52 protein-coding genes, 2 tRNA genes and 1 rRNA gene (2 of these 55 cut by a window edge) are annotated in these 57,671 nt (G+C 58.2%); 26 read left to right on the top strand and 29 right to left on the bottom strand.

Features of this window, described 5'->3' with window-relative positions; all coding sequences use genetic code 11:
- From WF513_RS10555 to WF513_RS10535, 5 genes are all read left to right on the top strand, one after another.
- A protein-coding gene (locus WF513_RS10555) for a PLP-dependent aminotransferase family protein (protein ID WP_339079330.1) crosses the window boundary here: on the top strand, window positions 1–172 show its end. It extends 995 nt beyond the left edge of the window; 172 of the gene's 1,167 nt are visible here — the last part of the coding sequence; its start codon lies beyond the left edge, outside the window; the stop codon is at window positions 170–172.
- 211 nt (window positions 173–383) lie between these two features.
- Complete coding sequence (locus WF513_RS10550; RefSeq protein ID WP_339079329.1) at window positions 384–2,327, top strand: DEAD/DEAH box helicase; 1,944 nt, start codon at window positions 384–386, stop codon at window positions 2,325–2,327.
- A 412-nt stretch (window positions 2,328–2,739) separates the two neighbouring features.
- Window positions 2,740–2,997, top strand: a complete 258-nt coding sequence (locus WF513_RS10545; RefSeq protein WP_339079328.1) for a heavy-metal-associated domain-containing protein — start codon at window positions 2,740–2,742, stop codon at window positions 2,995–2,997.
- A 69-nt stretch (window positions 2,998–3,066) separates the two neighbouring features.
- A complete protein-coding gene (locus WF513_RS10540; protein ID WP_339079327.1) occupies window positions 3,067–3,519 on the top strand; it encodes a hypothetical protein in 453 nt (150 codons plus the stop codon).
- Between the two features lie 140 nt (window positions 3,520–3,659).
- On the top strand, window positions 3,660–5,939 hold the full coding sequence (locus WF513_RS10535) for a heavy metal translocating P-type ATPase (protein ID WP_339083520.1): 2,280 nt from the start codon (window positions 3,660–3,662) through the stop codon (window positions 5,937–5,939).
- A gap of 266 nt (window positions 5,940–6,205) precedes the next feature.
- Here the strand turns inward: WF513_RS10535 and WF513_RS10530 are convergent, their stop codons facing one another.
- The 4 genes from WF513_RS10530 to WF513_RS10515 all read right to left on the bottom strand — a co-directional run bounded on the left by WF513_RS10530 (window position 6,206) and on the right by WF513_RS10515 (window position 10,904).
- Entirely contained in the window at window positions 6,206–7,642 is a 1,437-nt protein-coding gene (locus tag WF513_RS10530; protein WP_339079326.1) for an IS1182 family transposase, read from the bottom strand.
- A gap of 177 nt (window positions 7,643–7,819) precedes the next feature.
- Entirely contained in the window at window positions 7,820–8,515 is a 696-nt protein-coding gene (locus WF513_RS10525) for a tRNA (adenine(22)-N(1))-methyltransferase TrmK (RefSeq protein ID WP_339079324.1), read from the bottom strand.
- A 326-nt stretch (window positions 8,516–8,841) separates the two neighbouring features.
- Window positions 8,842–10,251: an ATP-binding protein gene (locus WF513_RS10520; RefSeq protein ID WP_339079323.1), complete on the bottom strand. Its 1,410-nt coding sequence runs from the start codon at window positions 10,249–10,251 to the stop codon at window positions 8,842–8,844.
- Window positions 10,248–10,904 (bottom strand): response regulator transcription factor, encoded by a 657-nt coding sequence (locus WF513_RS10515; protein ID WP_339079322.1) that lies wholly within the window; start codon window positions 10,902–10,904, stop codon window positions 10,248–10,250. Before WF513_RS10515 ends, WF513_RS10520 begins: the two co-directional genes overlap by 4 nt.
- A 225-nt stretch (window positions 10,905–11,129) precedes the next feature.
- On the opposite strand from WF513_RS10515, the gene WF513_RS10510 reads away from it, so the two are divergent.
- Genes WF513_RS10510 through WF513_RS10490 form a run of 5 tightly spaced genes read left to right on the top strand, consistent with a single transcriptional unit; the run spans window position 11,130 to window position 16,400 of the window.
- A complete protein-coding gene (locus WF513_RS10510) occupies window positions 11,130–11,921 on the top strand; it encodes a MipA/OmpV family protein (RefSeq protein ID WP_339079321.1) in 792 nt (263 codons plus the stop codon).
- 28 nt (window positions 11,922–11,949) lie between these two features.
- Window positions 11,950–13,107: an ABC transporter permease gene (locus WF513_RS10505; protein WP_339079320.1), complete on the top strand. Its 1,158-nt coding sequence runs from the start codon at window positions 11,950–11,952 to the stop codon at window positions 13,105–13,107.
- Window positions 13,100–13,882, top strand: a complete 783-nt coding sequence (locus WF513_RS10500) for an ABC transporter ATP-binding protein (protein WP_339079319.1) — start codon at window positions 13,100–13,102, stop codon at window positions 13,880–13,882. Before WF513_RS10505 ends, WF513_RS10500 begins: the two co-directional genes overlap by 8 nt.
- A 38-nt stretch (window positions 13,883–13,920) precedes the next feature.
- Complete coding sequence (locus WF513_RS10495; protein WP_339083518.1) at window positions 13,921–14,922, top strand: efflux RND transporter periplasmic adaptor subunit; 1,002 nt, start codon at window positions 13,921–13,923, stop codon at window positions 14,920–14,922.
- Complete coding sequence (locus tag WF513_RS10490; protein WP_339079318.1) at window positions 14,919–16,400, top strand: efflux transporter outer membrane subunit; 1,482 nt, start codon at window positions 14,919–14,921, stop codon at window positions 16,398–16,400. The genes WF513_RS10495 and WF513_RS10490 overlap by 4 nt, the downstream gene beginning before the upstream one ends.
- On the opposite strand, the gene WF513_RS10485 is transcribed toward WF513_RS10490, so the two are convergent.
- The gene (locus WF513_RS10485) at window positions 16,369–17,574 is read right to left on the bottom strand and encodes a PAS domain S-box protein (RefSeq protein WP_339079317.1); all 1,206 of its coding nucleotides are present in this window, start codon (window positions 17,572–17,574) and stop codon (window positions 16,369–16,371) included. The two genes, WF513_RS10490 and WF513_RS10485, sit on opposite strands and share 32 nt — an antisense overlap.
- Before the next feature lie 1,019 nt (window positions 17,575–18,593).
- On the opposite strand from WF513_RS10485, the gene WF513_RS10480 reads away from it, so the two are divergent.
- Together WF513_RS10480 and WF513_RS10475 are read left to right on the top strand one after the other, a co-directional pair.
- Window positions 18,594–19,241, top strand: a complete 648-nt coding sequence (locus WF513_RS10480; RefSeq protein WP_339079316.1) for a c-type cytochrome — start codon at window positions 18,594–18,596, stop codon at window positions 19,239–19,241.
- Entirely contained in the window at window positions 19,238–20,164 is a 927-nt protein-coding gene (locus tag WF513_RS10475) for a c-type cytochrome (protein ID WP_339079315.1), read from the top strand. The genes WF513_RS10480 and WF513_RS10475 overlap by 4 nt, the downstream gene beginning before the upstream one ends.
- A 65-nt stretch (window positions 20,165–20,229) precedes the next feature.
- Here WF513_RS10475 and zwf read toward each other — a convergent pair whose 3' ends face one another.
- The 23 genes from zwf to atpD form a co-directional block, all read right to left on the bottom strand.
- Window positions 20,230–21,633: a glucose-6-phosphate dehydrogenase gene (zwf, locus tag WF513_RS10470; RefSeq protein ID WP_339079314.1), complete on the bottom strand. Its 1,404-nt coding sequence runs from the start codon at window positions 21,631–21,633 to the stop codon at window positions 20,230–20,232.
- Window position 21,634: 1 nt separating this feature from the next.
- The gene (gene gnd / locus WF513_RS10465) at window positions 21,635–22,669 is read right to left on the bottom strand and encodes a phosphogluconate dehydrogenase (NAD(+)-dependent, decarboxylating) (protein WP_339079313.1); all 1,035 of its coding nucleotides are present in this window, start codon (window positions 22,667–22,669) and stop codon (window positions 21,635–21,637) included.
- Between the two features lie 39 nt (window positions 22,670–22,708).
- On the bottom strand, window positions 22,709–24,043 hold the full coding sequence (locus WF513_RS10460; protein WP_339079312.1) for a sorbosone dehydrogenase family protein: 1,335 nt from the start codon (window positions 24,041–24,043) through the stop codon (window positions 22,709–22,711).
- 225 nt (window positions 24,044–24,268) lie between these two features.
- Window positions 24,269–25,195: a carbamate kinase gene (arcC, locus tag WF513_RS10455; RefSeq protein WP_339079310.1), complete on the bottom strand. Its 927-nt coding sequence runs from the start codon at window positions 25,193–25,195 to the stop codon at window positions 24,269–24,271.
- 12 nt (window positions 25,196–25,207) lie between these two features.
- On the bottom strand, window positions 25,208–26,218 hold the full coding sequence (locus WF513_RS10450) for an ornithine carbamoyltransferase (protein ID WP_339079309.1): 1,011 nt from the start codon (window positions 26,216–26,218) through the stop codon (window positions 25,208–25,210).
- Window positions 26,219–26,294: 76 nt separating this feature from the next.
- Complete coding sequence (gene arcA, locus WF513_RS10445) at window positions 26,295–27,551, bottom strand: arginine deiminase (RefSeq protein WP_339079307.1); 1,257 nt, start codon at window positions 27,549–27,551, stop codon at window positions 26,295–26,297.
- Between the two features lie 20 nt (window positions 27,552–27,571).
- Entirely contained in the window at window positions 27,572–28,999 is a 1,428-nt protein-coding gene (gene arcD, locus WF513_RS10440) for an arginine-ornithine antiporter (protein WP_339079306.1), read from the bottom strand.
- A 166-nt stretch (window positions 29,000–29,165) separates the two neighbouring features.
- Window positions 29,166–29,534, bottom strand: coding sequence for a DUF5064 family protein (locus WF513_RS10435; protein WP_339079305.1), 369 nt, complete (start codon window positions 29,532–29,534; stop codon window positions 29,166–29,168).
- Window positions 29,535–29,654: 120 nt separating this feature from the next.
- On the bottom strand, window positions 29,655–29,960 hold the full coding sequence (locus WF513_RS10430; RefSeq protein WP_339079304.1) for a chaperone modulator CbpM: 306 nt from the start codon (window positions 29,958–29,960) through the stop codon (window positions 29,655–29,657).
- Window positions 29,957–30,904, bottom strand: coding sequence for a DnaJ C-terminal domain-containing protein (locus WF513_RS10425; protein ID WP_339079303.1), 948 nt, complete (start codon window positions 30,902–30,904; stop codon window positions 29,957–29,959). Before WF513_RS10425 ends, WF513_RS10430 begins: the two co-directional genes overlap by 4 nt.
- A gap of 308 nt (window positions 30,905–31,212) precedes the next feature.
- Window positions 31,213–32,430: an arginine deiminase gene (gene arcA / locus WF513_RS10420; protein ID WP_339079302.1), complete on the bottom strand. Its 1,218-nt coding sequence runs from the start codon at window positions 32,428–32,430 to the stop codon at window positions 31,213–31,215.
- A gap of 52 nt (window positions 32,431–32,482) precedes the next feature.
- Window positions 32,483–33,877 (bottom strand): arginine-ornithine antiporter, encoded by a 1,395-nt coding sequence (gene arcD / locus WF513_RS10415; protein WP_339083516.1) that lies wholly within the window; start codon window positions 33,875–33,877, stop codon window positions 32,483–32,485.
- Between the two features lie 74 nt (window positions 33,878–33,951).
- On the bottom strand, window positions 33,952–34,200 hold the full coding sequence (locus WF513_RS10410; protein ID WP_339079301.1) for a hypothetical protein: 249 nt from the start codon (window positions 34,198–34,200) through the stop codon (window positions 33,952–33,954).
- Between the two features lie 133 nt (window positions 34,201–34,333).
- Window positions 34,334–35,254 carry a F0F1 ATP synthase subunit gamma gene (locus tag WF513_RS10405; RefSeq protein WP_339079300.1) on the bottom strand — a complete coding sequence of 307 codons (921 nt, stop codon included), beginning with the start codon at window positions 35,252–35,254 and terminating at the stop codon, window positions 34,334–34,336.
- Window positions 35,251–35,619 carry an HPF/RaiA family ribosome-associated protein gene (locus WF513_RS10400; protein WP_339079299.1) on the bottom strand — a complete coding sequence of 123 codons (369 nt, stop codon included), beginning with the start codon at window positions 35,617–35,619 and terminating at the stop codon, window positions 35,251–35,253. The genes WF513_RS10405 and WF513_RS10400 overlap by 4 nt, the downstream gene beginning before the upstream one ends.
- Window positions 35,616–37,199, bottom strand: a complete 1,584-nt coding sequence (locus tag WF513_RS10395; RefSeq protein WP_339079298.1) for an alternate F1F0 ATPase, F1 subunit alpha — start codon at window positions 37,197–37,199, stop codon at window positions 35,616–35,618. Before WF513_RS10395 ends, WF513_RS10400 begins: the two co-directional genes overlap by 4 nt.
- Window positions 37,196–37,969 carry a F0F1 ATP synthase subunit delta gene (locus tag WF513_RS10390; RefSeq protein WP_339079297.1) on the bottom strand — a complete coding sequence of 258 codons (774 nt, stop codon included), beginning with the start codon at window positions 37,967–37,969 and terminating at the stop codon, window positions 37,196–37,198. The genes WF513_RS10395 and WF513_RS10390 overlap by 4 nt, the downstream gene beginning before the upstream one ends.
- Before the next feature lie 3 nt (window positions 37,970–37,972).
- Entirely contained in the window at window positions 37,973–38,263 is a 291-nt protein-coding gene (locus WF513_RS10385) for a F0F1 ATP synthase subunit C (RefSeq protein WP_339079296.1), read from the bottom strand.
- Between the two features lie 41 nt (window positions 38,264–38,304).
- Entirely contained in the window at window positions 38,305–39,006 is a 702-nt protein-coding gene (locus WF513_RS10380) for a F0F1 ATP synthase subunit A (RefSeq protein ID WP_339079295.1), read from the bottom strand.
- Entirely contained in the window at window positions 38,997–39,344 is a 348-nt protein-coding gene (locus WF513_RS10375) for an ATP synthase subunit I (RefSeq protein WP_339079294.1), read from the bottom strand. Before WF513_RS10375 ends, WF513_RS10380 begins: the two co-directional genes overlap by 10 nt.
- Window positions 39,328–39,672: an AtpZ/AtpI family protein gene (locus WF513_RS10370; protein WP_339079293.1), complete on the bottom strand. Its 345-nt coding sequence runs from the start codon at window positions 39,670–39,672 to the stop codon at window positions 39,328–39,330. Before WF513_RS10370 ends, WF513_RS10375 begins: the two co-directional genes overlap by 17 nt.
- Entirely contained in the window at window positions 39,669–40,073 is a 405-nt protein-coding gene (locus WF513_RS10365; RefSeq protein WP_339079292.1) for a F0F1 ATP synthase subunit epsilon, read from the bottom strand. Before WF513_RS10365 ends, WF513_RS10370 begins: the two co-directional genes overlap by 4 nt.
- The gene (atpD, locus tag WF513_RS10360; protein WP_339079291.1) at window positions 40,054–41,553 is read right to left on the bottom strand and encodes a F0F1 ATP synthase subunit beta; all 1,500 of its coding nucleotides are present in this window, start codon (window positions 41,551–41,553) and stop codon (window positions 40,054–40,056) included. The genes WF513_RS10365 and atpD overlap by 20 nt, the downstream gene beginning before the upstream one ends.
- Before the next feature lie 416 nt (window positions 41,554–41,969).
- Between atpD and WF513_RS10355 the strand changes: the two genes are divergently transcribed.
- On the top strand, window positions 41,970–42,578 hold the full coding sequence (locus WF513_RS10355; RefSeq protein WP_339079290.1) for a PA2778 family cysteine peptidase: 609 nt from the start codon (window positions 41,970–41,972) through the stop codon (window positions 42,576–42,578).
- A 64-nt stretch (window positions 42,579–42,642) separates the two neighbouring features.
- On the opposite strand, the gene WF513_RS10350 is transcribed toward WF513_RS10355, so the two are convergent.
- Window positions 42,643–43,926 (bottom strand): FAD-binding oxidoreductase, encoded by a 1,284-nt coding sequence (locus tag WF513_RS10350; RefSeq protein WP_339079289.1) that lies wholly within the window; start codon window positions 43,924–43,926, stop codon window positions 42,643–42,645.
- Window positions 43,927–44,109: 183 nt separating this feature from the next.
- On the opposite strand from WF513_RS10350, the gene WF513_RS10345 reads away from it, so the two are divergent.
- From WF513_RS10345 to WF513_RS10285, 13 genes are all read left to right on the top strand, one after another.
- Window positions 44,110–44,186: transfer RNA gene (locus WF513_RS10345), tRNA-Val, on the top strand.
- Between the two features lie 311 nt (window positions 44,187–44,497).
- Window positions 44,498–46,420 carry a threonine--tRNA ligase gene (gene thrS / locus WF513_RS10340; RefSeq protein ID WP_339079288.1) on the top strand — a complete coding sequence of 641 codons (1,923 nt, stop codon included), beginning with the start codon at window positions 44,498–44,500 and terminating at the stop codon, window positions 46,418–46,420.
- Complete coding sequence (infC, locus tag WF513_RS10335; protein WP_171970586.1) at window positions 46,420–46,971, top strand: translation initiation factor IF-3; 552 nt, start codon at window positions 46,420–46,422, stop codon at window positions 46,969–46,971. The genes thrS and infC overlap by 1 nt, the downstream gene beginning before the upstream one ends.
- A gap of 60 nt (window positions 46,972–47,031) precedes the next feature.
- Window positions 47,032–47,226 (top strand): 50S ribosomal protein L35, encoded by a 195-nt coding sequence (rpmI, locus tag WF513_RS10330; RefSeq protein ID WP_090241698.1) that lies wholly within the window; start codon window positions 47,032–47,034, stop codon window positions 47,224–47,226.
- Between the two features lie 25 nt (window positions 47,227–47,251).
- Window positions 47,252–47,608, top strand: coding sequence for a 50S ribosomal protein L20 (gene rplT, locus WF513_RS10325; protein WP_053121417.1), 357 nt, complete (start codon window positions 47,252–47,254; stop codon window positions 47,606–47,608).
- Window positions 47,609–47,703: 95 nt separating this feature from the next.
- On the top strand, window positions 47,704–48,720 hold the full coding sequence (gene pheS / locus WF513_RS10320; RefSeq protein WP_339079287.1) for a phenylalanine--tRNA ligase subunit alpha: 1,017 nt from the start codon (window positions 47,704–47,706) through the stop codon (window positions 48,718–48,720).
- A gap of 45 nt (window positions 48,721–48,765) precedes the next feature.
- Window positions 48,766–51,144, top strand: coding sequence for a phenylalanine--tRNA ligase subunit beta (gene pheT, locus WF513_RS10315; RefSeq protein WP_339079286.1), 2,379 nt, complete (start codon window positions 48,766–48,768; stop codon window positions 51,142–51,144).
- A 3-nt stretch (window positions 51,145–51,147) separates the two neighbouring features.
- Entirely contained in the window at window positions 51,148–51,450 is a 303-nt protein-coding gene (ihfA, locus tag WF513_RS10310) for an integration host factor subunit alpha (protein WP_003243414.1), read from the top strand.
- Window positions 51,431–51,787 (top strand): MerR family transcriptional regulator, encoded by a 357-nt coding sequence (locus WF513_RS10305; RefSeq protein ID WP_339079284.1) that lies wholly within the window; start codon window positions 51,431–51,433, stop codon window positions 51,785–51,787. The genes ihfA and WF513_RS10305 overlap by 20 nt, the downstream gene beginning before the upstream one ends.
- Before the next feature lie 86 nt (window positions 51,788–51,873).
- Window positions 51,874–51,950: transfer RNA gene (locus tag WF513_RS10300), tRNA-Pro, on the top strand.
- Window positions 51,951–52,627: 677 nt separating this feature from the next.
- On the top strand, window positions 52,628–54,382 hold the full coding sequence (locus WF513_RS10295; RefSeq protein ID WP_339083514.1) for a protein adenylyltransferase SelO family protein: 1,755 nt from the start codon (window positions 52,628–52,630) through the stop codon (window positions 54,380–54,382).
- Between the two features lie 242 nt (window positions 54,383–54,624).
- A complete protein-coding gene (ilvD, locus tag WF513_RS10290) occupies window positions 54,625–56,304 on the top strand; it encodes a dihydroxy-acid dehydratase (protein ID WP_339079283.1) in 1,680 nt (559 codons plus the stop codon).
- 606 nt (window positions 56,305–56,910) lie between these two features.
- A 16S ribosomal RNA gene (locus WF513_RS10285) occupies window positions 56,911–57,671 on the top strand; it runs 776 nt beyond the window's last position.

The following is a 57,671-nucleotide window of genomic DNA, read 5'->3' as shown; positions in this document are numbered from 1 at the left end:
ACTGGCGCAGAACGTGGCATTTATGCCGGGTGAGCCGTTTTTTATCGACCCCGACGCCCATCCGGGCCATCTGCGCCTTAACTTTAGCCACGTGGCACCGGAGCGGCTGAGCGAGGGCCTTAAGCGCCTAGCTGCCGTCATCCGCGAAGCGCAAGCCGGCGCAACGCGTTAAGTGAGGTGCTGCGTGCAGGCTGTGCAGGGCTTCTGAACCCAGCTTCTAAGTCGTTGCCAGCCTGTCATGCGCGCTATATCGGCTTACTTGAGCGATGGGCTGTCGACCCACCCCACGGGGTTGGCAGCCCCCGATGAACCCTCTGCTGATTGCCAGCTCAGACTAAAAAGCACTTATCATCCAACGATCTATCTACATGACTGGGTCGCGAATGCCATCTGCTGTTCAGCGCTATACGCAGCGTATTGCTGCGGCTCTGGCGCGTTATTTCCCCCACACCACCGCGTACCTGCGTGCCGAGCGCGAGGCGGTGGCTGCATTGGAAAAGCCGGCTGCGCGAGGGAAGAAAGCCACGCCCACTCAAGCCAAGTCACGTATTACCAAGCCGCCCAGTACACCCCGTCGCGCTGCCGCTAAAACCAGCACGGTGGGGGCGGGTATTTACGGGCCGGCCATGCTGCCGGTCGATGCCGCGCAGAGCCAGTCGATGCGCGAACAGGTGGCCCGCGCTGTGACGGCCGGTTTGCTCAGTGCGCCCTCGGATGAGCAGTGGGCGATGATCCTCAGCCATCATCCGCTGACCCGTATTTTCGCCGGAGCTGGGTCGGGAAAGTCGACCACGCTGGTGCTGCGGGTGGTGTTTATGCTCTGTCACCTGGGTATCAAACCCGAGCAGTTAACGGTGATTTCCTTCACCAATGCCTCCTGCACGGAGTTGCGTGAACAGCTGCTCAAGGTGCTGGGCTTCTTCAATTACCCTTTCAATGCGGCGCAGGCGCGTCAGTCCGTGCGCACCTTTCACTCGGCCATGGGCGTTATGGCCAAGTGCCTGCTCGACAACCCGCGCTGGTTCGAGCAGTTGGCTGACCCGCAAGCGGTTGGCCGCGAGTTGGATAACCCGTTGATGGCCAGTCGCTTGCGCCCAGCTCAGCAGCGTCTGCTCAAGCAGGCTTATCAGCAGTGCTATGCCGAGCAGCCGATGTTCCGCGAGCAGGTGCACAGCTTGTTGCAGTTACCCATGCCGCCGGCTGAGGCTAAGGGAGAGCCGAAAGCGCCGCTGGATGCCTTTAAATTGCAAGGCGAGTTGAGTGCCGTGCAGTTGTACGAGGCGTTTTACGCTCAGGCTGGCTTTATCGAAAGCATTGGTATTGACCTTGCCACCTTGCAGCCACAGGCGCTGAATGCTCCGGCGCAGGCGCGCAGTTTTAGCCAAGCCTTGCTGCTGTTCTGGCCTTACTTTGAGCGCTGCCTGCAGGCACATGGGTTGCTGACCTTCAATGCGGCGTTTCAACAACTAACGGCGCGGCTGAAAGCGCCCGGGCAGGGCGTCGCTGCGCCGGTGCTGGCGCCCTTTAGTCATTTGTTGATCGACGAGTTTCAAGACATCTCGCCGCAAATCGTCCTGTGGTTGCAGGCCGTACAGCGTGCTCAGGCGCAGCAGGGCAGCACGGTCAGCCTGATGGCGATTGGGGATGATTGGCAGTCGATTTATGGCTGGCGCGGCAGCTCGCCAGAACTGTTTATCGACTTCGACCGGCACTTCCCCGGCAAAGGCCGCGCCAAACGCAGTGCCGTGCTGACCCTGGGCAACAACTACCGCTCGGTTGAGCCGATTATCCGCGATGCTGAGGCGTTGCTAAGCGGCGTGCAGCGTAAACAAGCGAAGGTCAGCCAGGCGATCAAGGCCACCCAAGCGGGCGACCACGGTGTGCAGCTGATCCAGCACTTTGACCTCAAGACGCGCTTGCCGGAGTTGCTCCAGCAAATCCGCGCGCAATGTACGCATGCGGCTGAGCGCACTCGCCGCGAGCGCACGGCGGTGTTGCTGCTCAGCCGGCGCAACGAGCCTTTGCAGGCCGTCACCGCGCAGTTGGATAAAAAATTGCCGGTCAAGGCCTACACCATCCACCGTGCCAAAGGCTTGCAAGCCGAAGTGGCGATCATCCTTGATGACTGCATGCCAGCCGAGCCGCACCCGCTGCGCAATGCGCTGTACAGCTACTCAGGGTTTTTCAACAGCAGCTACGACCACGCCATGCAGGATGAAAGCCTGCGCCTGGCTTATGTCGCGGTGACGCGTGGCGTTAGTCGAGTGTTTTGGTATTGCCAGAAGCCCCGAGGCGCCACGCAGATCCTCGCAGGGCGAGGACGCTGATCGACCGTAACGGCAGCGCCCCCGAAGCTGACTTTCAGCAGCAGTCCTTTGGCCTTTTGCGCATCCTGCGAAACCTCCCATCTTTGATCACAGCAACACGGCACGCTCTCGCCGCAGGCTTTGGCCGTGTGTCGCTGCTGCGCTGTGTTGACCCAAGCGCCGAGGCTGATGCCTGTCTATGTGTCGCAACGAACAGACCAGCAGCCCGCTGCAGCGGAATATCCTTGATCAAACGCTGAGTGTTGCCCGCCTGCAGTGTTGATAAACCCCACCGATACCTTGCCGCCGAGCAAGGCCTACTAGGACGGCTCGGCAGTTACATCATCAGGGCGGAGCAATTTGCAGCTTGACCTTGCCACGATGGTAAGGACGAAAGTTGGTTTATCAACCAATGCTTCTCAAGGAGCGCGTGATGACGACCTTCGACGTAAAAGACATGACCTGTGCACACTGCACAAATGCTATTACCCAGGCGGTGCTGGCCGTGGACCCGGCGGCTAAGGTGCAGATCGACCTGCCGTCGCAGCGGGTACAAATTGACTCAGCAAGCGCCGAAGCTGAGTTCAGTCAGGCCATTGAGCAGGCGGGCTACTCACCCGTCGCGACGGCCAACGACCCACTCTTTAACGCGCCAGCCAACAAGGCTAAACGCGCGTGCTGCTGTCATTGAGCAGCGCCACCACAACGCGCCGCAACTTAACCATGCAGCCAAGCCATCAGCGATGGCACGAAGGGACCTATGAACACTAAACAACTTATCGCCACCTTGGCATTTGCGTTGGTTGCCAGCGCACATGCCGCCACTCCAGCAGCAGATAGCAAGCAGTTGGCCAACCAGCCGGTTGAAGTTAACTCTGCCGCGCAGCCTGATGCCGCCAACATTGAGCAGCAGACCAAGGCCATGCAGGACATGCACGCAAAAATGATGACGGCCAAGACACCCGAAGCACGAGCCGCCTTAATGCAAGAAGGCATGGCAACGATGCACAACGGCATGGCGATGATGGGGCATTTGCGCCAAGGCATGGGTACCGCAATGGGTATGGGCAGCCATATGGGTGGCAATCAAATGGGCGGGCAGGGTAAGTCAAATGGCATGCCGATGGACTGCACCAACCTGAACAGTCATATGCACATGATGGACGCGATGATGCAGCTGATGATGGACCTGCAGCCGCCTACGCAGCAGTAGCCACTTTCATCGCAGCGCATTAGCACACAGGAATGAATCAGCCCATGGACACGAAAGTAAGCACAGACCACGACGCAAACGGCCAGCAGCATCCGCCCACACCAGCGCCGCACGCTGAGCTGAAGGATCCTGTCTGCGGCATGACGGTCACCGCTCAGTCGGCGCACAAAGCCGAGCATGCGGGTAAGCCGTTGTATTTCTGCAGCGCCAAGTGTCTGGCTAAATTCAGCGCTGAACCGGATAAGTACACTCAGTCGGCGCAATCTAAATCAGCGCCAGCTCAGCAACCGCCATCATCGGCAGCAAAAACAGCAGCGGTCTACACCTGCCCGATGCACCCGGAGATCCGCGAGGACCATCCGGGTAACTGCCCTAAGTGTGGCATGGCGCTTGAACCGCTGATCCCTGAGCTCGACGAGGACGACAACCCAGAGCTTGCCTCCTTTAGCCGGCGCTTCTGGTGGACGCTGCCGCTGTCCGTGATCGTCATGACCCTGGCCATGTTCGGCCATCGGTTCGGCTGGTTCGACATGGCCACGCAGAGCTGGGTTGAGCTGGTTCTGTCATTACCGGTGGTGCTGTGGGCTGGTTGGCCGTTCTTTGTGCGCGGCGTGCAATCGGTCATCCAGCGCAGCCCCAACATGTGGACGCTGATCAGCCTAGGCACTGGGGCGGCCTTTAGCTACAGCGTGGTGGCCACCGTGGCGCCCGGTGTATTCCCGGCTTCATTTATTTCGATGGGCCGCGTGGCGGTCTACTTCGAAGCGGCCGTGGTGATTATTTCCTTAACGTTGTTTGGTCAGTTATTGGAGCTCAAAGCACGGTCGAAAACCTCGGCGGCGATCAAATCCTTGCTCGGCCTCGCCCCGAAAACCGCGCGCCGGGTAAACGCCGACGGCAGCGAGGAAGACATCCCGCTGAGCAATGTGCACGAAGGCGACAGCTTGCGCGTGCGGCCAGGCGAGAAGGTGCCGGTGGATGGTGTGGTACTCGAAGGCAGCAGCGCGCTCGACGAGTCGATGCTGACGGGCGAACCCTTACCCGTCAGCAAGCGCGAGGGCGACAAGCTTATCGGCGCCACGCTAAATACCAGTGGTGCCTTGTTGATGCGCTCCGAACACGTCGGCTCGGCCACCGTGCTTGCACAGATCGTGCAGATGGTGGCGCAGGCGCAGCGCTCCAAAGCGCCCATGCAGCGCATGGCTGATACCGTGGCGGCGTACTTTGTGTATGGCGTGGTCGGCGTCGCGTTACTGACCTTCTTCGCCTGGGGCCTGTTTGGACCGCAGCCAAGCTGGGTATATGGGCTGATCACTGCCGTAACAGTATTGATCATCGCCTGTCCGTGCGCTCTAGGGTTGGCCACACCCATGTCGATCATGGTGGCTACGGGCAGGGGCGCCTCTCACGGCGTGTTGTTCCGCGATGCCGCCGCCATCGAGAACCTGTGCAAAGTTGATACGTTAATCGTCGACAAAACCGGCACGCTGACCGAAGGCAAACCGGCGTTTGAGCAGGCGCTGGGCGTCAGTGGTTTTAGCGACGACGAAGTGTTGCGCCTGGCCGCCAGCCTCGATCAGGGCAGCGAGCATCCTTTGGCCGCCGCCATCGTCAGCGCAGCGCGTGAGCGCAAACTGGAACTGGAGAAGGCCGAGCAATTCGACTCCGCATCAGGCGTCGGGGTTAAGGGCGTGGTGGGCGGCAAGTCGCTGTCTATCGGCAACACAACGTTAATGGAGCAGTTGGGCATCGATGTGGCGTCGTTGGCCGACCAGGCCGAAGAACTGCGCGGGCAGGGCGCTAGCGTCATGCACTTGGCTGTAGACGGCGCCTTGGCCGGGTTGCTGGCTGTTTCCGACCCGATCAAAGCGACCACCGCCGATGCGCTGAACTCGCTACGCAAGTCGGGCCTGCGCATCATCATGGCCACCGGCGATGGCCTGACCACGGCAAAGGCAGTAGGCAAGCGCTTGGGTATCGAAGAAGTGCATGGCGAGGTCAAGCCGGCTGACAAATTGCAACTCGTCGAACGTCTGCAAAAGGAAGGCTGCATCGTGGCCATGGTGGGTGACGGCATCAACGATGCGCCGGCGCTGGCCAAGGCTAATGTCGGCATCGCCATGGGCACCGGCACCGACGTGGCGATGAACAGCGCACAGCTGACCTTGGTTAAGGGCGATTTGCGCGGCATCGCCACCGCGCGGGCGCTGTCGGTGGCCACCGTAGGCAACATGAAACAGAACCTGACCTTTGCTTTTGTCTACAACATGCTCGGCGTGCCGTTGGCCGCCGGTGTGCTGTTCCCGTTCACCGGCTGGCTGTTGTCACCGATGATTGGCGCACTGGCGATGAGCCTCAGCTCGGTATCGGTGATCAGTAATGCTCTGCGGCTCCGCTTTAGCACGCTCAAGCAGGACTGACTCAGCAGGCAAAGTTGAATTGAAATTAGCGGTCTCAACAAGTCAGCATGTCCGCTACAGGTCCAAAGCAGCTGTTCGCGATGAACCGCAAACGGCCCAGAGTGTGTAAAAACGCAGCGGAGAAGTGTTGAGCGGTAGAGCGGCTCCCGAGATGCGCTAGAAAGCTGGCACTGGTCTTCTACACCATACGTGGCGATTCTGAAGCTTCCTGGTCGCATAACTACAAGAAACTGGCTGTACAGGCGCCAGGCGAGCCGAAAAGGCACTTAGCCTTTGGCAGTTATCGCCTCTATCAGCGCTGCGCTACCCAATATATTAATAACTCGTTTCATGTTGTAGGCGAGCACATGCAAGCTCATTTCAGTGCTGACCCTAGGCAAGGTTCTGGTCAGAAAATGGGTAGCGCCCATCCAGGCTTTGAGCGTTCCAAAGGGGTGCTCAACGGTCTGCTTGCGGATACGCATCATCTCTGGGGCCTGATCCAAGCGCTGCTGCATATTCTCCAGCACGCTTTCATGCTCCCACCGCCTTACGCGTCGCTGCGTGCTGGGCGTGCATTGCGCTTTCAGTTCGCAATTCTGGCAGTGTGAACTCCAATAAGTGTGGGGCTTCAGTCCCTTTTCAATACTGGCGTACCGCCAAATCAAACTCTGTCCTGCTGGGCATTTGTACTCGTCGGTTTCGGTGTCGTAGATAAAAGCAGCCTTGTCATATCGCCCATCTGCCTTGGCCCCTGAGGTCATAGGCTTTGGCACGTGTACGGTTATATCCGACTGGTGACAGGCCAGTATTTCTTCGCTTTTGAAGTAGCCCCTATCTGCAACCACCGATAGCTCTTCCGTCCCCATGGCCTGTTTCGCCAGCTTGGCCATTGGGCTTAATTGGCTTCGGTCACTGCCGTCGTTGATCACTTCATGAGCCACGATTAAATGGTGCTTTGCATCTACGGCTGTTTGCACGTTATAGCCCACGATACCCGTGCCTCGGGTCTTCATTGAGCGAGCATCAGGGTCGGTCAGCGATATTTGTTTATCCGGCGTCTCATTGAGTCGTACCTCGATTTCCTTGAGCTCTTGCATCTTCATTTTCAGCGCAGCGATCTTGCCGTGCAGTCGCTCAGCCTTCGGTTGCGAAACGACTGGCTCCTGACGATCTGCGGTATCGAGTGCGCTCAGGTACTTATTGATACTCGATTCAATTTCTTCCATGCGCCGCTGGAGCTTGGCGCTAGTGAAGTTGCGATCCCGGTTATTGACCGCCTTAAATTTGCTTCCGTCGATTGCAACGAGAGCTTCAGAGAACAAGCCAACCTGCTGGCACAGCACCACAAATTGACGACAAACAGCGCGGATAGCTTTGCCGTTGTCTTTTCGGAAATTGGCGATGGTTTTGAAGTCCGGCATCAAGCGCCCAGTCAGCCACATGAGCTCGACGTTCCGTTGAGCTTCTCGCTCAAGGCGACGGCTGGATTGGATGCGGTTGAGGTAACCGTAGATATAAATTTTGAGCAAGTCAGCAGGATGGTAGGCAGGCCGACCTGTTTCCGCCGGTACGACACCTTCAAAACCCAGCTTGCCTAGGTCGAGCTCGGCGACGAATACATCGACTACCCGCACTGGGTTAGTGACCGTCACATAGTCATCCAAACTCTCGGGGAGCAAGGTAACTTGAGTCCGATTTTCACCTTGAATGAATCGCCGCACAGGAATTTCCTGCTGAGATGAAGTCTGGTCAAATCATATCAAGATTGGTGTCTGCGTTTTTACACACTCTGGGCCAGAAAAAGTCACTTGTGAAGGTCAAGTGAATAACGGCTCAAGTTACGCCGTGTGCTCTGAGATCGGGCATCACCCTTTTAGCGCCCGCTTTCTGCGCCGGGCTCACGCCAGTAGGTCAATAATCCACTGCGTCTGTCGAGCCACCTTCTGCACCTTCTCCTCCGGCACAGCCTGCCGCGCCTGAGCGAAGTCGACCAGGGTCTGCTGCTTCAGACGTAACATGCGTTGCCACTTGGCCAGGAACGCCGGGCTGCGCTTCCGCATCTGCATAGGGCCAAAGTACAGTTCCTCGGCGGTGTACATCACCGGCCCGGAGCGTTCGGCAACGATGATCTCGTATGCAAAGCGGTTTTCCAGAAGCACTTCCTCGCAAAGGATGCGATAGCCATTTCCCATCAGCCATTGGCGCAGCGGCTGCTCACCGCCGTTGGGTTGCAGGATTAGGCGCTCCTGGCCACTCAGGCGGGACTTACCGCTGTCGAGGATGTCGCGAATCTTCTTGCCGCCCATACCGCAGAGGCTGATTGCAGTTATTGCGTCTCCAGGTTCGATTGCCGCCAAACCATCTGCCAGACGCACGCTGATCAGATGGCTCAGGCCACTCTCGCGTATGGTACGTTCCGTCGCGTGAAACGGTGTCAAGGCCACTTCCCCAGCCACCGCAGTCTTGATGGCACCACGGCTCAGCAGCACCACCGGCAGATAGCCGTGATCCGAGCCAATATCGGCTAACCGCGCACCTGCAGGCACATGCGCCGCCACACGCTCTAGGCGCATAGACAATGTCTGTTCGTTCAACACCAGTTCCTTTTCACCATCGACGTCCGGCACTCTAGGCCGAATTGGAGCGGGATTTTGTCGAGCAACGCCGTGCATGGCAAATCCCTGCGACCAGCGCTATTCAATCCGAACCTACCGCTCAGGGATCCCACACCGCGAACCATAGAAACGGACTTTTTTGACCCAGAGCTGACGGTGGTGACAGGCAGGAACGTGCCAGGAGCAGTCACTCAGCGTCTACAAAACCAGGGCGATTCACCGCCAACTAACTACCCGTGGTACTGCTCTTGAATGGGTAGCGGCCATCATTGATTTTCAGCAGCACTAGCCTCGCCTCAAAACGCTCAATCGCTTGGGACGGACTGTGACATCCGTATCGAAAAACCAACCCCGCGCCCAGACAGGCCCTCAATGAAGCGCAGTTTGGCGTGTTCTGCAGTCGCAGCGCGCTGCACGATAGACAAGCCCAGCCCGCTGCCCGGCTCGTCCTGACCCGGCAAGCGCACAAAGCGCTCGAAGACACGTTCGCGATTTTTGGGCGCAATGCCGGGACCATCGTCCTGAACTTGGAGCTCAAACTCATCGCGGTGCATCAGCAAACGCACCGCTACGTGGCCACCTGAGGATGTATATCGAATCGCGTTGTCTACCAAATTATCCAGAATCGAAATAAAGCCCGCGCGATGGATGCAAACATTCAATGTCTCGGGTGCATCCAAGGTCAGATCGATGGCCCGCGAGCGGGCCATTCGAGATAACGGAGCCAGCCGCTGACGGCACAGTTCGGCCAAGTCCAGCGTTTCGCGTGGAGCGGCAACCGTCACGGCTTCAAGCCGGGCCACCGTCAACAGTTGCTCCAGCAGGTGAGACACCCGGTCGATACCCTGTTGAAGTTCTTCGACCGCCAAGACACGCGTGGCGGGATCGGCAGTGCTGGCCAACAGGTGCGCTTGCGCATTGATGGCGGCCAGCGGCGTGCGCAACTCATGCGCGGCGTCAGCTAGGAAGCCACGTTCGGTTTCCAGTCGAGCCGATTCGCGCGCCATTAAGGCGTTGATCTCCTGAACCACGGGGGCCGTCTCCGAGTAGAGCCTGGTTGCACGCAGCGGCGATAGATCACCGGCGCGACGGCTGGCGAGTTGTTGGGCCAAGGCCGTGATGGGCTTGAAACCGCGCCAGCCTGCCAGGCCGGTAACCACCAGACACCACAGCAAGATCATCAATTGACTCAGTCCCAGGACCTTGATGACTCTGAGCAGCGGCACACTAAAGCGGCGATCCGATCTTTCAGCCATCGCGACCACTGTGCTGGTGTCGCTGCTCTCGACGTGGACCGCGCGATACCTGTGGCCGGAAAACTCGAACTCAGAGAACTGCTTGCCCTGTGTAGGCATCTTCATGACAGCGGCGCCCGCACTGGCATGGCGCAGCGTGCCGTCACGCGACCACACTTGGTACAGCGGCGCCTGACCCTCCATAGAGTTCATGTCGCGCATCAAGCCGTCGACGAAGATGCGCTCGGCGTTGCCCAGTCGGCGTTGCAACTCGGCGTCGCCGCCGCTGTTGACAGTGGCACTGCCACTAGCGGTCTCGGACAACATGCTGGCAAACGTCTTCATGCGCTGGTCCAGATCGCCATCACCAAAGCTCGTCATCTGGACAACCAGCCAGGTGCTCAACACCAGCCAAGCCACCACCATCGCAGCCACCTGCCACAACACCAGTCGGCGTAAGAGCGAGGGGTGCTTGATCACATCGTCTCCAGCGCGTAGCCCACGCCGCGCACTGTCACAATGCACGCTGCGCCTAGCTTCTTGCGCAAGTTGTAGATGTGGACGTCCAACGCATTGCTGTCACTGCCTTCACTCAGCATCAGTGAACGCTCGATCTGCCTGCGTGTCATGACCTTGCCGGGGTCAGCCGCCAAGGTGACTAGGATGTCGTACTCGCGTGCCGACAGCGCCACCTCTGCATCACCCATCATTACGCGTCGTCGGGAAGTGTCGATACTGAGGTCGCCCACACGCCAGGAAGCGCTGAGCTGGCCGCGACCGCGCCGCTGCAACACACGGATGCGCGACAGCAGCTCTTCCATCGCGAAGGGTTTGGGCAGGTAGTCATCGGCTCCTCCATCCAGGCCCGCCACGCGATCGGACACGGCGTCGCGTGCTGTCAGCATCATCACCAGCACCGTGTCGCCGCGCGAACGGATCGACGCCAGCAGGTCTAGCCCCGAGCCGTCCGGCAGCATGATGTCCAGCAGCACGGCATCGAAGACTCCCGCCCTCAAGTGATGCTGAGCCTCAACAGCCAAACGTAGCCAGACAACGGCATGACCTTCGTCAGCCAGCACGCGGCGTAGTGATTGACCCAGGGGCAAATCGTCTTCGACCAGCAGAATCTTCATCGGAGTTAGGCTCTACAGATTTTTTTGATTTTCTAATGTAGAGCCAATTAACGAGTTGTAGAGGCGATTCACTTGCATCCTCGTGTCCAGCTTCATCGTCTCTTCATCTTGCGACGTCCTCTTTGAAACGAGGATCTACTTGTCTTCACCCAATCTTCATTCGCCACAAGTAACAATCAATCACTTCAAAATCCCCGCTGCCCTTCACCTAGATAAGTCAACATCATGAACGCAAAAGCAAACAAATGGATTTTCTCAGGCCTAATCTTGGTGACCCTATCAGCTGCTTCGCAGGCGCAAACAACGCCGCCTGCGGGGGCTACCAGTGACTGGACCTTAAGTGCCGGAGCGGCTGTCGGCGTCTATCCCCTGTATGTCGGCTCCAGCAAGAGCAAGACCTTGGCGATTCCAACCTTCGATATCAGATACCGAGACTGGTTCTTTATCAACCCCATACGAGGCATTGGGGCTGAAGTGGAGTTGCTCGAAGGCCTCAAAGCTAGTGCATCGCTGGGAGCATCGCTCAATGCTCGAAAGACCAAGGACGATTCCCGCCTGAATGGTTTGGGAGACATCGGCTCAGCCCCCACCATACGTCTAGGGATGGAATACAAACTCGGCAAGGCTTTTGTCGGTGGCACGGTCATCTCGCGCCTCGGCAGCAGTAACGGACGCGGCACACAGCTTGAAGTCGATGCGGGTTACACGGTCCTGGCCTCGCGCGCCGGGATCGTCGCACTGGGGCTGGAAGTGAAGGCGATGGACAACACCTATGCACGCAACTTCTTCGGCGTATCAGCTCAGCAATCAGCCGCTTCTGGCCTGGCGACGTTCAACGCCAATGGCGGATTACAGAGCATCGGTCCTTTCGTGCAAGCGATCGTGCCGCTATCCGACGCTTGGACACTCTTCGGTCGGGCCTCTTTCAACCAGCTGCGAAACGATGCGGCCACCAGCCCAATCACCGAAGATCGCGGCCAGCCCTCTGTGCTGGCGACGCTGAACTACAAATTTTGAGGGACCACAGAATCTGTCGGGGAACCGTATGACCGCCAAGCTAGGGTGGGTCGCCATCAGCATGCTCGTCGGCGACAGCGTGAAGTTCTTCTCGCTGATCTTCGGCGTGGCCTTCGCCACGCTACTGATGGCCCAACAAATCTCGTTCTGCATCGGTTTGATATCGCTGTCGGGCAACAGCGTCCGTGACGTGCCCGAGGCCGATCTATGGGTGATGCGGCGCGGCACCCAAAGCGTCAACACGCCGGTGGCCATGCCGCTGTCGGAGGTGACACGCGTCAGGAGCGTACCCGGTGTTGCCTGGGCGGTGCCCTTGCTGCGTGGCGCGGGCGCGGTGCGCATTGCCGATGGGTCAAGCCAACCCGTTGGGCTGGTGGGCGTTGACGATGCCACTCTGCTGGGTGCACCTCAGAAACTGTTTCTCGGCCGCTTCGAAGACTTGCGCAGCCCTGATGCCGTCTTCCTCAACCGCAGCGGTTACAAGCTGCTGTTTCCGGGTGAGCCTGAAGCACTGGGGCGCAGCTTCGAGCTGAACGACCGGCGCGCCGTGGTGGCAGGCATCGTCGACACCCTGCCGGTCTTCGGCGTCAGCCGAGCCATCGTGTTCACGCGCTACGCCAATGCCTTGCGTTTTGCGCCCAGCGGACGCAACGCACTGTCGTTCATCCTCGTGAAGGCAGCCGATGGCCAAGATATGGCGGCCTTGGCCCAGCGCATTGAAGCCGACACGGGGCTCAAGGGCACCACGCGTGAGGCGTTTGTGCGGCAGAGCATTGACTACACCGTGGCCACCAGCGGCATCGTGTACTCGTTCGCCGTGGTGGTGATTCTGGGCGCCATCGTCGGCGCAGTCATCGTGGCGTTGACGCTGAGCCTGTTCGTGCGCGACAACTTACGCCAGCTTGGCGCCCTGAAAGCCATCGGTGTGCGCAACAGCGTGCTGGTCCGCATGGTGCTGATGCAGGCGCAACTGGCTGCGCTGGTGGGTTTCGGCCTGGGCATCGGCGCGGCAGCCTGGGTTTTGCAGGCACTGGCCGGCGCGGCGGCCGACTTCTCCACCTTCTATTTGCCCTGGCAGGTAATGGTGGGCGTGGGCGCTGCCGTGCTGGTGATCACGTTTGTCGCGTCGCTGGCGTCTGTGCGCAAGGTGGTGGTTACCGATGCAGCGATCGTGTTCCGTGGCTGAGCGCACAGACATCACAAAGGCCTTGACGCCCGCACCGGCCGCATCGGCGCCGGTGGCCATCCGTTGCACATCCATCGTCAAGGACTTCGGCGATGGTGAAGAACGCAACCGCGTCCTGCATGGCGTCGACCTGACCCTGCCTTCCGGAGAATTAACGCTGCTGGTCGGCCCATCGGGTTGCGGCAAGACGACCCTGGTTTCCATCATTGCGGGCATCTTGTCGCCCACAGACGGCAATGTGGAGCTATTCGGTACACCCTTATCATCGCTATCAAGCCGCGCGCTCGTGGACTTTCGCGTGCGCGAAGTCGGATTCATCTTCCAACAGTTCAACTTGCTGCCGACGCTGACCGCGGCCGAGAACGCAGGTCTGGCGCTCGCCGCAGCGGGCGCTTCACGCAAATCAGCCACCGCAGCGGGTGCTGCCATGCTGGCGAAGCTGGGCATGGCAGCCAAAGTCAACCTGCTGCCATCGAAGCTGTCGGGTGGCGAGCAGCAGCGCGTAGCCATCGCCCGCGCGCTGGCCCCTGGACCGCGGCTGGTGGTGTGCGACGAGCCCACTTCGGCCCTGGACGCCGCATCAGGCCATGCGGTGATGAAACTGCTGCGCGCGATGGCTGTGCAGCCTGGGCGCGCCGTGATCGTGGTGACGCATGACAGCCGCGTCTACGAGTTCGCCGACCGCATTGTCGAAATGGAAGACGGACGGCTGGTTGCATCGAAAGCGGATCGTCCGTCCGATGAACGCATGAGCAAAGAGGAAACCGCTGAATGAAACGCCGCTAATGGGTATTGAAGTGGCTGTTGCCCGCAGTGGCCGTGCTGTTGATCGGCTATGCCGTCTGGCAGTCACTGTCCAGGCAACCCAACGACGCGTCGAGGGCTCCAGCCATCATGCCTGCTGCCGCACCCAGTGCCAGCCAGCCAGGCAGATCAGACTCATCGGCAGCAACCACGGTGGCCGGCACGGGCTTGATCGAGCCTTCCAGCGAATCGCTGGAACTGGCGCCCGCACTGGGCGGCATCGTGCGCAGCGTCGCCGTTGCGCCGGGTGTAACAGTAACCAAGGGGCAGTTGCTGGTACAAATCGACGACCGGGACGCCGTGGCTGACGTCGCCCTGCGCGTGTCCGCTTTGGCCACTGCGCAGCGCAATGCAGAACTGGCCCTGGCTGAACTGCAGGATAAGCAGGGCTTGTTGGCGATTTATGAGAGCGTAGCCGACCCCCGCGCCATGTCGCGCGAAGAGTTACTGCGCCGCCAAGGTGCAGCACAGCAGGCACAGGCACGCGTGCGCCTGGCCCAAGCGCAACAGGATGAGGCCGCAGCGGCGCTGAATGCAGCCCGCGTTCGGGCAGGCCAATTCGCACTGCATGCGCCGATGGACGCCACCGTGTTGGAGGTGCGGGCTCGTCCGGGTCAATATGCTGCAGCGTCCACCACGGGTCAGCCCGGCCAGGCGCTGTTGACCATCGGGCGCATTTCCCCGCTGCATGTGCGAGTGGACATCGACGAGGCCGACATCCCGCGACTGGGGCTGAAGGACGGGGACAGCGGCAAGGTCGCGACGACGGCGTCCGGCTTCACAGTAACCGTCTCGCCCCGCGGCGCTTCGGGGGTATCGGTGCAAGGTGATTTCGTGCGATTCGAGCCGCTCGTCAAGCCTAAGCGATCGCTCAACAATGCGGCTGACGAACGCGTGGACACACGGGTGTTGCAGCTGATCTTCAAACTGCCACCCGGGACGGCCGGCTTCTTCGTGGGCCAGCAGGTAGACGCCTATGTCATCGGCTGGCCTGCAGGGGCGCCGCGATGATCGGTGCCACTTGCCTCGCGATGCGTAATGTCATGGGTTCTCCTAAGCGCCTGTGGATTCATGCTGTTGGGCTCACTGTCGTTTTTTCGATCAGTGCTTGTGCAACCGCACCTTCCAGCGCATCTGCCACGGCGGTGGCATCAGCGCGCGCGGAAATGGCACCGGCGTTCTCTGACACAACACAGTTTCAGACATCGCTGCAACCCAGCATCGCGCCGGATACCTTGGACCGATGGTGGACCCGCTTTGCTGATCCTTTGATCGACCGCTGGGTTGACGAGGCCTTGAAAAGAAATAGTGATATCGGGATTGCGCATGCGCGTTTGCTGCGGGCGCGTGCCCTATTCGAGCGAGCTAAGGCCGAGACCTCACCAACCCTGCAACTCGACACACTAGCCTCACGACAGCGCTCTTCGCAGGAGGAGTCCTTGACGGGCTCTGCGCGCACGATTAGTACCCTCACTACCCAGGGGAGCCTCAGTTGGGAGATTGATTTGTTTGACCGCCTAGGCGCGGCAAGTCGCGCGGCAGGCGAACGTGTAGAAGCTTCTCAAGCGGATCAAATGGGCGTGCGCTTAATCGTCAGTGCGGAGGTGGTTCGACAAACCTTAGCTGCAAGATCAGTACAGGCGCGGCTCAAAGTTGCACAGAGCGCTGTTGCATCGGCGCAGAGCCTCGCAGAGATTGCACAGGTACGAACCGATGCGGGTCTTGCCATGCCTGCAGACAGCTTGCGAGCACGGGCCCAGTTGCAAGAAGTTCAGGCGGATGAGGTCGCGCTTCGCTCGAGCATGACATCAATCCTCGCTGCGCTGGGCATGCTGTTGCATGGCACGCCATCGGAACTAGCCGATCAACTTGCCGCGGCCCCAGGAACTAAGCCACTGAATCTGACTGTAGGGGCAGTGCTTCCTGTAGAGCTGCTAAGCCGCAGGCCCGATGTGCTGCAAGCTGAGGCATTGATGCGCGCAGCAGGTGCAGATGTCGAATCCGTCAACGCAGCGATATGGCCGACACTCAAAGTTGACGCTACTGCTGGGCTTGCTGGCGGGACATTCAGCGCCTTGACCGGCCCTGGCGCAGCAGTGGGCATGTTGGCGGGCGGAATCAGCTGGAACTTCTTCGACGGTGGGCGATTGGCGGCAGACCGAGGGAGCGCAGCGGCAGTGCAGCAGGAGGCCGTGGCCAAGTATCGACAAGTTGTACATCGTGCCTATATCGAAGCTGACGCAGCGCTCGCTGACGTGGCGCAAGGCAATCGATCAGCGCGTGCGATATCTCTAGCATTGCAGTCACAATTGGAAGCGTCTGCAGTCTTTGAAACACAGTATCGGGCAGGTCTGAGTGATGCCAGCAGTTGGTTAGAGGCGCAACGCTCTGAACAGCGCTTGCGCGATCGCAGCGAACAGTTTGCGTTTGCGCTGGCCTCCTCCTGGGTAACAGTCTTCAAGTCACTGGGCGGTGTGAATAGCCCCTAGTTTCGTCAGACCAGTACACGCTGTTCACGCGCAGGTCGATCTCCCATCCGCCGACGCCTGCCATGCGACCCGTTCGGTCGAGAAAGAGCTGGCTCTTGCTCAGTTGATCTTCAATCTGTTTGCGTTGTGATACATCGCGACTCACAGAAACATAGTGTTCGATTTCGCCGTCCGCACCTCTGAGCGGTGCTATGACGGTATCGGCCCAATACATCCCACCGTCTTTTTTGCGATTACATATCACGCCTTGCCACGACTCGCCCTTCTCCAGCGTTTGCCAAAGGTGGGCAAAGAATGGTTTGGGGTGAACGCCTGAGTTCAACATGCGGTGGTCTTGATCCAACAGCTCTGAGCGCGAGTAGCCGCTGATAGCGCAAAAAGCGTCATTCACCTCGCTGATTCGGCCCTGCAGGTCAGATACCGTGACGATGAAGTGGTTTTTGATCATGCTAAGCAGCGACTGGGTCGCGTGCTTCGCCTTGGATTGCTCGGTTATGTCTTCAACTGTGCCGACGTAGCCGGTTCGTTGCCATTGTGCATCGAGTATCTGGCCGGCCTTGCTGTGCACAACGCGCAGCGATCCACCTGGCTGGTAGATGCGAAAGTCCATGTCGAACGCCAGGCCAGATTCAGCACAAGCCTGCCAATGGCTAAATACCTGGGGCGCATCCTCCGGGTGCAGGGTGGCGGTCCATCCGGCACCCAGGCTTTGCGCTGCGGTCATGCCGAAAACCCGCTGCCAGATCGCATTGGTATAGGTGCATACCCCCTGGGGGTCTGCTGCATAAATGCCCAAGGGCGAGGCCTCACTTAAGGCCTGAAACTGCGCTGCGTTGTGCTCGGCATGACGAGCCATGCGGCGCATCTCCATTAACTGACTAGCTGCCTTGGCTAATTGCAGTAGCACCTGCTGTTGCAGCGCGCTGAGTGTGCGCGGCACATGGTCAATGACGCAGAGCTCACCTACTAGTGCGCCACCCGCCGCAACCAAAGGTGCGGCGGCATAAAAGCGGATATGCGCATCACCGGTAACCATTGGGTTGTCGTGAAAGCGTTGGTCCTCTAACGCATTTGGCACTTCAAAAAAATATTCTGCAAAATGGCATGCGAACAAAATGAGCCGTGGCGCTGCGTTTCTTTGACATCGCCTAGCCCAATACTGGCTTTGAACCACTGCCGGTCGGCATCGACAAGGCTGACCAGTGATACAGGTGCGCCGCACACTAATGCTGCAGCTTTGACAATTGAGTCAAACCCTTCTTCGACTTCCGTATCGAGAATTTCGAGTTGGTGAAGGGCACGCAAGCGGGCCTCTTCGGAGTCAGGAATGGGTGCTTCTATCATGGCTAAACCTTTGTGGAGTCAACGCTTGCAGCAGAGTAGGTATGGCGTGGAATAAATTGGGTGTTCTGGCATCGAGGCGATGCTTGCCTTCTGATTCTTCTCAAGCTGCCCGCAGCGTAAAAATTGAGGCGAATTGATTGCATTTAATAAACAAACCGGCCACTAAGTTAAACCAACTCACTGCATTGTGAGTGACTGTTTTCCTTCGCGCTGCGACCGTTATGGAGAGTTGGCCGTTCATGCCATAAACTGACTGGTATCAGTCGCTCCAGTCTTGAAGCACTGAGCGGCCAATTACTGCCTTGCCCGCCAACAATGATTTGCATGACACAACAAATCAGACGGCCCGCTGACTCGCGTACTTATCAGCATGGCGAGATGCTGCGGCAGGGTTAGCAAAGATGTGGATCCAATTGTTGGCCTAGGTGTGACAGCGAACAGACCAGCCGCCTTGACGAGGTGGATCATCTGCAACTGAGTGGTGAGTGTTGCGCATTTTCGTTATCGAAGACTCTTGGCGATAACCACAACGGGGTGTGAGATCTGATTCAGCTGCTCATAATGGAAGTCTCGGTGCTGAAGCCAATGGATTGCTTGGCCTCGCCTGAACGTTGAATCATCGACTGCTCTTAAGGAGTCTACGATGATCACTTTCGACACAGAAGCCACGGCCTGCGGGCATGCACAAAAACCATCACACAGGTCGTACTGCCATTGCACCGGTTACAGATTGAGTCGGCAAGTACCGACCCTATCACCAAGCCCTCTAAATTTTGGGGCGCTGCCGGTGATGCATTAACCACTACACAAGCGGCCCGTGCTGTTAACCGGACATGATGTGGAGGCTATATGAACGTCCCTTGCTGGCTCCTTGCAGGGCTTCTTTTAGTAGCGTCAGTGGCCACCCACGCCGCATCCCCGGCTGCCATTTATGCCAAAGGCGGCGCTAACCCTGCCGCGATGGCGTGTGTCAGCTGCCACGGTGCTGAGGGCGAGGGCTTAGCCGCCGCTGGTTTCCCACGACTTGCGGGGTTGTCCGCCGGCTACATGATTAAACAGCTGGCTGATTTCGCTTCTGGTCAGCGCGCCAATCCAATTATGCAACCCATTGCAGCGGCCTTAAGTGCTGAAGAGGTGGCCGCCGTGACGACGCTGCTAGCCAACAAACCGTCACCGTCCGTCGCGCGTATCAGCCGCGCCGCTATAGCCGAGGGGCCGGGCGCTGTACTTGCGTTGCGTGGCGCGTGGGCGCGCAATATTCCTGAATGCGTCGCCTGCCACGGACCAAGTGGTGTGGGTGTCGGCGAAGCCTTTCCGGCGCTGGTTGGGCAGTCTGCTCAGTACCTGTCTGCGCAGCTAATCGCTTGGCAGCAGGGCACTCGTAAGAATGACCCGAACGATTTAATGGGGCACATCGCCCGCAGCCTGAGCGTTGATGAGATCAACGCCGTCTCGGCATATTTCGCCAACTTGACCGACACAGGAGCAGCAAGATGAACGCTTCCAACGCCTCCATCGCTAGCTTGCTGCTGATCGCACTTGCCATTCCCGCTCATGCCGAGACCCTCGTCTTGGGCGATCAGTCGCCAACCCCCACCCGCGCGTATGACCCGGCTAACAGCCACCCCTTCCAGCCGCCGGTGGAGAGTGAGCTGCCGGATAACGCATTTGGCAAGCTGGTGCAGCAAGGCCGCGCCATCTTCGTTGAAACCAAAAAATATGCGCCGGAATATGTTGGTAACGGCCTCGCCTGCACCAATTGCCACCTTGACCAAGGCCGTAAAGCCAACTCCGCGCCACTGTGGGCGGCGTACACCCTGTACCCGGCGTACCGAAAAAAGAATGACAAGGTCAACAGCTATGCCGAGCGCTTGCAGGGCTGCTTCCAGTACAGCATGAACGGCAAAGCGCCGGCCGCGGACAGCCCGGTAATCGCGGCTCTGTCGGCTTATTCCTACTGGCTGGCCACCGGTGCACCCATTGGGCAGGAGTTGCCGGGCCGTGGCTATGCACCAGTGTCGCCCCCCGCTGATGGCTTTGACCTTGCTCAAGGTGGGCAGATTTATGCCGCGCAATGCGCGGTGTGCCACGGTCCGCGCGGCGAGGGGCAGAAGGCCGGCGCGGAGTACGTATTCCCGCCGCTGTGGGGCGCGGATTCATTCAATTGGGGTGCCGGTATGCACCGGATCAACACCGCAGCGGCGTTTATCAAGGGCAATATGCCGCTGGGCAAAGGCGGCACCTTGTCGGATGCCGACGCCTGGCATGTGGCGGCATTTATGAACAGCCATGAGCGCCCGCAAGACCCGCGTTTGATCGATGGCTCGGTCGAAAAAACCCGCGAAACCTATCACGCCAACGACGGCGTCAGCCTCTACGGTAAAACCGTCAACGGGCAGGTGCTCGGTAAGGGCATTTAACTAAACCAGCGGCCTTGGCTTAGTTGATGTGAGTCAGGGCGGGGTGTGGGCGCATGCCCTGAGCGTTAGGTGAGTGTGGGGTTGTGCCAGCCACCTGTGCCTGCGATAAACGACTCGGCGGCGTCTGGGCCCCATGAGCCAGGGGCGTACACGTCCACCGGTGGAGGCTCGATCAGCACCGGCTCGACCACGGCCCACGCCGCCTCAATGGCGTCTTCGCGGGCAAACAACGCGCTGTCGCCATTGATGGCATCCGTTAACAAACGCTCATAGGGCGACTGCTCGCCCGGTTCTTCATCAAGCAAGGTGAACTCACGTGTATCGCCGATAAATTCTTTGCCAGCGCGCTTAACCCTGGCGGTTAGCGCGATGGTTGAGTGCGGCGACAGATGAAAGCGCAGGGTGTTGGCGGTGTCGGCCATGGCCGCGTCGCCGAATAGGTTTTGCGGCGGTGGCTTGAGCCGCACCACCACCTCACAGGCAGTCAGCGGCAGGCACTTGCCAGCGCGCAAGTACCACGGCACGTCACCCCAACGCCAAGAATCGATATGCACGCGCAGGGCGCAAAAGGTCTCAACATCCGAGTCATGGGCGACCTGTGGCTCATCGCGGTAACCTTGGTACTGCCCGCGCAAAATGTCATCAGCACCCAACGGGCGCATGGCGCTGAACACATCAGTTTTATGCCGGTGCACCGCTTCGTAATCGCGGCTCGCCGGGGGTTCCATCGCCAATAGCGCGACAATCTGGAACAAGTGATTCTGCATCACATCACGCAGGCACCCCGCGCTCTCGTAGAACGCGCCGCGGCCCTCAATGCCGAACTGTTCGGCCAAAGTGATCTGCACACTTTCGATGTGGTTGCGGTTCCAGATTGGCTCAAGAAAGGAGTTGGCAAAGCGGAAATACAAAATATTCATGATCGCTTCTTTGCCTAAAAAGTGATCGATGCGGAAGATCGCGTTCTCACAAAAGGCCTCCAGTGCGACCTGGTTAAGCGCGCGCGCAGAAGCCAGATCACGGCCGAATGGTTTTTCCACGATCAACCGGCCGCCATCAGCCAGCCCGGCGGTTTTGAGGCCATTGATTACGGTGGGAAATAATGCCGGTGGGATGGCCAAGTAAAAGGCTGGACGCTGCGCACCGCGCAGTTCTTGTTGCAGCCCCGTGAAAGTGCTCGCGTCTGCGTAGTCGCCGCTGACGTACTGCAGCGCTGACAAGAGGCATTGCAACGCCGCGCAATCAACCTCGCCGTCCATCTGCTGAATGCTTTCGCGCACCCGCGTACGCAGTTGCTCGACATCCCAAGTAGATGAGGCCACACCGATCACCGGCATCGTCAGCGTACCGCGCTGACACATGGCGTACAGCGCCGGGAAAATTTTCTTGTAGGCCAGATCACCGGTGGCGCCGAAAACGACCAATGCATCGGCAGGGTGTGCGTGCGGGTCTGTGGCGGTAGGGATCATTTTAAGACTCCGACTGTGGGTCTTGGTCGGGCTTCTCGACGTGGCCGCCGAACTCATGGCGCATTGCTGACTGCACGCGGTTGGCAAAATCAGCCTGGCCCCGCGAGCTAAAGCGCGCGTACAACGCCGCACTCAACACCGGCGTGGGCACGCCTTCATCGATGGCCGCTTGAACAGTCCAGCGACCTTCGCCGGAATCAGAAACGCGCCCTGCATAGCCGGTCAAGGTTGGGTCGGCCGCTAGCGCCTCGGCCGTGAGGTCCAGCAACCATGAGCCGATCACACTGCCGCGGCGCCAAACTTCAGCGATCTCGGGCAGGTCCATTTGGTATTGATAATGCGCGGGTTGTCGCAACGGTGCGGTTTCAGCATCCACGGCATGCTCGCGCATGCCGACATTGGCGTTGTGCAGGATGTTAAGCCCTTCGGCATAGGCGGCCATCACCCCGTACTCAATGCCGTTGTGCACCATTTTCACGAAGTGCCCGGCGCCATGCGGCCCGCAGTGCAGCCAACCTTGGTCGGCGCTGCTTGGCCCCGCTTGGCGGCCCGGTGTGGGCGCTGCGCTGCCAGCGCCGGGGGCTAAGGTGACAAACAGCGGGGCGAGGTGCTGTACCGACTCATTGGCGCCGCCGATCATCAAGCAGTAGCCGCGCTGCAGACCAGCAACGCCGCCGCTGGTGCCGACGTCCACGTGGGCAATGCCTAACGTCGCCAAGGCCTCGGCGCGGCGCAGGTCGTCGTGGTAATGCGAATTGCCGCCATCAATAACCATGTCACCCGCTTGCAGCAGCGGCGTCAGTTGTTCCAGCAGGGCGTCGACGGCCGCCGCCGGGACCATCAGCCAAACCACGCGGGGTGCCTGTAATAAGTCAACAAATTGCATGAGCGATGCGCTGCCCGTGGCGCCGAGTGCGCTCAGGCGTGCGATGTTTTCAGACCCATGGTCATGCACAACACAGTCATGGCCGCCGCGTAGCAGGCGGGTGACCATACTGGCACCCATGCGGCCGAGGCCGATCATACCGATTTGCATCTTTACGCTCCTTATGCGTGGCCGTTTTACTCAGTGAGATCAGCGCGCAGTGCTCACCCGCCAGACGGTATTGCCAACGTCATCCGCCACCAGCAGTGCGCCATTGGCCTCAAGTGCAACGCCGACTGGGCGCCCATAAGCATCGCCATTCGCAGCTAAAAAACCGCTCAATACGCTCAGCGGCGGCGCTCCTGTGGGCTGGCCCGCCGCGAACGTTACGAACACAACGGCATAGCCACTGGGAGGCTTGCGGTTCCATGAGCCATGTTCGCCGACGAACATGCCCTGCGCGAGTGACGGCAACAGCGCTTGGTCGTGAACAGCGGCCAGGCCCAGCGGGGCGACGTGCGAACCGAGTGCATAGTCAGGTACCACCGCTTGTGCCACACGCGAGGGGTTGGGCGGGGTGACGCGGCTGTCAACGTGGTGGCCGTACCAGCTCCACGGCCAGCCGTAGAAAGCTCCGTCAGTCACGGCAGTGAGGTAATCGGGGACTAAGTTGTTGCCCAGTTCGTCGCGCTCGTTGACCACCGTCCACAGCTTGCCGCTGTGCGGCTCCCAGGCCAGGCCATTGGGGTTGCGCAGGCCGGTGGCCATTTCGCGGTGCTTGCCGGTGCGCACATCGACCGCCCAAATTGATGCACGCCCGGCCTCAACCGCCATCCCGCGCTCGCCCGCATTGCTGTTCGAGCCGACGGTGACGTAGAGCGTACGACCGTCCGCGCTTGCGATCAGGTTTTTAGTCCAGTGATGGTTGATAGGCCCGGCGGGCAATTCAACCACGCGCCTGCCCGGCGCGGTGATGCGCGTCTGGCCGGGTGCATAAGGGAAACGTAACACGGCGTCAGTGTTGGCGACGTAGAGGGAGTCGCCCACCAGCACCATGCCAAAAGGTGAGTTCAGCCCCTCAAGCATGACCGTCTGCAGATCAGCCTTGCCGTCACCTGTGGTGTCGCGCAGCAGGGTGATGCGGTTAGCGCTGGGCACGCCGGCCCCAGCACGCGCCATGATCATACCGGCCACCCATTCACGCAGGCCTTGCGCACCATCCGGTTTTGCCGGTGCATTGCTCTCGGCCACCAGTACGTCTCCGTTGGGCAGCACATGCAGCCACCGTGGGTGGTCGAGCCCGCTGGCGAAGGCTTGTACCTGCAGGCCAGGCGCTGCCAGTGGGGTTTTGCCCGCAGGCCAACCCACGGCGGGTGCGATGTCGACGATCGGCAGCAAAGACGGTTGCGGCGCAGGCAGAACCGGGTTCAAGCCTACATCCAGCGCGGCCGTGCCGGCTTTGTCTGCAGACGGTCCGACGGTGCTGCCGCAGGCGGTGAGGGCCAACAGAAGCATCACATACGCCAGCGCGCGAGCAGCGTTCATGATGCGAGCCTGCTGCTGAGGCTATCCATCTGTGGGTTTTGCAGCTGTCGCGGGTTGACGAGGGTGGGTGAGAAGGAGGGCGTCATGGCAGAGTCCTGGGGGACGAGGTGGGTGCTTCACTGTACATTTCTGCACTGCACGCTGCATGGCGTCTGTGCCCTAGCGCACAGTCGCGCCGTAACCTGTGGCGTGCGCTCGTCTTAACCGGTCGGTTGCTCTGTTGGGCTATCGGTAGCTGATGCCGGCTGCGGCGATGCTGATGCGTGTGCCGGCGTGGCCGTTAACAATGGCTTCAATCTCGGCCAAAGAGCCGATTACCGCGGCCTTGCCGGTGTTGCGGGCAAACTCACACGCGGCCTGAACTTTTGGCCCCATGGAGCCGGCAGCAAACCCGATTTTCTCCAGCGCATCGGGGTGAGCGCTAGCCACGGCTTTTTGTGTCGGCTCGCCCCAATCGATAAAGACGGCGTTAACGTCGGTGGCGATGACTAGCAAATCGCACTCCAGTTGCTCAGCCAACAATGCGCTGCAAAGGTCTTTATCGATTACCGCTTCGACGCCTTGCAGTTTGCCGTCCTTGTACTGGGTTGGAATACCGCCACCACCGGCGCAGATGACGATGGTGCCTTTATCCAGCAGCCATTTAATCGGGCGGATTTCAAAAATGTGCTTGGGTCGTGGGCTGGCCACAACGCGGCGAAATTGATCGCCATCGGCGGCGATATTCCAGCCTTTTTCCTTGGCTAAGCGCAGAGCTTCTTGGTGGCTGTAAACCGGGCCAATGGGTTTGCTGGGGTTGGCAAAGGCCGGGTCGTTGGGGTCGACTTCTACTTGGGTGAGCAAGGTGGCGAATGGCACGTCAAACGGCAACAGATTGCCCAGCTCTTGCTCAATCATGTAACCGATCATGCCTTCGGTTTCTGCACCAAGGACATCCAAGGGGTAGGGGTTAACCGAGGTGTAAGCCGCCGCCTGCAAGGCTAACAAACCCACCTGCGGGCCATTGCCGTGAGCGATGACCAGCTGGTTGCCGGCGACAATTTTGGCGATTTGTTCAGTGGCAATGCGCACGTTGTTGCGTTGATTGTCCGCCGTCATGGGTTCACCACGGCGTAAAAGAGCATTACCACCGAGGGCGACAACGATGCGCATAGTCACGGCTCCTTAAAGGTTGGCGAGGGTCGAGACCAAAATTGCCTTGATGGTGTGCATGCGGTTTTCCGCTTGTTCGAAGGCCAGGTTGGCGGGCGACTCAAAGACCTCTTCGGTCACTTCAACGCCGTTCGCCAGGTTTGGATGGCGCGAGGCAATGTCTTTACCCACCGTGGTGTCGCTGTTGTGAAAAGCCGGCAGGCAATGCATGAATTTCACCCGTGGGTTGCCGGCTGCTTTCATCATGTTTGCGTTCACCTGGTAGGGCAGCAGTTGAGCGATGCGCTGGTCCCAAGCATCGGCCGGCTCACCCATGGACACCCAAATGTCGGTGTGAATGAAATCGACGCCTTTGACCGCTTCTTCGGGGTTTTCCGTCAGCGTAATGCGCGCGCCACTCTCTTCGGCAAAACGCTGGCACTGGGCGACAAATTCTTCTGTTGGCCAGAGGGCTTTGGGCGCGCCAATGCGCACATCCATACCGAGTTTGGCACCGATCATCAGCAGTGAATTGCCCATGTTGTAGCGGGCGTCGCCCAGGTAGGCGTAGCTGATTTCATGCAAAGGCTTGTCGCTGTGTTCAAGCATGGTCAGCACGTCAGCAATCATTTGTGTGGGGTGAAACTCGGCCGTTAGGCCGTTAAACACCGGCACGCCAGCAAACTTGGCCAACTCTTCGACGATCTCCTGACCGAAGCCGCGGTACTCGATCGCGTCAAACATGCGGCCAAGCACGCGAGCAGTGTCTTTCATGCTCTCTTTGTGGCCGATTTGTGAGGAGGTCGAATCGATGTAGGTGACATTGGCACCTTGGTCGTAGGCCGCCACTTCAAACGCGCAGCGGGTGCGGGTCGAGGTTTTTTCAAAAATCAGGGCAATGTTTTTGCCTTTTAGGTGTTGCTGTTCGGTGCCGGTGTATTTGGCGCGTTTAAGGTCACGGGACAGGTCCAGCAGAAAGCGCAGCTCATGCTGGGTGTGGTGCATCAGGCTGAGGAGGCTGCGGTTGTGCATGTTAAAAGCCATGTTGAGTTGCCTCTGCAGAAATTAAACGTAAGGTCAGCGGCGTTGGGTTTTAAAGTGCAACGCCATTGAAAAAGACTCAGTAATCGATCGGGTCGCGGATGATCGGACAGGTCATGCAGTGACCGCCGCCACGGCCACGGCCAAGCTCGCTGGCACTGATGGTGATGACTTCCACGCCAGCTTTACGCAGCAAGGTATTGGTGAAGGTGTTGCGGTCATAGCCGATGACCACCCCGGGCTCCAAGCAAATCAAGTTATTGCCGTCGTCCCACTGCTCGCGCTCGGCTTCAAAGCTGTCGCCGCCGGTTTGCACCACCCGCAGTTTTTTTAGGTTCAGCGACTCGGCCACTACGTCGAGGAATGGTTTAGGTTCGCGGCGGATATCCAGGCCGCCCGGCATGCTTTCATCGGGACGAATGCTGAAGGCCACAATCTGGTTGACCACCGAGGGGAAGATGGTCACCAGGTCGCGGTCGCAGAAGCTGAATACGGTGTCCAAATGCATGGCTGCACGGGATTTTGGCAGGCCGGCAACGATGACCCGTTGTACGGCGCCGGCTTTGAACAGCGATTGCGCTAACTGGCCGATGGCTTGATGGGAGCTACGTTCACCCATACCGATCAAAACCACGCCGTTGCCAATGGGCATCACATCGCCGCCTTCCAGCGTAGCCGCGCCATGGTCCTCATCCGGGTTGCCGTACCAGACCTTGAAGTCGGCATTTATAAAGTCCGGATGGAATTTATAAATGGCCGTCATCAACAGGGTTTCCTGTCTGCGTGCGGGCCAGTACATCGGGTCGAGCACCACGCCACCGTAGATCCAGCAACTGTTGTCACGGGTGAACAGGGTGTTAGGTAAGGGAGGCAGGATAAAGCTGGATGCGCCGAGGAAGTCGCTGAACATCTTGGCCATGTCGCTGCCGCCGTTGGCATTGAGGTCAGCCCCCGATACGCCGCCAATTAAAAACTCAGCCAGCTTGCGCGGCTCTTGGCTTTCCAGCCAGCTGCGTACTTCATTGTGCAGGCCGACGCCCACGTGGTTAGCTGAGGTTTTACGGTCGAGAATCCACTTCAGCGCTTCTGGGTTTTGCACCACGTCGGTGAGCATGTTGTGCATCTCGATCACTTCGATATTACGCTCGCGCATTTTGCTGACAAAGTCGAAGTGGTCACGTTTAGCCTGGCTAACCCAGATAACGTCGTCGAACAGCAGTTCGTCGCAGTTGTCCGGGGTTAGGCGCAAGTGCGCCAAGCCAGGCGAGCAGACCAATACCTTGTGCAGTTTGCCCGCTTCGGAATGGGCGCCCAGTTTGATTTTTGCAGTGTTCATGCACTCTGTCCTTTTGCCAATTAGATGCTCAAGAACCCGTCATACAGGCCGTAAGCCGCAATCGCTGCGCCAACCAGCACGCCGATGAAAATCACTTTTTCTACCCCGGTAAACACCTGTTGACCCAGCTCGCGCTTGGCCATGGCGAATAGGATGGCACCGGGGGCATAGAGCAATGCCGAGAGGAGCAGGTATTGCACACCGGCGGCATACACCAGCCATACGGCATAGACGGTAGAGATCAGCGCAATCAACATGTCCTTGTTGCGTTCACCGGCCTCGCCAGCGTAAGTCTCACCGCGCACCGTCAGGAGCAGGGCATACGCGCTGGACCAGAAGTACGGCACCAGAATCATCGAGGTGGCCAGGTACAGCAGTTTTAAGTAAGTGGCATCGTTAAACAGGGTGATGACTAAGAACAGCTGGATTAAACCGTTAGAAAGCCACAGGGCATTGACCGGCACCTTGTTGGCGTTTTCCTTGCGCAGGAAGGCCGGCATGGTGTGGTCACTGGCGCTGGTAAAGAGGATTTCGGCACACAGCAAAGTCCAAGACAGTAACCCCCCGGCGAGGGAGATGATCAAGCCGACACTGATCAGCATCGCGCCCCAAGGCCCAACCACATGTTCCAGCACAGCGGCCATCGATGGGTTTTTTAAGCCTGCCAATTGGGCTTGCGCCAAGATGCCTTGGGACAGCAGGTTGACCATAACCAACAGCAGCATCACAGCGATAAAACCCACCACCGTGGCCCTGCCCACATCTGAACGTTTTTCAGCGCGGGCGGAGAAAATACTCGCGCCTTCAATGCCGATAAACACCCAGACGGTAACCAGCATCATGTTGCGGGCTTGGTCCATCACACTGCCCAATTCGGGGTTATTGCTGCCCCAGAAATCAGCGGTATATACATCCAGCTTGAACGCGATGACGGCGATGACGATGAACACCGCGAGGGGCACAATCTTGGCGACAGTGGTCAGGGTGTTGATAAAGGCGGCTTCGTGGATGCCACGCAGCACCAAGAAATGCAGCAGCCACAGCACCACCGACGCACCGATGATGGCCGCGAGGTTGTTGCCCTCCCCAAATACCGGGAAGAAATAGCCGAGGGTGGCAAACAACAGGACCATGTAGCTGACGTTGCCGATCCACGCGCTGATCCAGTAGCCCCAGGCTGATGAGAAGCCCATGTAATCGCCAAAGCCGGCCTTGGCGTAAACGTAGACACCGCCATCCAGCTCAGGCTTGCGGTTGGCTAAGGTCTGGAAGACGAAGGCCAGGGTCAACATACCGACCCCGGTAATAAGCCAGCCGACCAGTGTTGCGCCGGCGCTGGCGCTGGCCGCGATGTTTTGCGGCAACGAAAATATGCCCCCGCCGATCATCGACCCCACAACGAGGGCAACCAAGGCACCCAGTTTAAGTTTGCGTGTTGACTCCGTCATAGCAGCTCTCCGTTAAACGCTTGGTCCAAAAGTTAGTGGGCGCTTTTGCGTGGTGATGGGTGTTGATTTGGGTCAAGAAGTGCCGAGGTGGCGACTTTTAGGCGGTGTAATAGCCGTTAGCTGAGGGCGCTGGCGGCTAAAAAAGAAGCGAATAATGCTTCAGCCGCTAAAAACCATCTTGACGCAGGTGGTCGAAATTTATCGCCTCGCCAGACACGCCATGGACCTGGCTGCGGATGTCCTCAAACATCTGGTCGTATTCTTTATGGTGGGCCAGCACCGCACCAAATTTAGGGTGTAAGCCATGTTTTTCAGCAATGCGGGTAAGCGTGCTGGCGAAGTTGAATACCGTGTCGCGGTGCAGTTCGACACTCTCCTCGAACGGCATACCTTGCACCTCACCGAGAATGTGGAAATGCACCATCTGCCCTTCAGTTGCATCGGTGCGCACCTGGTAATGGATATCGATTGAAAACGCCGGCATACCGGGTGTTTCAGTCAGGTTGGCACGGTGCAAGTGACCTGCTTTAAACATGCCTTTCTCCTTGGGAACGATACCGCCTGAGGTGAGTGTTTGCGCACTGCGCAAGCGGGTAGCAGAGGCGCAGCATTGCAGCCGCCGGTTTTGCCACGCTGCTCAGTTATGCCGGTTCGGCTAGGGTTCTTCGAAGCGGTTTAAGCGTTGGCGCAGGTGGCTGTTTTCACCGCGCAGTTGTTGCAAATCATCCAGTAACTGCAGCGCTAAGGCGACACCGGCCCAGTCAATCTGCAGTTCGGCTTGCAGGCGATAGGCGCGCTTGACGATGATCAGCGCGTCAGCGTCGAACTGCCATTGTTCCGGCGTTTGGCCGCTGGGCTCGACAATGCCGTGCTCGACAATTTCCAGCAGGACTGTCTGTGGCAGCTCGGCGCACAGGCAAAGTTCGTGGGTGCTTAGTTGCATGATCAGGCTACTCATCACTGACTCCACTGCGCGCGCGGGTTGAAAGCGGCTTGCTCGGCCAGCTGCGCCCAGAGCGCACGCGTGGCTTCGTCAGCCTGAGCGGGAATGACGATTTTGAACAGGGCAAACATATCGCCGGGTTCCGCGGATTTGGTCAGCAGGCCCTTGCCCTTGATGCGCAGCCGCTGCCCACTTTGGGTGTTAGCGGGAATACGCAGGCTGATTTTACCGGTCAGCGTGGGCACCGTGATTGAGCCGCCTAACGCCGCTTCCCAAGGCGCCAAGGGCACAGTGAGAATCAGGTTGGAGGCCTCGACATCGAACAGTGGGTGCGGCACCAAGCGGATGATTAGGTACAGATCACCATTCGCAGCACCGCCCACACCCGGAGCACCCTGATTTTTCAGGCGAATGCGCTCGCCGTTAGTCACGCCAGGTGGGATTTTTACGTTGAGGGTCTTATTGATGGCTGGCAGTGGTTGGCCGTTAGGGCTGTATTGCGGCAGCTGAAAGGCAATTTGCTTGGTGTCCTGCGTCTGGGTTTCTTCCAGCAGCAGCGCTAATTCCATTTCCACATCCTGCCCGCGTCGTGAACTGTTGCGCGGGCCTCGCTGAGAGCGTCCGGCGCCACCAAAAAGCGATTCGAAAAAGTCCGAATAATCACCGCCGCCGCCCATTTCATCGGTAAAGCCGGAGTTGCCACGGGGTTGCCAGCCGGGCGGTGGCTCAAAGGGTTTGCCTTGCTGGCCGTATTTGCGCAGCTCATCGTACTCAGCGCGTTTTTCGGCGCTTTTCAGCACTTCATAGGCTTCGGCGACTTCCTTGAATTTATCCTCGGCGCCCTTTTCTTTGCTGACATCGGGGTGGTATTTGCGTGCCAGTTTGCGGTAGGCCGCTTTGACTGCCTTGTCATCGGCCCCCGGCTCAAGGCCGAGTATTTTGTAGTAATCCTTAAAGTCCATCGCGCCACCTTGGTTTATCTACCGAGACATTATGAGCACCTGTATACGCCAATAGATTGCACGCCGTATTGTCTGGGATCAGCAGATCGGCGTTACAGTTCCGAGCGCATCCGCGAGTGGCTGGGCGTCCACATCCATCTGGGCCGTCACCTGCCACTGGGGTCGTAATCTTTATACAGTTGCCCCGGCGGTTTGAGTAAAGCGCTGCCATCCGCACCGCCTTATATGGCGTGGCTTGCAGCAGCGCCATGTTCGCCGGGTAGAGCGCCAGCAATGGCTCGATGTGGGGTTGCCGCCGTCAATAGGGGTCAGATGGGGTCGCGCTCAATGGGGCACGACATGCAATGGCTGCCTCCACGGCCGCGGCCTAACTCAGAACCCGGAACGGTGATGACCTCAACGCCAGCCTTGCGCAGCAAGGTATTGGTGTGAGTGTTGCGTGAATAGCTCATGACCACGCCCGGCGCTAATGCCAGCAGGTTGTTACCGTCGTCCCACTGCTCACGCTCGGACTGCCAAGCGTCGCCGCCGGTGGCCACGGAACGCAGTTTGGCCAAGCCCAATGCTTCGGCGACTACTTGTAAAAACGGCTTGGTTTCGGTGTGTACATCCACGCTGCCTTCACGATCACCCGGGCGTAGGCTGTGCACGCGGATCGCATCAACCATTTCCGGGAAGCTGGTCACCAGGTCGACGTCGCAGAACGTAAACACTGTATCCAGGTGCATGGCGCCCCGGGATTTCGGGATTTGTGCGGCCAGTACTCGTGTGGCGCCACCTTGGGCAAATAAGGCGCGAGCCAGTTGGCTGACTGCCTGCGGTGAGGTGCGTTCACCCATGCCGATCAACACCACACCATTACCCAGCGGCATCACATCACCACCCTCTAGAGTGGCACCGCCGTGGTCGACGTCCGGGTCACCCCACCAGGTGGTGACGTTGCCGGCAAACAGCGGGTGAAAGCGATAAACCGCAGCGGTGAGCAAAGTTTCCTGGCGGCGTGCAGGCCAATACATCGGGCACAAGACCACGCCCTCACCGATCCAGCAACTGCTGTCGCGGCTAAACAGGGTGTTTGGCAGTGGCGGTAGGAGGAAGTCGCTGGCGTTGGCATACCGGGCTAACAGGCCATCTGGCTCAAACGGCAGTTCAGCCCGGGCTAAGCCGCCGATCAGGTGTTCCGCTAAGCGCATGGGCGGCAGGTCTTCCAGCCAAGGGCGCAGCTGCTGCGCCAGCTCGGTATCGACTGTGCCGGGGGCGAGCTTGCGGTCCAGCAGCCACGAGCGGGCGGCTGGGTCAGTCACGGTGGTGGCCAGTAGGTTGTGCAGCTCCAGCACTTCAACATCGCGGCTTTGCATGGCATTGGTAAAGGCGTCGTGATCATTACGCGCCTGCTCTACCCAGAGCACATCATCGAACAACAAATCGCGGCAGTTAGCGGGAGTCAGACGCTGCTGCGCCAAGCCAGGACGGCACACCAACACGCGGCGTAGCCGACCGATTTCAGAATTCAGACCTTGGCTCATGGTGTTAATTTCCTTTTCGCACACAGTGAAATGAAGGGGTCGAGAGCAGGCATCACAGACTCAGCTGGCCGTTGTAAAGCAATGCCGCCGCTACACCGGACAGCACAATAAGACCGGCCAAAATCAGCCACTCCCACGGGGTAAAAAGCGTTTCTTGGCGTTGCCGCTTGGCCCAGGCATAGATCAACACACCCGGCACATAGAGCAGGGCGCTGAGCAGCAAGTACTTAAAGCCTGCGGCGTACAGCAGCCACAGGCAGTAGAGCGTGGCCAGCCCCGCGATGGGTACGTCAGTAGGCTTGATGGCCGCTTTGACACCCTCGCCCCGCCATGCCAGCAACAGACCGTAGGCGGCGCTGAACAGGTAAGGCAGCAGAATCATTGCGGTGGACAGTGAGATCAGCGCCAGATAAGACGCCTTGGAGAACAGCGTCAGAATCAGAAACAACTGCACCATGCCGTTGGTTAGCCACAGGGCGTTGGCCGGCACGTGCTTGTCGTTGGTCTGCCCCAGCCATTTCGGCATCACGCCGCCGCCTGCTGGGGTGAACGGGGATTCCGCCGACAACAGCATCCAGGCCAGGAAGCCGCCGCCGACCGAGACAATCAGGCCGACGTAGATCAGTACCGCGCCCCAGGTGCCAACAGCGTCCTCCAGCACGCCGGCCATCGATGGGTTTTTCAGGCCGGCCAGCGTCGGCTGGTTGAATATTCCGAGCGACAGCAGCGACACCGACATCAATAACAGCAGGCAGATCAGAAAGCCGATGACCGTGGCGCGGCCAACATCTTCCCGCTTGCGCGCCCGCGCCGAATACACACTGGCGCCTTCAATGCCGATAAACACCCAGACCGTAACCAGCATGGTGCTCTTGACCTGATCAAGCACCGAGCCGAGGCTGGCAGCTCCCCAGAAGTTGAAGTTAAAGGTTTCCACTTTGAAGGCCATGGCGACCAGCGCAATAAACAGCAGCAGCGGCACAATCTTGGCCAGTGTGACCAGCGCATTCAGCACCGCAGCACCTTGAATGCCGCGCAACACCAACAGGTGGATGACCCACAGCACGATCGAAGCACCCGCAATAGCGGCTGGTGAATTGCCTGTACCGAACATCGGGAAGAAGTAACCCAGCGCGCCGAACGCCGCCACCAAATAGCCAACATTGCCGATCGAGGCGCTGATCCAGTAACCCCAGGCCGAGTTGAAACCGACGTACTCACCTGACAATGCGCGGGCGTAGGCGTAGACGCCGTTGTCGAGATCGGGTTTGCGCATCGAGAGCATCTGGTAAACCCGCACCAGCAACAGCATGCCGATGCCGGTAATGGTCCAGCCGATCAAAATGGCGCCGGCACCTGCACCGGCCGCCATGTTCTGCGGCAGGCCGAAGATACCGCTGCCGAGAATCGAGCCAACCACCAGCGCCACCAGCAGGGTCAACCCCAGTTTCGAGGCGGGTTTTTTGGCAAGGGTTGCGTCGGGTGGTGCGGCGCTGTTGGCTTTGTTTGCGTCAGCGACGCTCACCCGCGGTCATTCTTTTTGACCTGCGTATGAAAGAGCCCTTTGACCTTGCTTTGCAGTGTATCGGCAATCTCTTGCGCTTCGGCCATCGTGGTGCCTGGCTCAAGGTGCAGGGTTACCGTGCTCTGATGCCCCGGCGCATTGACGGGCTCGCAGACGATGCTCAGCGACACCTCATCCGGCTTGTGCGCGGTGGGTGTGAGCTCTTTGACGATGTAGCGGTATACGTCCGAGTAAGGCTGGTTCATAGCAAATACCTTTGCAGTGAGGTGACCAACCGCAGCGTCTAGAACGTGGGTTGATGTGGTTTCAGTTACCAGTCTGAGCGCCGTCTGCCGAGCTGTCTGTTCGACAACGAACACACGGGCTTGAGGGCTAGGTTTATGTGTCGCCGGCGTCGTGGGGCAGCAAGGCGTCGAAACCGGCGATCACATCAAAAAGTTCCTCGTCGATGCTGGCTTGGCGTAACTGATGAAAATTAGCCTGTAGCCTCTGCAGCAGTTCGCCGATATTGCGATCAGCACGCTGCATGGCGGCGAGACGGCTGGCGTTCTCACTGGCCAACGACTCGGCACTGGCGCGAAACAACGAAACAAACAGGTGCTCGCGGATAAAGGCTTGCAGCGCCGGCGCAGGGTTACCCAGCACCTCTGGCAGTTGCGCCGTGGGCCAGGCTTGAGCCGCCAGCTCACGCTGCCACGCGGCGTCTAACGGCAGTAGCCTCTGGCTTACAGGGCTGTAGCCAGATTCGCTGGGCCGGTTATAGAACAGCAGCAGCGTGGCGCGTGGCATTGCACTCATCGCTGGGTCATCAGGCAGCTGAGCCGTCAGCAGAATTTGCCCCACCAGTTGGGTGATCAGCGCCACTGACCCCGGCACCGCAAATGAACCTTCCAGGTCTATGCCCGCACCGATCAGGCGCGCCTGTACGCGCTCGCCGACCGCCCAGACCTTAACCGTGGTCTTGTCTAAGGACTGCGACAACTGTGCCAGCGCATGCTCAACCACCACCTCGTTAAAGCGCCCCACTAGGCCCTGGTCGGAGCCAAACACGATGGCGTGCACCACCGCGTCAGCGGTCGTTGTATTAGGCGCCTGACGCTGTGCGCCCTGTGGATCGACTGCCCGCAGGCACAGGCTCAGGCCAAGCTCGACCGTGCGGGCGTAGTCGGCGAGCGCCGCCACCGACTGCTCATACTGACCAATGGCCGACGCCGCTGAAGCCTTCATGGTGCGCACCACGGACTTGAGATCCCCGGCGCTGCCTATCTGCCGGCGCAGTGCGGTCAGGGTGGTGGTCATGCGCTTGGCGTATCTTCGCTATCGGGCACCGGCGCAGCGGAGGTCTTATCGCGATGCTTGTTCAGCCGGCCGAGCGTGCTGTCCAGCAGATGCACCATTTTCTGCGCGGCACCATGCACCGCTTGCTCCTGGGTGGCGGCGAACTCGGTCACGGCTACCGGCTGGCGCCCTTTGAGGCGGGCCTCAAGCATGCACAGCTGATCATGCTGGCCGCTCTTGTCACCATTCTCGTCGCTGAGATGCGCTTCAACGCGGGTGATCTGTTCGCTAAAGCGCTGCAGCGCCTGCTCAAGCGTGGCGCTGATGTGCGCGGACAGTTCGGCACTGCCGTCGATGTGATTGTCGGTATTGATCTGGATTTTCATGGGGTTTTCTCGATTGCAGTCTTGGCGCCAGGGGCGGCGTTGTCGGTGCTGGAAAAGGCGGCAAGCGCCTGACGGGCCGCAGCGCTAACCTGCTCACGGTCGGCGTCGGTCAATTTGTCGACACCGCTCAGGCGTGTGCGCAGCTCATCGGCTAATGCATTGGCGGCTTCCTCAACCGCTTGCTGGGCCGCCGCCATACGCTCGAGCGCTACCGGGTCGAACAGCTTGGTATTCAGCGCCAGCAGAATGGCGATCTGCGCGGGCACCGAGACCGGTGAGAATTCGGCTTGGCCTAGGCAGGCACGGATGCGTTTGCCGTGCTCGATGGACTGCCGCGTTTCTTCATCCAGGCGCGCGCCGAAGCGTGCGAAGGTTTCCAGCTCCTCGAACTGTGCATAGGCCAGCTTAAGATCGCCGGCCACCGCGCGATAAGCCGCGCGCTGGGCCTTGCCACCGACCCGCGAGACCGATTGGCCAACGTCAATGGCCGGCAGCACGCCCAGCTCAAACAGCGATGGCGATAACACGATCTGCCCGTCGGTGATGGAAATCAGGTTGGTCGGGATATAGGCCGAGATGTTCTGCGCCTCGGTCTCGATAATCGGCAGCGCCGTCAGCGAGCCACCACCGCGCGCCTCGTTGAGGTGGGTGGCGCGTTCCAGCATGCGCGAGTGGATATAGAAGATGTCCCCCGGAAAGGCCTCACGCCCCGGTGGGCGGCGCAGCAGCAGCGACAGTTCGCGGTAAGCCCGCGCGTGGTGGGTGAGGTCGTCGTAGACGATAAGCACATCACGGCCGGCCTCCATAAAGTGCTCGGCGATGCTGGTGGCGGCGTACGGCGCAATGTAGGACAGCCCCGGCGCTTCGTTGCCTTCGGCCACCACCATCACGGTGTAGGCCAGTGCGCCCTTGGCACGCAGATTCGCCACCGCCTTGGCCACCGCCGAGGCGCGCTGGCCGATGGCGCAGTAAACGCAGAGCACGTTCTTGTCGCGCTGGTTGTAAATGGTGTCCAGGGCAATCGCTGTCTTGCCGGTCTGCCGGTCGCCGAGGATCAATTCACGCTGGCCACGCCCGATAGGGATCAGCGCATCGAGTACTTTCAGCCCAGTCTGCAAAGGCTCGGTCACCGGAGCGCGATCCATGATCGGCGCGGCCGGTCGCTCGATGGGCAGGCGTTGTTCGGTTAATACGCGGCCGAGGCCATCCAGCGGTCGCCCTAGCGGGTCGATCACCCGACCGAGTAAAGCATCGCCGACGCCAACGTCCATTACCCGGCCGCTGCGTTGCACTTCCTGACCGGCATGCAGGTGCGCGTAGTCACCGAGCAACACCACATCAACGCCGTCCTCATCGAGGTTAAAGGTGATGCCTGACAGTCCACCGGGAAACACCAGCAGCTCCTCGAAGCCGACATTCTGTAAGCCATTAATCCGCGCGATGCCGGTGGAAACGCTGACGATGGAACCCACCTCGCGCGGCAGCAGTTGCGCGCTGAAAGATTGCACGCACTGCTGAATGCCGGCGAACGCGCCGTCGTAAACACTGCGCAGGCTGTTGTCGGGGCTGGCCGTGGTCATGCGGCGCCCATCTCAGCGGGGTGTTCGTTCAGCGTGGCGGACAAGCTGGTCAGGTAGTCGGCAATGCTCCAGGCCAGCTTCTGCCCTTGCGCGCTGAGTTCGATGCCGCTGACCACGTCGGGCGCGGTCTCAACCTTGAGTGCAATCGGCTGGCCAAAGGTTTCATCCAGCGCCGCCTGAATCGTGGCTAACTGCTCGGCTGGCAAAGCAAAGGCGCTGCGCAGCAAGGCCGGTGCCTCGGCGGAGGTGGCCTTGAGCGCCGTACTCAAGGCGGCCAGCGTTGCGCCATCAACGGCCTGCAAACGTTGAATAAACACCGCGCAAGCGCGTTGTTCCAAGCTGACGTCAGCCAGATCGGCCAGCACCCGGCGGGCAATCTCGAACACCTGGTGCTGCGTCTTTCGGACGATCTCAGCATGCAACGCCTGGGTGTCGGCCTGCAGTGTTTTCGCCCGCGCTGCACTCGCTCCCTCGGCCGCCTTGCGCGCCTCAGCCAACAAGCGCTCACGTTCAGTATTGGCGGCCTCGGTGGCTTCGCTTAGCAAGGCGGCGCGCTGTTCGTCGAAGGTCTGATTTTTCTGCTCGAACTCAGCCTGCTGCTGGTGCGCTTTGGCCTTGGTGGCAGCAGCATCGGCCAGCTCGGTGGCGATTTTCGCTTCGCGCGCGGCGATGGCGTCGAGCACCGGCTGATAGAGAAAGCGCTTCATCAGGTAAACCAAAATGATGAAGTTGAGCAACTGTGCGCCGACGGTGAACCAGTCGATAAGCATGGTTTATTTGCCTGCCGCCTGGGAGGCTGCAGTCAGTGCGGCATTCCAGAACGGGTTGGCGAAAATCAGAATCATCGACACCACGAAGCAGTAGATCGCCGTGGACTCGATCATCGCCAGGCCGACAAACAGCGTACGGGTGATGGTGGCCGATGCATCAGGCTGCTGAGCCAGCGCGGTGAGCGCCACCGAGACTGCGCGACCTTCGGCCAACGCGGGCCCCATTGTGCCGAAACCGGTGGTCAGGCCCGCCATAACGATGGAAGCGACGGCGATTAGGGTAAGAGCGTCCATAAGGTATGCCTTTGTGTGAGTGGATTAGGGGAGGGCAGCAGTCAGGCTTCTGGTGCGGGCGAAGGCGCCTCGGCAGCCTTGCTGCTGCGGGTGGCGGCGGCGATGTACACCGCCGCGAGGATGGTGAAGATGTAGGCCTGGACCATGCCGGTGAGCAGCCCCAGCACGGTCATCACGATGGGGAACACAAAAGGCGTGATCGATAACAGGATGGCGATGATCATCGCGCCGCTCATCATGTTGCCGAACAGGCGCACCGCCAGCGCCAGGGTGCGTGAGACTTCGCTGATCAGGTTGAAGGGCAGCATGATCAGCGTCGGCTGCATATAGGATTTCAGGTAGGCACCTAGGCCCTGGCCCGAAATGCCGAATAGCGGCACTGCCACCAATACGCACAGGGCCAGCGCGGCTGTGGTCGACAGCGATGCGGTCGGCGGCTCGTAACTGGGAATCACGGTGGCCAGCGCGGCGGCGGCGACAAACAGAAACAGGGTGCCGAGAAAGGCCAGGTAGCGACGTGGGTTCTGCAGGCCGACATCCTTGATCTGGCCCATGATCGCCGTCACCACGATTTCCAGCAGGTTCTGCCAGCGCGAACGTTCATGGCCGGTGGCAAGGCGCCGAGTGATCAGCGCAGCGCCCACCACCAACACGGCCATCAATGCCCAGGTGAAGACAATAGTGGCGTTGAGCTTGATAAAGCCGTACTCCCAGAAAATCCAGTTGTCGGGGGTCAGGCGCATGGTGGTTTTCCTCGCGAATGCAGGGGTGATGCCGATGGCGCAAGTGCGGCGGGGTTCGGGCGGGTGATGCGTAAGACCAGCACACGTGCCAGTACAAACCCTAGCAGGCACAGCCCCAGGCGCAGCGGCTGCGTCGCACCGACCATGTAGAAACCCGCGAGTACGATGGCGGTGCGCACAATCAGGCTGGCGATAAACCAGCGCGCCGGTGTCGCCGGTGTCGCCGAGTCGGCGGCACGGCGTACCGTCCACCACAGGCCAGCGAAGAACACCGTACCCAGCGCACCGCCTGCTAGCAGCGCTGCGATTCCGGCCAGCCAGTTAGGGTTGTCGATCATCCTCATCCTCCGGTTCGGCGTGCATCGCCCGGTCTTCTTGGGAGACCCAGTGCCAGGCGTTCAAGCAGCCGATGGTCAGGCCCGCCATCAGCAGTGCCAGGGTCCAGGAACGGCCATCGGGATAGTGCTGGTCGAGCCACAGGCCGAGCGCTGCGCCCAGCAGTGTGGGCACGGCCACCGACCAACCGATCAAGCCCATCATGCCGAGGCCGAACCAGACGCCGGGGGCGCCGTTGCGCCGTGCTTTGAGTTTGCGTGTCGCCTTGGCGCCGACCTGTTCCGCTAGGCTGGGGCTGGCAGGCGGCGTGCGTTTTGGCGCCTGCTTCAAGAGGAGCGCTCGCGCAGCGAAGCGAAGCGTCGCATAAACCCGCTTTCGAGCTTGGCCATCGCGGCACGTACAGCCTGCTGCTGCTCATCCAAGGTGAGGAATTCCTGCTCGACCGCATCACACAGATGCGCCAGATCCGCACCACGCAGCGCATGGCGCACGGAGATCACCACATTCGGCCCGGTCTTAACCAGCACGCCCTCGTCTAAAGCGAGGAATACCTCGCCCTGTGTTTCGCTCTCGAAACTGAATATGCCGGGCACCAGGGACGCGACGCAGTCGAGGCGCTGCGGCAGCAACCCGAATGCACCTTGGGCGGTCTCGACCACCATGCGCGATACATGGGCTTCCTCGGCGAACACCTCGAACGGCAGCAACACCTTAAGCGTCATCAACGGCATGCGCCTGCTCCTGGCTGGGTTCTGGCTTCGTTTCGGGTTCGGGGTCTGACTCAGGTTTTGATTGGGTACTCGACTTGGCCTTGGCTGTGGCTTCATCCACTGCGCCGATCATGTACAGCGCGCTCTCGGGCAGGTCCTTGAATTCATCCGCGAGGATGCGCTCACAGCCGTCCAACGCGTCCGCCAGGCTGACCAGCGTGCCGCTCATATTGGTGAACTGTTCGGTGGTGAAGAACGGTTGGGTGAGGAAGCGCTCTAGCCGCCGTGCCCGCGCCACCACCTTGCGGTCCTCGGGCGACAACTGCTCCAGGCCGAGCATGGCGATGATGTCCTTGAGTTCGGCGTACTGCGCCAATGTGCGGCGAATGGCCTGCGCCAGCCGGTAGTGACGCTCGCCAACAATGCCCGGCGTGACCATTTTTGAACTCGATTGCAGCGGGTCGATAGCCGGGAACAAACCTTCGCTGGCGCGTTTGCGCGACAACACGATGGACGCCGACAGGTGAGAGAAAGTGTGCACCGCCGCCGGGTCGGTAAAGTCGTCAGCCGGTACATACACCGCCTGAATCGAAGTAATCGCGCCGCTGTCGGTGTTGGCGATGCGCTCTTCCAGCGACGCCAGTTCAGTACCCATGGTCGGCTGATAGCCCAAGCGCGATGGCATCCGTCCCATCAACCCGGAGACTTCCGAGCCGGCCTGGATAAAGCGGAAAATATTGTCGATCAGCAGCAGTACATCGCGGTGTTCGTCGTCGCGGAAATACTCGGCCATGGTCAGCGCCGCATGGCCGACGCGAAAGCGCGCGCCCGGCGGCTCGTTCATCTGCGCGAAGATCATCACCATGTGGGGAAGCACCCCGGCAGCCTTCATCTCGCGGTACAACTCTTCGCCTTCGCGCGAACGCTCGCCGATGCCGCAAAAGATGCTCACGCCCTGTTGCTGGCCGACCATGTTGTGGATCATCTCGGTCAGCAGCACCGTCTTGCCGACGCCGGCGCCACCAAACAAACCGGCCTTACCGCCGCGCTCCAGCGGGGTTAGCACGTCGATGGCTTTGATGCCGGTTTCGAATATTTCTGACTTAGTTGAGCGGCGCACCAGCGGTGGCGGCTGGCTGTGCACCGAGCGCCACTGCACGCCTTCCAACGCCGGTTCACGGTCGATGGTGTTGCCAAACACGTCGAACATGCGCGAAAGAATTGGCTTGCCGACTGGAGCCAGTAATGGCCCATCCGTGTTGTGCACCGGCATACCGCGTGCCAAGCCTTGGGTGGGCGTCAGGGCGATACCACGCACGTGGCGCTCATCGCGCTGGGCTAACACCTCAATGGCTATGTGGTTGCCATCGCCGGCGCGCAGCAACGTATGAATGGGCGGCAGCGCGCCCTCGAAACGTATGTCGATCACACTGCCGCGTACCGAAACGATCATGCCGACTTTTGCCGCATCCGCTTCGATTCCAGCTCGGCGTTCCTTCATGCCAATTACTCTCATCAAGTCTGCATGCATTAAGCCAAGGCGCTTAATTTTTAACTTAACTACTCATCACGCCTCGACGGTTTACAGCATGCCTGTAACGCTAGTTGATCACCGTGCGCTAGCGAACACAGGACTGCTGCCACATGACCAAGGCTTCTGTATTCTGTGACGTTATGGGAGGTAGTGCGGGTCGTTAAATGTGAGCGTGATGAGCTTCTAATTTTTCTATTAGCGTAGCCTTGGTTGTTCGCGTTACCAGTTAATCGCACGGACAAGTTGGGTCATTCGCACTTCATCGTTATGCTCGGTGCTACAAATAAGAGAGAAGGTGAGTGATGTTTCAGTCAATTCGGGCGTTAAGACTTCTACCACTCGGCATGCTTTTGCTGCTTGGCGCTTGCGCAAGTGGGCCGCAGTTGCTCCCGCAAACCAAGCAGCTGCCTGAGCGCGTCGAGTTGGCAGATGTGCCGTTCTTTCAACTCAGTGATGCACAGGGCGGGCCCTCGGCATTAGCGGCGCTGCTTAATCATCACGGGGTTATCAGCAGCCCAGGATTGGTCGATGAGCGCATGCAGCAGCTGGCCAAAGGGCAAAGCCCACAAGCCGCGCTTGCAGCGGCGGCGCGGTCTTATGAGCTGTTGGTTTATCCCTTGCCCGGCAATTTGGACGCTCTGATGCAGCAGGTGTCGGCTGGGCACCCGGTATTGCTGATGCAAGATCGCCTGTTTGCTGGGCCAGGCTCGCAGTTTGCTGTGTTGGTTGGCTATGACCAGCGCGAGCGCACGCTGGTGCTGCGTTCAGGCAATTCCCGGCGTTGGTACACCAGCTTCGCCAGCTTTGATAATGCTTGGAGCGAAGCGGGGCGCTGGGCGGTACTGATTCAGCCGACCAGCCAATTACCCGCGCAAGCCGATAAGGACGTGTGGCTGAATGCAGCCCGTGATTTACAACAGCAAGGCCGCGGCGAAGCTGCGCAACGTGCGTTGCGCAGCGCACGGCAGGTTTGGCCGAATGCGGCGCTATAAAAGCGTTTAAAAGATAGAAAGCAAAACGGCACCTCTGCGGTGCCGTTTTTTTGCGCGGTTGTTATTACATGCCTAACTTGTCGCGCAAGGTGTAGTACCACGCGCCCAGCGCACTGAACGGCACTTGGAACAGGCGACCGCCGGGGAACGGATAGTGCGGCAAATCAGCGAAGGCATCGAAACGCTCAGCCTGGCCACGCAGCGCCTCAGCCAGCACCTTGCCGGCCAAGTGGGTGTACGTCACGCCATGGCCGCTGCAACCTTGTGAGTAATAGATGTTGTCGCCCAAACGACCGACTTGCGGCAGGCGCGATAACGTCAGCAGGAAGTTGCCGGTCCAGGCGTAGTCGATCTTCACATCTTTCAACTGCGGGAAGGCTTTGAGCATTTTCGGGCGAATAATGGCCTCAATGTTTGCTGGGTCGCGTGCGCCATACACCACACCGCCGCCAAAGATCAGGCGGTTGTCGCCACTCAGGCGGTAGTAGTCGAGCAGGTAGTTGCAGTCTTCGACGCAGTAATCCTGTGGTAACAGGCTCTTAGCCAGCTCGGCCGATAACGGCTCAGTGGTGATCACTTGAGTGCCGCACGGCATCGACTTGGCCGACAGCTCTGGGATCAGGTTGCCTAAATAGGCATTGCCAGCAACGACTACAAACTTGGCTTTGATCCGGCCGTTAGGGGTGTGCACAACGGGGTTGGCGCCGCGCTCGATACGAACAGCTGGCGATTGTTCGTAAATCACTCCACCAAGGGATTCCACTGCAGCCGCTTCACCCAGCGCCAGGTTCAGCGGATGAATATGGCCGCCGCTCATGTCCAGCATGCCGCCGGCATAGATGTCGGTCCCCACAACGTCTTGGATGCGCTTGGCGTCCATCAACTCAAGCTGGGTGTGGCCGTAACGTTCCCAGAGTTTTTTCTGCGACTCCAAGTGCTTCATATGCTTGGGCGTATTGGCGGCAAACACGCCGCCGTCCTTGAGGTCGCATTGGATGTTGTAGGTAGCAATGCGTTCGCGGATGATCCGGGCGCCTTCAAATGCCATATCACCAAGCAGTTGTGCTTGCTTAGGCGCGCAGCTGCGCTCGATCACATCGATATCGCGGCTATAGCTGTTGACGATCTGCCCGCCATTGCGACCCGATGCGCCAAATCCAACTTTGGCGGCTTCTACAATGCAGACCTTAAAACCGTTTTCCAGCAGCGCGATAGCCGTCGACAGGCCGGTATAACCTGCGCCGATCACGCACACGTCTGTTTCGACTTCACCGTTGAGCTCCGGGCGAGCCGGAACCGCATTAGCTGAGGCCGCGTAGTAGGATTGTGGATAAGCTGTGTGCGCCATTTTGCACCTCTGTTCTTTATTTTTTACGAATGGACGGATGCTACCTGAGTTAAAAATGCCCGGCTAGTGGCCTGTGCGAAATATTAAACGCACTGCTGAACAGTAAAAAATACAGTTATTCAGGCAGTTAGCAAAAAACCTGTTGACACTTTTGGGCTCGGCCGTAAAATGCGCACCCATTGTAGGCACGTAGCTCAGTTGGTTAGAGCACCACCTTGACATGGTGGGGGTCGTTGGTTCGAGTCCAATCGTGCCTACCAAATTTGGTAGATTAAAGGTCGCTTAGGCGGCCTTTTTTTGTGGTTCGCTCGTCCGGTTGTCATGCCTTGCTAGCCTGCTGTGCGATGTTAAGTCCGCGTGCAGTCATGCTCTTGGCGTGTTGTCAGTTGACGCGGCTTGCTGCAAACATCTTAACGATTACTGTTATTCAAACCTCCAGTGACTGCGGTTCGGTTTTGGTTTGGCTTATACGCTTCTGCCTCTGTACGGCAGGTATACCGCCGAATCGCTTACTGGCTCATCCCAACCCATGTGGCCTTTGGTAGAGGTCACCACTAGGAGAGGAGGCGCCATGCCCATCATTACTCTTCCCGACGGCAGTCAGCGTCCATTTGATCACCCGGTATCCGTACTTGAGGTGGCGCAATCTATTGGTGCTGGCTTGGCTAAGGCTACGGTGGCCGGTAAGGTCAACGGTAAACTGGTTGATGCGTGTGACCTGATCAGCAGCGACGCGACCCTGCAGATCATTACGCCGAAAGACCAGGAAGGGCTCGAAATTATTCGCCATTCCTGCGCCCACTTGATCGGTCATGCGGTTAAGCAGTTATTCCCGACTGCCAGAATGGTGATTGGCCCTGTCATTGATGACGGTTTCTATTACGACATCGCCTTCGAGCGCCCCTTCACTCTAGATGATGTGGCGGCGATTGAGCAGCGCATGCAGCAGCTGATCGAGAAAGATTACGACGTCATCAAGAAAGTGACGCCGCGAGCTGAGGTTATTGATCTGTTCACTGCGCGTGGCGAAGACTACAAGCTGCGCTTGGTCAGTGACATGCCGGATGAGCAGGCCATGGGTCTGTACTACCACGAAGAATACGTCGACATGTGCCGCGGCCCGCACGTGCCAAACACCCGCTTTCTTAAAGCATTCAAGCTGACCAAATTGTCCGGCGCATACTGGCGTGGCGATGCTAAGAATGAGCAGTTACAGCGCGTGTATGGCACTGCTTGGGCAGACAAGAAGCAGTTGGCTGCTTATACCTTGCGTATTGAGGAGGCTGAAAAGCGCGACCATCGCAAGATTGGCAAGCGCCTCAATCTATTCCACACCCAGGAAGAAGCGCCGGGCATGGTGTTTTGGCACCCCAATGGCTGGACCATTTATCAGGTGCTTGAGCAGTACATGCGTGCTGTGCAGCGTGAAAACGGCTATCAGGAAATCAAAACCCCGCAAATTGTTGACCGCGTGCTGTGGGAAAAATCCGGGCATTGGGGTAATTACGCCGACAACATGTTCACCACGGAGTCGGAGAGCCGCGATTACGCGATTAAGCCGATGAACTGCCCTTGCCACGTGCAGGTGTTCAATCAGGGGCTTAAAAGCTACCGCGAATTACCGCTGCGTTTGGCTGAGTTTGGTTCCTGCCACCGTAATGAGGCGTCAGGCGCGCTGCATGGCATCATGCGCGTGCGTGGCTTCACTCAAGATGACGCGCATATTTTCTGCACAGAAGAGCAGGTCAGGAAAGAAGCTGCAGACTTTATCAAGCTGACACTGCAGGTTTATGCAGATTTTGGTTTCAGCGATGTCAAAATGAAGCTCTCCACGCGCCCAGCCAAGCGGGTGGGTGACGATGCATTCTGGGATCGTGCTGAAGAGGCGCTGGCTAACGCGCTGAATGAGGCCGGTTTGCCTTGGGAGTATTTGCCAGGGGAGGGTGCGTTTTACGGCCCGAAGATCGAGTTCACCTTGCTCGACTGTCTCGGCCGCGCTTGGCAGTGTGGCACTTTGCAGTACGATCCGAACATGCCGCAGCGTTTGGATGCCAGTTACGTTTCTGAAGATAACAGCCGTAAAGTGCCGGTTATGTTGCACCGCGCAATTCTCGGATCGTTCGAGCGCTTTATCGGTATTTTGATCGAGCACTACGAAGGCGCATTCCCGGCGTGGTTGGCTCCCAATCAAGCGGTAGTGATGAATATCACTGACAAACAGGCTGATTTCGCCCTTGAGGTTGAAAAAACACTCAATCAAAGCGGCTTTCGTGCCAAGTCTGACTTGAGGAACGAGAAGATAGGCTTTAAAATCCGCGAGCATACTTTGCTCAAGGTTCCTTATCTCTTGGTTATTGGAGATCGGGAGGTTGAGACAAAAACTGTCGCTGTGCGTACCCGTGAAGGTGCTGATCTGGGCTCAATGTCCGTTTCTCAATTCGCTGATTTTCTTACGCAGGCGGTTTCCCGGCGTGGTCGCCAAGATTTGGAGTAATTATTATTAAGCGTGAAATGAGACAAGACAAACGAGCTGCACCGAAAGCCCCGATCAACGAGAATATCTCGGCACGTGAGGTTCGTTTAATTGGCGCTGAGGGTGAGCAGCTTGGGATTGTGTCAATTGAAGACGCGCTTCTTAAGGCCGAAGAGGCCAAGCTGGATCTGGTAGAAATTTCTGCCGACGCAGTGCCGCCTGTTTGCAAGCTGATGGATTACGGTAAGTCGATCTTCGAAAAGAAGAAGCAAGTGGCTGCTGCAAAGAAAAATCAGAAGCAGATTCAGGTTAAAGAAATCAAGTTTCGTCCAGGGACGGAGGAAGGGGATTACCAGGTAAAACTACGCAACCTGGTACGTTTCCTTAGTGATGGGGACAGGGCCAAGGTATCGCTTCGATTCCGCGGCCGTGAGATGGCGCATCAGGAGCTGGGCATGGAGTTGTTGAAGCGAGTTGAAGGTGACTTGCTTGAATACGGCACCGTTGAACAGCATCCAAAGATGGAAGGACGCCAGCTGATAATGGTCATCGCCCCCAAAAAGAAGAAGTAACCACCAGGGCACGGCAGGCCTTACGGTTATGTTTATCAACTGAATGCGGAGTATCCGAACATGCCAAAGATGAAAACTAAGAGTGGTGCAGCCAAGCGTTTTCTTAAAACCGCTAACGGCTTCAAGCACAAGCACGCTTTCAAGAGCCACATCCTGACCAAGATGTCCACTAAGCGTAAGCGTCATCTGCGCGGTAGCACCATGGTGCATCCGTCTGACGTAGCAAAAGTGGCGCGCATGCTGCGCGTTCGTTAATCGGTCAAGATAGAGGAAATGACTCATGGCTCGTGTTAAGCGCGGCGTTATCGCTCGCAAGCGTCACAAAAAAATTCTGAAACTCGCTAAAGGTTACTACGGCGCACGCTCACGCGTGTTCCGCGTTGCCAAGCAAGCGGTGATCAAGGCAGGCCAGTATGCCTACCGCGACCGTCGCCAGAAAAAACGTCAGTTCCGCGCTCTGTGGATCGCTCGTATCAACGCTGGTGCACGTGTAAACGGACTGTCTTACAGCCGTTTCATTGCTGGCCTGAAAAAAGCGTCCATTGAGATCGACCGTAAGGTACTGGCTGACCTGGCAGTGAACGAAAAAGCGGCGTTTGCTGCGATTGTCGAGAAAGCGAAAGCCATACTGGCTTAAGTCCCCGACAGTCACCGGGCTCGCCCGGTGCTAAACGTCACCAATAGGGGAAGAGCCTTCAAGCTCTTCCCCTATTTCGTATCTGGAGTCTGTAAATGGAAAATCTGGATGTGCTGGTCTCGCAAGCGCTTGAGGCCGTTAGCCACACCGACGATGTGAATGCCCTGGAGCAACTGCGGGTTCACTATCTGGGCAAGAAAGGCGAATTGACCCAGGTGATGAAGACCCTAGGCAATCTGTCGGCTGAAGAACGCCCGCAAGCCGGTGCGTTGATTAATGCTGCAAAAGATCAGGTTCAAGATGCCCTGAATAGCCGTAAGGCAACTCTTGATCACGCTGCGCTGAGCGCCAAGCTCGCCGCCGAAAAAATTGATGTCACGCTGCCAGGTCGTGGTCAGGTATCTGGAGGACTGCATCCTGTTACCCGTACCCTAGAACGTGTGGAGCAGTTCTTCACGCGAATTGGTTATGGTATTGCCGAAGGGCCTGAGGTCGAAAACGACTACCACAATTTCGAAGCGCTCAATATTCCTGGCCATCACCCCGCGCGGGCGATGCATGACACCTTTTATTTCAATGCGAACATGTTGCTGCGTACCCACACCTCGCCGGTACAAGTGCGCACCATGGAATCTCAGCAACCGCCGATCCGCATTGTTTGCCCTGGCCGGGTGTATCGCTGTGACTCCGATATTACCCATTCACCCATGTTCCACCAGGTTGAAGGGCTTCTGGTTGATGAAGGCGTGAGCTTCGCTGACCTCAAAGGTACTATCGAAGAATTCCTGCGGGTGTTCTTCGAAAAGCCATTGGGCGTGCGTTTTCGTCCCTCGTTCTTTCCCTTCACCGAGCCGTCTGCTGAAGTCGATATGCAGTGTGTAATCTGTAGCGGCAAAGGTTGCCGCGTGTGCAAGCAGACTGGCTGGCTGGAAGTGATGGGCTGCGGCATGGTGCACCCCAATGTGTTGCGCATGTCGGGCATTGATCCGGAAAAGTACTCGGGCTTTGCTTTCGGTATGGGTGTTGAGCGTCTGGCTATGCTGCGTTATGGCGTCAACGACTTACGGCTGTTCTTTGATAACGATTTGCGGTTTTTGGCGCAATTTCGCTAGCGCCCTCGCATTGCGTAATCGAATTGGTTCAGGAGAACAGGCAGTATGAAATTCAGTGAAAAATGGCTGCGTAGCTGGGTTAACCCACAAGTATTGCGTGACGATCTGGTTGCTCGCCTATCCATGGCTGGCCTTGAAGTTGATAGCGTGTCGTTAGTGGCTGGCGTCTTTAGTGGCGTGGTCGTGGGTGAAGTGCTGAGCACCGAGCCGCATCCCGATGCCGATAAGCTGCGTGTGTGCCAAGTCAGCAGTGGTGCGGAAACCTTCCAAGTGGTGTGCGGCGCGCCGAACGTGCGTCCTGGCCTGAAGATTCCGTTCGCCATGATCGGCGCCGAACTGCCCGGCGACTTCAAAATCAAGAAAGCCAAGCTACGCGGTGTTGATTCCAACGGCATGCTCTGCTCGGCCTCCGAGTTGCAGATCAGTGAAGACAATGACGGCCTGATGGAGTTGCCGGCAGATGCGCCGGTCGGCCAAGATATCCGCACCTATCTGGATCTGGAGGATGCCAGCATAGAAGTTGATCTGACGCCTAATCGTGGTGATTGTTTGTCACTGGCGGGCCTGGCTCGTGAGGTCGGTGCTTTGTACGCTGCACCCGTCACGCGTCCGGTCGTTGCAGTCGTTGCGCCGAGCCATGATGAAGTGCGGTCGGTTGAGATTTTGGCTGCACACGCCTGTCCGCGTTACCTCGGGCGTGTTGTACGTAATGTTGATTTATCCAAGCCGACGCCGTTATGGATGGTCGAGCGTTTGCGTCGTGCTGATGTGCGCAGCATTGACGCTGCCGTTGATATCACCAACTACGTGATGCTCGAGCTGGGTCAACCGATGCATGCTTTCGATCTCGCTGAGATCAATGGCGGTATTCGTGTGCGCATGGCGGAGGAGGGCGAGAAGCTCGTTCTGCTTGACGGTCAAGAAGTCAGCTTGCGCAGCGATACACTGGTAATCGCCGATCATAATCGTGCCCTGGCAATTGCCGGCGTGATGGGTGGCGAACATAGCGGTGTGAATGACAAGACCCGTCACCTATTCCTCGAAAGTGCGTTTTTCGACACCATTGCTATTGCAGGTAAAGCGCGCTCTTACGGTTTGCATACGGATGCTTCGCACCGCTTCGAGCGGGGGGTGGACTGGCAGCTGGCACGCGAGGCAATGGAGCGGGCGACCGGTCTGCTGCTGGATATCGTCGGCGGTGAAGCCGGTCCGATTATCGAAGTCGTCAAGCATGAGTATTTGCCAAACGTTGCGCCTGTTACGCTGCGTGCTGAGCGTATCGAGCAGATGCTCGGTCTGAAGATGGATGATGCAGAAATTGTCCGCTTGTTAGCCGCTTTAGGCTTGAGTGTCCAAGCCGATGGCGAAGCACAGTGGCAGGTCGATGTGCCGAGTCATCGTTTCGATATCAGCCTTGAAGTCGATCTGATCGAAGAGCTAGCCCGTCTGTATGGCTACAACCGCTTGCCCGTGCGCTACCCGCAAGCGCGTTTAGCTCCGCAATCAAAGGCTGAGGCGGCTATCGAGCTGCCTGCACTGCGCCGTTTGCTGGTCGCGCGCGGCTATCAGGAAGCGATCACCTACAGTTTTATCGACCCCAAATTATTCGAGCTTTTCAATCCTGGTGTTTCGCCGCTGCTGCTGGCCAACCCGATCTCTGCTGATATGGCCGCCATGCGCTCTTCGCTGTGGCCAGGCTTGGTAAAAGCGCTTGAGTACAACCTCAATCGTCAGCAATCACGTGTGCGTCTGTTCGAAAGTGGTTTACGTTTTGTCGGCCAGCTCGACGGGTTGCAACAAGAGCCCATGCTAGCCGGTGTTATCTGTGGCGCTCGCCTGCCTGAAGGATGGGCTCATAGCCGTGATGATGTCGACTTCTATGACATTAAAGCCGATGTCGAAGCGCTATTGGCCAGTGCCGGTGCGGGTGATGGTTTTGCATTTTTACCTGGCGAACATGCAGCTCTGCATCCGGGTCAAACGGCGCGTATTGAGCGGGAAGGACGGCTAGTCGGTTTTCTCGGTGCTATTCACCCTGAGTTGTCGAAGGTGTTGGGACTGGATCGTGCGGTTTACATGTTTGAATTGGTACTGGGCGAAATTACTCAGGGGTTCATGCCTAAGTTCCAAGAGCTTTCTAAGTTCCCAGAAGTGCGGCGTGACCTTGCTGTGCTGGTCGAGCGTGACGTGCCTGCGCAAGATTTGCTCGACGCAATTCATGAAGCTGCAGGCGAATGGCTGACAGACCTCAAGCTATTTGACGTGTATCACGGTAAAGGTATTGATCCGCAAAGAAAAAGCCTTGCCGTTGGCTTGACCTGGCAGCATCCGTCGCGCACTCTTAATGACGATGAGGTGAGCGCAACAACGTTAAATATTCTCACCTGCCTAGAACAAAGGTTCAACGCCACGTTAAGGAAGTAGCGTATGGGGGCTCTGACGAAAGCTGAGATGGCGGAACGTCTGTATGAAGAGCTTGGCCTGAACAAGCGAGAAGCCAAGGAATTGGTGGAGCTCTTTTTTGAGGAGATCCGTCAAGCGTTGGAACTCAACGAACAGGTGAAGCTCTCGGGGTTCGGCAATTTTGATCTGCGCGACAAGCGTCAGCGCCCCGGTCGCAATCCAAAAACAGGAGAGGAGATTCCCATTACGGCTCGCCGTGTGGTGACCTTCCGTCCAGGCCAAAAACTTAAAGCCAGGGTCGAAGCGTATGCTGGAACCAAGTCATAACGACGAACTGCCCGTCATACCTGGCAAACGTTATTTCACCATAGGTGAGGTCAGCGAACTCTGCGCTGTTAAACCGCACGTGCTGCGTTATTGGGAGCAAGAATTTCCTCAGCTCAATCCAGTTAAGCGACGCGGGAACCGGCGCTACTATCAGCGCCAAGATGTGCTGATGATTCGCCAGATCCGTGCGCTATTGTATGACCAAGGCTTCACCATTGGTGGTGCACGGCAGCGTCTTTCCGGTGATGAGGCCAAAGATGACAACACTCAGTACAGGCAACTAATCAAGCAAATGATCACTGAGCTTGAAGACGTATTGCTGGTACTTAGAAAGTAGTTATATTTAAAAAGTTTACATATTTCATAAGCTTAGTGTATATTCTGAAACGTTTTCGGGTTTCCGGAAATAGATTCACGCCTAGTCGGGGCGTAGCGCAGTCCGGTAGCGCACTAGCATGGGGTGCTAGGGGTCGAGTGTTCGAATCACTCCGTCCCGACCATAAATATAAAAAAAATCCAATCACCTAGCGGTGGTTGGATTTTTTTATGGGCGAGTGTTTTTGGTGAAGCGAATTTTTACCATGCTTTTTACCTCGCTTATGATTTTTATGATCAATCGTGCTCTGAGTGGGGCTGCGCCAAGCTTAAAAAGTCATCCGCAATTTCGGAATAAATTTCCGTGTGGTCGACCTTCGTTAGCGTGTAAAGACTCTCTAACCTAGCTCAGTCCTTCTTAATAACGTGCTTGGCGTTTGCAGCGTATTCTTTATTAACGTGCTCAATGCGGTGTTTGTATTTTATGATATGGGCGCCGTGCTTTCGAAAAATCCCACGCAGACGTTCATGGCCACAGGCGTCGGCCTTGGCAGGAGCGGCGTAGAAGGGTTCTCGGTCATCCTGCCAAACCATGATGACCGGGGTTCCTACGCGCGCCTGAGTCGGGAGTAGGGCAGTAGCCCAGCGCTTTCAGGGTTGCAGGTAGCCAAATCCACCAAGGTATGGATGCCTCTACTGTTTCTGGATTTATGCTCACAGTGGCTTCGCGTCCTTGCAAGTGACACGGCTGCAAGGCGTTGCAGTTATGCTTAAGGCAATTGCCCTGGAAATCGAAGAAATTGTCGATACCACCACATCGCGGCGCGCAAACAGCCGTTTTATCCGCGCCAGAGGTGGCCTTATGAAGAATCGACCCGCTCCGGAAATCGCCGCACTGTCGGCCCCCGTGGCAACGCTCGACGATCTCGCCAAGTTGGCCAACTACTCGCTAATGGACACGCTCAACTGCGATCCACAGGCGACAGCCGACGGCGCCGACCATGCGCCGCGCCAAGTGTTTAGCGGCCACTATGTGCCGGTCCAACCCACGCCAATCAAAGACCCAGAGTATGTCGCGCACAGTCAAATTTTTTTCCGCGAGCTAAATTTTGCCGACAGTTTGGCGCAGTCGGCAGATTTTGTGCGGATGTTTTCTGGCGACCTTACCCACGTTCCGCTGCCGCTACGCAAGGTCGGCTGGGCGACGGGCTATGCACTGTCTATCTACGGTAAAGAGTATTACCAGCAGTGCCCGTTCCGAACCGGCAACGGCTATGGCGACGGTCGCGCATTGTCCGTGCTGGAGGCCGTGATCAATGGTCGTCGTTGGGAAATGCAGCTCAAAGGTGGCGGCCGCACGCCCTACTGCCGAGGTGCGGACGGTCGCGCGGTGCTGCGCTCGAGTGTCCGCGAGTTCCTCGCGCAAGAACATATGCACGCGCTCGGCGTGCCAACTTCACGCGCGCTGAGTTTGTACGTTTCGAAAACTGAACAGGTCCAGCGGCCGTGGTACTCGCAGGGCTCGCACGCGCAGGACCCTGACCGGCTTATAACGGAGGCCGTCGCCATAACGACGCGAGTTGCCCCCTCGTTTATTCGTGTCGGCCAACTCGAGCTGTTCGGTCGTCGGGCGCGCAAGGAAGAACATCCGCAAGCGCTGCAGGAGCTCGAGCAACTGGTGTTGCACCTGATCGCGCGTGAGTACGCAGAAGTTATTGATCCACAACTCAACATTGGCGCCAAGGTGCTGTTGCTGGCGGGCGCATTCCGCAGTCGCCTGACTGCGTTGGTGGCGAACTGGATCCGTGTCGGCTATTGCCAGGGCAACTTCAACGGGGACAACTGTGCGGCCGGTGGCTTCACTCTTGACTACGGCCCCTTCGGATTCTGCGAGGTGTTCGACCCTTTCTACCAGCCATGGACGGGTGGCGGAGAGCATTTCTCATTCCTCAATCAACCCGTGGCTGCAGAGCGTAACTTTCAGATGTTTTGTACGGCGTTGCGGCCGTTGCTGGATCCGCTTGAGGACGCGGACTGCTTGCACCAACTCGACGATATTTGCAGTGGCTTTGCGGCAGTGATGCAAGCGCAAATGCAACAGATGTGGGCCGCCAAACTGGGGTTGGGCACATTTCATCCGACGCTCTTCAGTGAGTTGGAAACGTTGATGCGGCAAACGCCGGTTGATTACAGCCTGTTCTTCCGCGAACTCTCGAGTCTGCCTGACGATATTGAGCCCCTGAAAAAGAGCTTCTACCAAGGCTCTTTAGGAGACCGTCAAGGACTGGAATTACGCTGGTCCAAGTGGCTAAAACAATGGCAAACACTCGTCGGCGTCGGCACGAGCGACGAGAGCACGGATCAGCGCCGCAATCGTGAGGAGCTCTCTAGGCAGATGAAGCGGGTCAACCCAAAATATACGTTGCGCGAGTGGTTCCTCGCGCCTGCTTACAGCCAAGCGAGCGCTTGCAACTACGCGCTCGTGCGAGAGCTGCAGGCTGTCATGACACAGCCTTACGCTGAACAGTCACAGGCAGTGGAAGATAGCTACCATCGGCGCAAACCCGCTGAGCTGTTTAATGTCGGTGGTTTGTCGCATCTGAGTTGCTCGTCATAACGTATCAAGCGCTGATCTGTGCTGTAGCAGCTTTTATTAAGCCCAAGCCATGGCGCCGTCACATACTAGGTAACAGTTACAAGACTAGTACTGGACAGGCGAGAGCTTGATCATGTCTTGAATGCGCATGACTAAGGTACTGCACCGCTGATGGCAATACGCGCTATCGAGATAATCATGGGCCATTTATTGACTTGGCGCGGCATGCACATATGTTCCGAACGCCACTTTGAGGATTTGAGATGACTGACATCACCGAGCATATGCGCAAGTACTCTTCTTTAGTCGTTGATGGCATTGAGGCGACTCCCGCCCGCTCGATGTTGCGTGCCGTTGGTTTCACCGATGAGGACTTCAAAAAGCCGCAAGTCGGTATCGCTTCGACGTGGGCCAATGTCACTCCCTGCAACATGCACATCGATAAGCTCGCGGAAGAGGCCGAAAAAGGTGCCAATGCTGCAGGCGGCAAGGCGGTCATTTTTAACACTATCACCGTTTCAGACGGCATCGCCAACGGCACCGAGGGCATGAAGTATTCGCTGGTCTCGCGTGAGGTTATCGCCGACTCCATCGAAACTGTAGTCGGCTGCCAGGGTTTCGATGGAGTTGTCGCTGTAGGTGGCTGTGATAAGAACATGCCCGGCTGTCTGATCGGTATAGCCCGACTGAATCGCCCAGCGATCTTCGTCTACGGTGGCACCATCAAACCCGGCAGCGGCCACACCGACATTATCTCAGTGTTCGAGGCGGTGGGTCAGCAGGCCAAGGGCGAGCTTGACTTAATCCAACTGAAACACATTGAAGAAACCGCAATACCGGGGCCTGGCTCCTGCGGTGGTATGTACACGGCCAACACCATGGCATCCGCCATCGAGGCTATGGGCATGTCACTGCCGGGCTCCTCGGCACAGGATGCCATCTCCAGCGACAAAGCCTCGGACTCCTTCCGAGCCGGCCAACAGGTGTTGGAGTTGATCGCGCTCGACATCAAACCGCGTGACATCATGACGCGCAAAGCCTTCGAGAACGCCATCCGCGTGATTATCGCGCTGGCCGGATCCACCAACGGCGTATTGCACTTACTGGCTATGGCCCATGCTGTTGATGTGCCGCTAACGCTGGAAGATTTCAACACGATTGGCAAGACCACACCGGTGCTGGCTGACCTGCGTCCCAGTGGTCAGTACATGATGTCCGAATTGGTTGCCATCGGCGGTATCCAGCCACTGATGAAGCGCATGCTCGACGCCGGCTTGCTGCACGGTGATGTACTCACCGTCACGGGCAAAACCCTGGCCGAAAACTTAGCCAACGTCGCCGACTATCCAGCGGGCCAGACCATCATTCGCGCCTTCGACCAGCCGATCAAGAAAGACTCACACCTCGTCATTTTGCATGGCAACCTAGCGCCAACAGGCTCAGTCGCCAAAATTACTGGTAAGGAAGGTCTGCGCTTCGAAGGCACTGCACGTGTCTACAACCGAGAGGAAGAGGCATTGGCAGGCATCCTCGATGGCGAGGCGGTCGCAGGCGATGTCATCGTGATCCGTTACGAGGGCCCTAAAGGTGGGCCGGGTATGCGTGAAATGCTTTCGCCAACCTCAGCCATCATGGGTAAGGGGCTCGGTAAAGATGTTGCACTCATCACTGACGGCCGCTTCTCCGGCGGTTCACACGGGTTTGTGGTCGGTCACATGACGCCAGAGGCTTTTGATGGCGGCCCGATTGCACTGATTGAAAACGGCGACACCATTATTATTGATGCTGAAACCCGCGAAATTCGTGTTGCGGTATCTGATGCCGTTCTCGCTGAGCGCCATGCGCGCTGGACACAACCGGCACCGCTCTACACGCGAGGTGTGCTTGCTAAGTACGCAAAGCTTGTTTCAAGCGCGGCGGAGGGTGCCGTCACCGACAAGTAGCCGATCGATACAGTTCAAGAGGAGTGCTTGTGGCTCCAATGCTTGGAAAAGTGCAACAAACGATTGACCTTCTGGGCGCTGCCCCTATAATTCGCGCTCTCAAGGCATATGCAGCTGCTTAAATCTCTTATAAATCAATAAGTTAGTTTAAGATAACGGTTGCAAAGCAGCGAAAGCTGCGTAGAATGCGCATCACTGCAAGGGTGGTTGTTTAGCCCGACCAGTGCTTCGGTCAAGTGGATCGAAAGCGGTAAAAGAGGCGGTTGACAGCGGGTTTAAACGCTGTATTATTCGCCTCCCGCTGACGAGAAGCTTAAGGCTGAGCGAAGGCGCAAGTGGTTGAAGTAGAAAAGAAATTTTCAAACTTCAAATAGAAAAACCACTTGACGGAAGATGAGGCTGCTGTAGAATGCGCGCCTCGGTTGAGACGAAAGAATCAACCACCCGCTCTTTAACAACTGAATCAAGCAATTCGTGTGGGTGCTTGTGAGGTAAGACTGCTAGTCGCAAGATTATCAGCATCACAAGTTACTCCGCGAGAAATCAAAGATGTAACCAACGATTGCTGAGCTAAGTTTAGGGTTTTCTCAAAACCCAAGCAGTATTGAACTGAAGAGTTTGATCATGGCTCAGATTGAACGCTGGCGGCAGGCCTAACACATGCAAGTCGAGCGGTAGAGAGAAGCTTGCTTCTCTTGAGAGCGGCGGACGGGTGAGTAATGCCTAGGAATCTGCCTAGTGGTGGGGGATAACGTTCGGAAACGGACGCTAATACCGCATACGTCCTACGGGAGAAAGCGGGGGACCTTCGGGCCTCGCGCCATTAGATGAGCCTAGGTCGGATTAGCTAGTTGGTGGGGTAAAGGCTCACCAAGGCGACGATCCGTAACTGGTCTGAGAGGATGATCAGTCACACTGGAACTGAGACACGGTCCAGACTCCTACGGGAGGCAGCAGTGGGGAATATTGGACAATGGGCGAAAGCCTGATCCAGCCATGCCGCGTGTGTGAAGAAGGTCTTCGGATTGTAAAGCACTTTAAGTTGGGAGGAAGGGTAGTAACTTAATACGTTGCTACTTTGACGTTACCGACAGAATAAGCACCGGCTAACTTCGTGCCAGCAGCCGCGGTAATACGAAGGGTGCAAGCGTTAATCGGAATTACTGGGCGTAAAGCGCGCGTAGGTGGTTCAGTAAGTTGGAAGTGAAATCCCCGGGCTCAACCTGGGAACTGCTTTCAAAACTGCTGAGCTAGAGTACGGTAGAGGGTGGTGGAATTTCCTGTGTAGCGGTGAAATGCGTAGATATAGGAAGGAACACCAGTGGCGAAGGCGACCACCTGGACTGGTACTGACACTGAGGTGCGAA

This window comes from Pseudomonas sp. TMP9, assembly GCF_037943105.1.
GTDB lineage: Bacteria > Pseudomonadota > Gammaproteobacteria > Pseudomonadales > Pseudomonadaceae > Aquipseudomonas.
Note: the sequence above shows the minus strand (reverse complement) of the source record. Positions and strands in the feature narration are given on the sequence as shown.

Excerpts from the sequence above, each read along its gene's own strand:
- WF513_RS10550 (WP_339079329.1), top strand. The coding sequence starts at position 384 with ATGCCATCTGCTGTTCAGCGCTATACGCAGCGTATTGCTGCGGCTCTG.
- WF513_RS10545 (WP_339079328.1), top strand. The coding sequence starts at position 2,740 with ATGACGACCTTCGACGTAAAAGACATGACCTGTGCACACTGCACAAAT.
- WF513_RS10540 (WP_339079327.1), top strand. The coding sequence starts at position 3,067 with ATGAACACTAAACAACTTATCGCCACCTTGGCATTTGCGTTGGTTGCC.
- WF513_RS10535 (WP_339083520.1), top strand. The coding sequence starts at position 3,660 with ATGACGGTCACCGCTCAGTCGGCGCACAAAGCCGAGCATGCGGGTAAG.
- WF513_RS10515 (WP_339079322.1), bottom strand. The coding sequence starts at position 10,904 with ATGAAGATTCTGCTGGTCGAAGACGATTTGCCCCTGGGTCAATCACTA.
- WF513_RS10510 (WP_339079321.1), top strand. The coding sequence starts at position 11,130 with ATGAACGCAAAAGCAAACAAATGGATTTTCTCAGGCCTAATCTTGGTG.
- WF513_RS10505 (WP_339079320.1), top strand. The coding sequence starts at position 11,950 with ATGACCGCCAAGCTAGGGTGGGTCGCCATCAGCATGCTCGTCGGCGAC.
- WF513_RS10490 (WP_339079318.1), top strand. The coding sequence starts at position 14,919 with ATGATCGGTGCCACTTGCCTCGCGATGCGTAATGTCATGGGTTCTCCT.
- WF513_RS10480 (WP_339079316.1), top strand. The coding sequence starts at position 18,594 with ATGAACGTCCCTTGCTGGCTCCTTGCAGGGCTTCTTTTAGTAGCGTCA.
- WF513_RS10475 (WP_339079315.1), top strand. The coding sequence starts at position 19,238 with ATGAACGCTTCCAACGCCTCCATCGCTAGCTTGCTGCTGATCGCACTT.
- zwf (WP_339079314.1), bottom strand. The coding sequence starts at position 21,633 with ATGATCCCTACCGCCACAGACCCGCACGCACACCCTGCCGATGCATTG.
- gnd (WP_339079313.1), bottom strand. The coding sequence starts at position 22,669 with ATGCAAATCGGTATGATCGGCCTCGGCCGCATGGGTGCCAGTATGGTC.
- WF513_RS10460 (WP_339079312.1), bottom strand. The coding sequence starts at position 24,043 with ATGAACGCTGCTCGCGCGCTGGCGTATGTGATGCTTCTGTTGGCCCTC.
- arcC (WP_339079310.1), bottom strand. The coding sequence starts at position 25,195 with ATGCGCATCGTTGTCGCCCTCGGTGGTAATGCTCTTTTACGCCGTGGT.
- WF513_RS10450 (WP_339079309.1), bottom strand. The coding sequence starts at position 26,218 with ATGGCTTTTAACATGCACAACCGCAGCCTCCTCAGCCTGATGCACCAC.
- arcA (WP_339079307.1), bottom strand. The coding sequence starts at position 27,551 with ATGAACACTGCAAAAATCAAACTGGGCGCCCATTCCGAAGCGGGCAAA.
- arcD (WP_339079306.1), bottom strand. The coding sequence starts at position 28,999 with ATGACGGAGTCAACACGCAAACTTAAACTGGGTGCCTTGGTTGCCCTC.
- WF513_RS10435 (WP_339079305.1), bottom strand. The coding sequence starts at position 29,534 with ATGTTTAAAGCAGGTCACTTGCACCGTGCCAACCTGACTGAAACACCC.
- WF513_RS10425 (WP_339079303.1), bottom strand. The coding sequence starts at position 30,904 with ATGGACTTTAAGGATTACTACAAAATACTCGGCCTTGAGCCGGGGGCC.
- arcA (WP_339079302.1), bottom strand. The coding sequence starts at position 32,430 with ATGAGCCAAGGTCTGAATTCTGAAATCGGTCGGCTACGCCGCGTGTTG.
- WF513_RS10410 (WP_339079301.1), bottom strand. The coding sequence starts at position 34,200 with ATGAACCAGCCTTACTCGGACGTATACCGCTACATCGTCAAAGAGCTC.
- WF513_RS10405 (WP_339079300.1), bottom strand. The coding sequence starts at position 35,254 with ATGACCACCACCCTGACCGCACTGCGCCGGCAGATAGGCAGCGCCGGG.
- WF513_RS10400 (WP_339079299.1), bottom strand. The coding sequence starts at position 35,619 with ATGAAAATCCAGATCAATACCGACAATCACATCGACGGCAGTGCCGAA.
- WF513_RS10395 (WP_339079298.1), bottom strand. The coding sequence starts at position 37,199 with ATGACCACGGCCAGCCCCGACAACAGCCTGCGCAGTGTTTACGACGGC.
- WF513_RS10390 (WP_339079297.1), bottom strand. The coding sequence starts at position 37,969 with ATGCTTATCGACTGGTTCACCGTCGGCGCACAGTTGCTCAACTTCATC.
- WF513_RS10385 (WP_339079296.1), bottom strand. The coding sequence starts at position 38,263 with ATGGACGCTCTTACCCTAATCGCCGTCGCTTCCATCGTTATGGCGGGC.
- WF513_RS10380 (WP_339079295.1), bottom strand. The coding sequence starts at position 39,006 with ATGCGCCTGACCCCCGACAACTGGATTTTCTGGGAGTACGGCTTTATC.
- WF513_RS10375 (WP_339079294.1), bottom strand. The coding sequence starts at position 39,344 with ATGATCGACAACCCTAACTGGCTGGCCGGAATCGCAGCGCTGCTAGCA.
- WF513_RS10365 (WP_339079292.1), bottom strand. The coding sequence starts at position 40,073 with ATGCCGTTGATGACGCTTAAGGTGTTGCTGCCGTTCGAGGTGTTCGCC.
- atpD (WP_339079291.1), bottom strand. The coding sequence starts at position 41,553 with ATGAAGGAACGCCGAGCTGGAATCGAAGCGGATGCGGCAAAAGTCGGC.
- WF513_RS10350 (WP_339079289.1), bottom strand. The coding sequence starts at position 43,926 with ATGGCGCACACAGCTTATCCACAATCCTACTACGCGGCCTCAGCTAAT.
- thrS (WP_339079288.1), top strand. The coding sequence starts at position 44,498 with ATGCCCATCATTACTCTTCCCGACGGCAGTCAGCGTCCATTTGATCAC.
- rpmI (WP_090241698.1), top strand. The coding sequence starts at position 47,032 with ATGCCAAAGATGAAAACTAAGAGTGGTGCAGCCAAGCGTTTTCTTAAA.
- rplT (WP_053121417.1), top strand. The coding sequence starts at position 47,252 with ATGGCTCGTGTTAAGCGCGGCGTTATCGCTCGCAAGCGTCACAAAAAA.
- pheS (WP_339079287.1), top strand. The coding sequence starts at position 47,704 with ATGGAAAATCTGGATGTGCTGGTCTCGCAAGCGCTTGAGGCCGTTAGC.
- pheT (WP_339079286.1), top strand. The coding sequence starts at position 48,766 with ATGAAATTCAGTGAAAAATGGCTGCGTAGCTGGGTTAACCCACAAGTA.
- ihfA (WP_003243414.1), top strand. The coding sequence starts at position 51,148 with ATGGGGGCTCTGACGAAAGCTGAGATGGCGGAACGTCTGTATGAAGAG.
- WF513_RS10305 (WP_339079284.1), top strand. The coding sequence starts at position 51,431 with ATGCTGGAACCAAGTCATAACGACGAACTGCCCGTCATACCTGGCAAA.
- WF513_RS10295 (WP_339083514.1), top strand. The coding sequence starts at position 52,628 with ATGAAGAATCGACCCGCTCCGGAAATCGCCGCACTGTCGGCCCCCGTG.
- ilvD (WP_339079283.1), top strand. The coding sequence starts at position 54,625 with ATGACTGACATCACCGAGCATATGCGCAAGTACTCTTCTTTAGTCGTT.